This is a genomic window from Petrimonas mucosa (assembly GCF_900095795.1).
Taxonomy (GTDB): domain Bacteria; phylum Bacteroidota; class Bacteroidia; order Bacteroidales; family Dysgonomonadaceae; genus Petrimonas; species Petrimonas mucosa.
Genome location: NZ_LT608328.1, coordinates 3,269,411 through 3,327,081, shown reverse-complemented (window position 1 = coordinate 3,327,081; position 57,671 = coordinate 3,269,411). Strand labels below are relative to the sequence as shown.

At 47.9% G+C, this 57,671-nt stretch carries 43 protein-coding genes and 1 tRNA gene (2 of these 44 running past the window's edge); 21 read left to right on the top strand and 23 right to left on the bottom strand.

Going from position 1 to position 57,671, the window contains the following annotated elements; genetic code table 11:
• Both ING2E5A_RS13245 and ING2E5A_RS13240 read right to left on the bottom strand, forming a co-directional pair.
• Positions 1-209, bottom strand: the start of a protein-coding gene (locus ING2E5A_RS13245) for an IS4 family transposase (RefSeq protein WP_197678505.1). 952 nt of this gene lie to the left of the window's left edge; only the first 209 of its 1,161 coding nucleotides appear in the window; the start codon lies at positions 207-209; its stop codon lies off the left edge, out of view.
• Between the two features lie 288 nt (positions 210-497).
• A complete protein-coding gene (locus ING2E5A_RS13240; protein ID WP_071136336.1) occupies positions 498-1,451 on the bottom strand; it encodes an IS1595 family transposase in 954 nt (317 codons plus the stop codon).
• A gap of 190 nt (positions 1,452-1,641) precedes the next feature.
• Between ING2E5A_RS13240 and ING2E5A_RS13235 the strand changes: the two genes are divergently transcribed.
• From ING2E5A_RS13235 to ING2E5A_RS15410, 3 genes are all read left to right on the top strand, one after another.
• The gene (locus tag ING2E5A_RS13235) at positions 1,642-2,469 is read left to right on the top strand and encodes a hypothetical protein (protein WP_071137815.1); all 828 of its coding nucleotides are present in this window, start codon (positions 1,642-1,644) and stop codon (positions 2,467-2,469) included.
• Between the two features lie 166 nt (positions 2,470-2,635).
• Positions 2,636-3,964, top strand: a complete 1,329-nt coding sequence (locus ING2E5A_RS13230; RefSeq protein ID WP_071135811.1) for an IS1380 family transposase — start codon at positions 2,636-2,638, stop codon at positions 3,962-3,964.
• Between the two features lie 283 nt (positions 3,965-4,247).
• Positions 4,248-4,391, top strand: coding sequence for a hypothetical protein (locus ING2E5A_RS15410; RefSeq protein WP_154670090.1), 144 nt, complete (start codon positions 4,248-4,250; stop codon positions 4,389-4,391).
• Between the two features lie 60 nt (positions 4,392-4,451).
• On the opposite strand, the gene ING2E5A_RS13225 is transcribed toward ING2E5A_RS15410, so the two are convergent.
• The gene (locus ING2E5A_RS13225) at positions 4,452-5,738 is read right to left on the bottom strand and encodes an IS4 family transposase (RefSeq protein ID WP_071137814.1); all 1,287 of its coding nucleotides are present in this window, start codon (positions 5,736-5,738) and stop codon (positions 4,452-4,454) included.
• A 181-nt stretch (positions 5,739-5,919) separates the two neighbouring features.
• On the opposite strand from ING2E5A_RS13225, the gene ING2E5A_RS13220 reads away from it, so the two are divergent.
• The 4 genes from ING2E5A_RS13220 to ING2E5A_RS15865 all read left to right on the top strand — a co-directional run bounded on the left by ING2E5A_RS13220 (position 5,920) and on the right by ING2E5A_RS15865 (position 8,757).
• Positions 5,920-6,126, top strand: coding sequence for a sigma factor (locus ING2E5A_RS13220; protein ID WP_161942027.1), 207 nt, complete (start codon positions 5,920-5,922; stop codon positions 6,124-6,126).
• A complete protein-coding gene (locus ING2E5A_RS13215; protein ID WP_071137812.1) occupies positions 6,126-7,274 on the top strand; it encodes an MBL fold metallo-hydrolase in 1,149 nt (382 codons plus the stop codon). The genes ING2E5A_RS13220 and ING2E5A_RS13215 overlap by 1 nt, the downstream gene beginning before the upstream one ends.
• Positions 7,275-7,398: 124 nt before the next feature.
• The gene (locus ING2E5A_RS13210) at positions 7,399-8,610 is read left to right on the top strand and encodes a transposase (protein ID WP_071137811.1); all 1,212 of its coding nucleotides are present in this window, start codon (positions 7,399-7,401) and stop codon (positions 8,608-8,610) included.
• Positions 8,611-8,637: 27 nt separating this feature from the next.
• Positions 8,638-8,757, top strand: coding sequence for an MBL fold metallo-hydrolase RNA specificity domain-containing protein (locus ING2E5A_RS15865; RefSeq protein ID WP_317039808.1), 120 nt, complete (start codon positions 8,638-8,640; stop codon positions 8,755-8,757).
• A 38-nt stretch (positions 8,758-8,795) separates the two neighbouring features.
• On the opposite strand, the gene ING2E5A_RS15775 is transcribed toward ING2E5A_RS15865, so the two are convergent.
• Together ING2E5A_RS15775 and ING2E5A_RS13200 are read right to left on the bottom strand one after the other, a co-directional pair.
• Positions 8,796-10,679 (bottom strand): IS1634 family transposase, encoded by a 1,884-nt coding sequence (locus ING2E5A_RS15775; RefSeq protein ID WP_071135763.1) that lies wholly within the window; start codon positions 10,677-10,679, stop codon positions 8,796-8,798.
• 227 nt (positions 10,680-10,906) lie between these two features.
• On the bottom strand, positions 10,907-11,860 hold the full coding sequence (locus tag ING2E5A_RS13200; protein WP_071136336.1) for an IS1595 family transposase: 954 nt from the start codon (positions 11,858-11,860) through the stop codon (positions 10,907-10,909).
• Positions 11,861-11,993: 133 nt separating this feature from the next.
• On the opposite strand from ING2E5A_RS13200, the gene ING2E5A_RS13195 reads away from it, so the two are divergent.
• Together ING2E5A_RS13195 and ING2E5A_RS13190 are read left to right on the top strand one after the other, a co-directional pair.
• The gene (locus ING2E5A_RS13195) at positions 11,994-12,338 is read left to right on the top strand and encodes a transposase (RefSeq protein WP_083373349.1); all 345 of its coding nucleotides are present in this window, start codon (positions 11,994-11,996) and stop codon (positions 12,336-12,338) included.
• 345 nt (positions 12,339-12,683) lie between these two features.
• Positions 12,684-12,908 (top strand): hypothetical protein, encoded by a 225-nt coding sequence (locus ING2E5A_RS13190; RefSeq protein ID WP_071137809.1) that lies wholly within the window; start codon positions 12,684-12,686, stop codon positions 12,906-12,908.
• Between the two features lie 910 nt (positions 12,909-13,818).
• Here ING2E5A_RS13190 and ING2E5A_RS13185 read toward each other — a convergent pair.
• Positions 13,819-13,902: transfer RNA gene (locus ING2E5A_RS13185), tRNA-Leu, on the bottom strand.
• 207 nt (positions 13,903-14,109) lie between these two features.
• Here ING2E5A_RS13185 and ING2E5A_RS13175 point away from each other — a divergent pair.
• A complete protein-coding gene (locus ING2E5A_RS13175) occupies positions 14,110-15,189 on the top strand; it encodes a mannose-1-phosphate guanylyltransferase (protein ID WP_071137807.1) in 1,080 nt (359 codons plus the stop codon).
• A gap of 2 nt (positions 15,190-15,191) precedes the next feature.
• Here the strand turns inward: ING2E5A_RS13175 and ING2E5A_RS13170 are convergent, their stop codons facing one another.
• A complete protein-coding gene (locus ING2E5A_RS13170) occupies positions 15,192-17,387 on the bottom strand; it encodes a glutamine synthetase III family protein (RefSeq protein ID WP_071137806.1) in 2,196 nt (731 codons plus the stop codon).
• A gap of 184 nt (positions 17,388-17,571) precedes the next feature.
• Here ING2E5A_RS13170 and ING2E5A_RS13165 point away from each other — a divergent pair, with 184 nt between their 5' ends.
• Both ING2E5A_RS13165 and ING2E5A_RS13160 read left to right on the top strand, forming a co-directional pair.
• The gene (locus ING2E5A_RS13165; protein ID WP_071137805.1) at positions 17,572-19,737 is read left to right on the top strand and encodes a S46 family peptidase; all 2,166 of its coding nucleotides are present in this window, start codon (positions 17,572-17,574) and stop codon (positions 19,735-19,737) included.
• Between the two features lie 81 nt (positions 19,738-19,818).
• Positions 19,819-20,364, top strand: a complete 546-nt coding sequence (locus ING2E5A_RS13160) for a DUF4488 domain-containing protein (RefSeq protein ID WP_161942024.1) — start codon at positions 19,819-19,821, stop codon at positions 20,362-20,364.
• A gap of 103 nt (positions 20,365-20,467) precedes the next feature.
• Here the strand turns inward: ING2E5A_RS13160 and ING2E5A_RS13155 are convergent, their stop codons facing one another.
• Positions 20,468-21,766 (bottom strand): O-acetylhomoserine aminocarboxypropyltransferase/cysteine synthase family protein, encoded by a 1,299-nt coding sequence (locus ING2E5A_RS13155; protein WP_071137803.1) that lies wholly within the window; start codon positions 21,764-21,766, stop codon positions 20,468-20,470.
• 26 nt (positions 21,767-21,792) lie between these two features.
• Positions 21,793-22,998: an ROK family transcriptional regulator gene (locus tag ING2E5A_RS13150; protein ID WP_071137802.1), complete on the bottom strand. Its 1,206-nt coding sequence runs from the start codon at positions 22,996-22,998 to the stop codon at positions 21,793-21,795.
• A 272-nt stretch (positions 22,999-23,270) separates the two neighbouring features.
• Between ING2E5A_RS13150 and ING2E5A_RS13145 the strand changes: the two genes are divergently transcribed.
• A complete protein-coding gene (locus ING2E5A_RS13145) occupies positions 23,271-25,475 on the top strand; it encodes a sodium-translocating pyrophosphatase (protein WP_071137801.1) in 2,205 nt (734 codons plus the stop codon).
• Positions 25,476-25,538: 63 nt separating this feature from the next.
• Here ING2E5A_RS13145 and ING2E5A_RS13140 read toward each other — a convergent pair whose 3' ends face one another.
• The 14 genes from ING2E5A_RS13140 to ING2E5A_RS13075 all read right to left on the bottom strand — a co-directional run bounded on the left by ING2E5A_RS13140 (position 25,539) and on the right by ING2E5A_RS13075 (position 45,761).
• Positions 25,539-26,537, bottom strand: coding sequence for a malate dehydrogenase (locus tag ING2E5A_RS13140; RefSeq protein WP_071137800.1), 999 nt, complete (start codon positions 26,535-26,537; stop codon positions 25,539-25,541).
• 249 nt (positions 26,538-26,786) lie between these two features.
• Positions 26,787-28,703 carry a SusD/RagB family nutrient-binding outer membrane lipoprotein gene (locus ING2E5A_RS13135; RefSeq protein ID WP_071137799.1) on the bottom strand — a complete coding sequence of 639 codons (1,917 nt, stop codon included), beginning with the start codon at positions 28,701-28,703 and terminating at the stop codon, positions 26,787-26,789.
• Between the two features lie 21 nt (positions 28,704-28,724).
• Positions 28,725-31,865 carry a SusC/RagA family TonB-linked outer membrane protein gene (locus tag ING2E5A_RS13130; protein WP_083373347.1) on the bottom strand — a complete coding sequence of 1,047 codons (3,141 nt, stop codon included), beginning with the start codon at positions 31,863-31,865 and terminating at the stop codon, positions 28,725-28,727.
• Between the two features lie 294 nt (positions 31,866-32,159).
• On the bottom strand, positions 32,160-33,101 hold the full coding sequence (gene trxB / locus ING2E5A_RS13125) for a thioredoxin-disulfide reductase (RefSeq protein WP_071137797.1): 942 nt from the start codon (positions 33,099-33,101) through the stop codon (positions 32,160-32,162).
• A gap of 128 nt (positions 33,102-33,229) precedes the next feature.
• A complete protein-coding gene (locus tag ING2E5A_RS13120) occupies positions 33,230-33,874 on the bottom strand; it encodes a LolA-like putative outer membrane lipoprotein chaperone (RefSeq protein WP_071137796.1) in 645 nt (214 codons plus the stop codon).
• A 69-nt stretch (positions 33,875-33,943) separates the two neighbouring features.
• Positions 33,944-36,454 carry an FtsK/SpoIIIE family DNA translocase gene (locus ING2E5A_RS13115; RefSeq protein ID WP_071137795.1) on the bottom strand — a complete coding sequence of 837 codons (2,511 nt, stop codon included), beginning with the start codon at positions 36,452-36,454 and terminating at the stop codon, positions 33,944-33,946.
• 223 nt (positions 36,455-36,677) lie between these two features.
• On the bottom strand, positions 36,678-37,178 hold the full coding sequence (gene tpx / locus ING2E5A_RS13110) for a thiol peroxidase (RefSeq protein WP_071137794.1): 501 nt from the start codon (positions 37,176-37,178) through the stop codon (positions 36,678-36,680).
• 152 nt (positions 37,179-37,330) lie between these two features.
• On the bottom strand, positions 37,331-40,162 hold the full coding sequence (gene uvrA / locus ING2E5A_RS13105) for an excinuclease ABC subunit UvrA (RefSeq protein ID WP_092032078.1): 2,832 nt from the start codon (positions 40,160-40,162) through the stop codon (positions 37,331-37,333).
• Positions 40,163-40,176: 14 nt separating this feature from the next.
• Entirely contained in the window at positions 40,177-41,148 is a 972-nt protein-coding gene (locus tag ING2E5A_RS13100) for a lytic transglycosylase domain-containing protein (protein ID WP_071137792.1), read from the bottom strand.
• A gap of 228 nt (positions 41,149-41,376) precedes the next feature.
• The gene (gene eno / locus ING2E5A_RS13095) at positions 41,377-42,660 is read right to left on the bottom strand and encodes a phosphopyruvate hydratase (protein ID WP_071138370.1); all 1,284 of its coding nucleotides are present in this window, start codon (positions 42,658-42,660) and stop codon (positions 41,377-41,379) included.
• 223 nt (positions 42,661-42,883) lie between these two features.
• Positions 42,884-43,495, bottom strand: coding sequence for a MarC family protein (locus ING2E5A_RS13090; RefSeq protein WP_071137791.1), 612 nt, complete (start codon positions 43,493-43,495; stop codon positions 42,884-42,886).
• 68 nt (positions 43,496-43,563) lie between these two features.
• A complete protein-coding gene (locus ING2E5A_RS13085) occupies positions 43,564-44,751 on the bottom strand; it encodes a glycosyltransferase family A protein (protein WP_071137790.1) in 1,188 nt (395 codons plus the stop codon).
• Positions 44,752-44,876: 125 nt separating this feature from the next.
• Entirely contained in the window at positions 44,877-45,524 is a 648-nt protein-coding gene (locus ING2E5A_RS13080; RefSeq protein WP_071137789.1) for an OmpH family outer membrane protein, read from the bottom strand.
• 18 nt (positions 45,525-45,542) lie between these two features.
• Entirely contained in the window at positions 45,543-45,761 is a 219-nt protein-coding gene (locus ING2E5A_RS13075) for a hypothetical protein (RefSeq protein ID WP_071137788.1), read from the bottom strand.
• A 291-nt stretch (positions 45,762-46,052) separates the two neighbouring features.
• Here ING2E5A_RS13075 and ING2E5A_RS13070 point away from each other — a divergent pair, with 291 nt between their 5' ends.
• From ING2E5A_RS13070 to ING2E5A_RS13035, 8 genes are all read left to right on the top strand, one after another.
• Complete coding sequence (locus tag ING2E5A_RS13070; protein ID WP_071137787.1) at positions 46,053-47,522, top strand: aminoacyl-histidine dipeptidase; 1,470 nt, start codon at positions 46,053-46,055, stop codon at positions 47,520-47,522.
• A gap of 24 nt (positions 47,523-47,546) precedes the next feature.
• The gene (locus tag ING2E5A_RS13065; RefSeq protein WP_071137786.1) at positions 47,547-48,581 is read left to right on the top strand and encodes an endonuclease/exonuclease/phosphatase family protein; all 1,035 of its coding nucleotides are present in this window, start codon (positions 47,547-47,549) and stop codon (positions 48,579-48,581) included.
• Positions 48,582-48,695: 114 nt separating this feature from the next.
• Positions 48,696-50,825: a polyribonucleotide nucleotidyltransferase gene (pnp, locus tag ING2E5A_RS13060; RefSeq protein WP_071137785.1), complete on the top strand. Its 2,130-nt coding sequence runs from the start codon at positions 48,696-48,698 to the stop codon at positions 50,823-50,825.
• Between the two features lie 481 nt (positions 50,826-51,306).
• Entirely contained in the window at positions 51,307-53,709 is a 2,403-nt protein-coding gene (locus ING2E5A_RS13055) for an LruC domain-containing protein (RefSeq protein ID WP_071137784.1), read from the top strand.
• 12 nt (positions 53,710-53,721) lie between these two features.
• On the top strand, positions 53,722-54,132 hold the full coding sequence (locus ING2E5A_RS13050) for a response regulator (protein ID WP_071137783.1): 411 nt from the start codon (positions 53,722-53,724) through the stop codon (positions 54,130-54,132).
• Positions 54,129-55,310: a sugar transferase gene (locus tag ING2E5A_RS15840; RefSeq protein WP_262502186.1), complete on the top strand. Its 1,182-nt coding sequence runs from the start codon at positions 54,129-54,131 to the stop codon at positions 55,308-55,310. The genes ING2E5A_RS13050 and ING2E5A_RS15840 overlap by 4 nt, the downstream gene beginning before the upstream one ends.
• A gap of 25 nt (positions 55,311-55,335) precedes the next feature.
• Positions 55,336-56,070 (top strand): TolC family protein, encoded by a 735-nt coding sequence (locus ING2E5A_RS13040; RefSeq protein ID WP_071137781.1) that lies wholly within the window; start codon positions 55,336-55,338, stop codon positions 56,068-56,070.
• 12 nt (positions 56,071-56,082) lie between these two features.
• On the top strand, positions 56,083-57,671 hold the 5' portion of the coding sequence (locus ING2E5A_RS13035; protein ID WP_071137780.1) for a GumC family protein. 586 nt of this gene lie beyond the right edge of the window; only the first 1,589 of its 2,175 coding nucleotides appear in the window; the start codon lies at positions 56,083-56,085; its stop codon lies beyond the right edge, outside the window.

Sequence of the window (57,671 nt, the reverse complement as noted above, 5' to 3'; positions counted from 1 at the left end):
GTGCTCCTGTAGGGTATGTGGCCGAGTTGGAAATGCCTGGTCTTGCCTGAAAGACCGAGCATTGCGCCCGCCACCTCTCGCAGGGAGGAGCATTTGGCGAAAACACAAAATAACATGCTTATGAGGTGATCCTTGGCCATGAAACGTTTCACGTAATGATCAGCCTTGTGGCGTTTGCTGTTTCGAGCGATGATTCCTGAATCTATCATAGATATGAGCTGTGGAGAAAACCGATTGTCCGAAAAAATAAGTACTTTTGTTCATTGTAGTCTTGTTTTGTGCTAAATACAAAGCTACAATTATTAGTACGATGGGCAAACTCAGATTTGCCCTCGTACTTCTTCAGAAAAAAGTTTTATCGGACAACAGTGATATTTATTGAAAGATTTTGGCGAAACTTAAAATACGAGAAAATATATCTAGAACCATCTGTTTATTTCACCCCAAAAGTATACCAGTATTTCAATCCAAAAGTATACCATTTTAATTTAAAATGATTATCCGCAATAGTTCCTATTGTAAATTCTTGACTTGAAATCAGGAGCATACGTTACAGCGGCTATCAACAGTCTTTCAAACTGGTTTTCCCCGAAGTAACGCCTGTTGAATTTATAACAGAACTGGTTGAGGTAGTATTGCAAGTATTCTGGTTTTATCTTGTAATACACGCCCAGGAGCTGTCGTTTGGCATTGCTGATCGCGGTATGCACCCAGGGCAGCACCTTGGAAAGATCCTGGTGTGGAATAACAGATGCCGTATGTGAATGAACATGCTCTTTCAATTTAGTGTAAGATGTTGAGTCATCGGTGGTCAGATCCGCCGTGCTTTCAACGTGCTCTTTGACATTCCTTGTAATTGTACCGGACTTCAAGTCACTGATCACTTTCATTTTCAGGTATCTAACCTTCTTGGGTTTCTTACCCGGCTTGGGGTTTTCAACGGTTTTGCTTTCAGCCATTACCAGCACTTTGGTCTTTTTTTGGCTCCCGCGGCCGCGCTTCAACGGTTTGTCCCTCTCTTCAAGGGATATTTCGGTGGAAAAGAAGGCGTCGTCCAACTCGATGGCTCCCTCAAGGGTGTACTCGTCGTCGCGTTTGCCCATCACGTCACGCAGTTTATTGACCATTTCCCATATGGGCTGGTAACGCTTGTGCCCCAGCTGGCGCTGCAGCTCCGCAGCGGAAAAGGAGCCCTTGGTCGCCGTGAGCAGGTGCATGGCCACGAACCAGTAACGGTAGGGCAGGTTGGAGTGCTGCATGACGGTGCCTGAACGCAAGGTTTGGCGTGCGCGACAACGCTTGCATTCATAGGCCTGCTTGTTTTCCAGCCAATAATGTTCTTTACAATTACAATGACGACAGGTTACTCCCATTTGGTCTCTTTGTTCTTTGAATTTTTTCCGACAGGATTCCTCATCGGGGTAATTTATAGCAAAATCCAGGATATTCATAGCTTGAATCTTTATATCGCTAGCGATGTAAATATAATGAATATCAGTGAATTGTGCAAGTATTTTTGAAACTTATTTATAACTTTTTCCCGTTAAATTCTTTAGGAATAACTGCGGATAATCATTTTTCAAATTTATTAAATCAGATCAGAATGATTTTATAGACTTGTTGAATAAATGAAATGAATTTATGGCAGTAACATTTGATACATTAAAACCAGATGCAAGAATTTTCCATGAACTAAATAATAATCCACATTGGTGGAAACAATTTAAGGAAGACTCTTCATTATACATAGAAGTGAGAAAAGATAATCAGGTGAATGTTTACTTTGAAGGTGGAAGCATTGCCCGAATACACTACTGTAGCAAACATAAGAAACTGCAAGTCTTTACGCATCATAAATACTTGGGGCTTCCTGCTCCTTCAAAGAGTAGCTTGTATATTGAGTGTAGTGATTTTATTGACTCTTGTTTGGATGATGTGTTAGATAGAATAAAAACTCATTATTCTCAAAAAAGCAGTGTCGATGGTGTAGTTCCCAAAGAAAAATGGTCGGAAAAGTACATCCAAGGAACATTAATAGTACAATCTCGCCTGTATCATCTTGATTCAGAGTTTGCATATATTGATGGAGAAACAAACAATAGGATGGATTTAGTAAAATGCTCTGACGGTATGATCACATTTGTTGAGCTAAAGCGAATGAGAGATAACAGAATGCTTCATGAAACTGATGCAACTCCAGAGGTCGTATATCAGATGAATAGATACAAGCAGTTTATTGAAAAATACTCTTCTCAACTTCTTGAATACTATCAGAAGTTATATGACATAAAGAAATCATTAGAATTACCTGTTCCTGAGTCTCGACCAGTATGTATCAATCCTATTCCCGAATTATTGATATTCGATAGCTGGGAAAAGAATACAAAAGGTAGAGATGAACACCGTCGAAGATTGCGAGAAATTCTACTTAAGGAGGATGTCAAGTTTTCTATAAAATCAGATTTTTAGCGCTGTGTGCAAAGTTTTTGCATACCCTGTGGCGATTTACTCTATTTTTTTCTTTTCTTTTCTTTTCGTATAATAGTATACCTAAAAGTCTCAAATAAAAGTTGCATATGTCAGGTAAAGTATTTATCTTTAAAGTGTTATACAAAAACAAACATTCACCCGACACATGCAAGACAAAAATAGTAAAAAAATCTCATTTACTGCCTGTTCAGTAAAGAAAAAGTTCAGTTCAGAACAATTAACATCATATTCAGGGTTAAGCGTAACCTCTGATTTTATCAACCATTGCGGTATTTATGGCAAGCTGGAACATCTTTTTCCAACCATCCGCCACAATGCAAGCCGTTTCAGCACAGCCCAAATACTCTCAAGTATCCTGTTGGCATCGTTGTGCGGTGTTCACCGTTTGAAGCGGATTGAAAACTTCACCTTTGACGCCTTGGTTGCCCGCTTGTTGAAGTTACCCAAGAACATTGACGAGGACACCATACGCCGCCATTTGACAGGTTTGGGTGAAAGGGGCGCCCGTTCGCTTCACGAGCTGTTGTTGGGTTTTACAGGCATGCAAGTTTCCCGTTGCGGTTTAAGCCGCTTGACACTTGATTGCGACTCAAGCACATTTACCGTTTACGGCAACCAACAAGGGGCTGAGGTGGGTTATAACTCGCATAAGAAGGGTTCGAAAAGCTATCACCCCATCTTATGTTTTGTCACGGAGATGAAACTGCTTGTCAATTCATGGCTCCGCCCGGGTTCAGCTTACACCTCAAACGGAGTTTGTGAGTTTGTCAAAGAAACCTTGGCCGCTCTTCCCCAAAAGGTGGAGAAGGTGTTTTTCAGGGCCGACAGCGGTTTTTTCAATGGTGGATTATTTAATTTGTTAGAAGACGGTAAACATGAATATTTGGTGAAAGTAAAGCTGAAAAACCTGAAAGATTTACTTGCCGGGCAGACTTGGCAGCCGATTGGCCCACGGACGGCGACCTGTCAGTTTACACATCAATGTAGCGGTTGGAGGAATCCCCGCATGTTTTATGCCGTGCGCATCATAAAGCAAATGGTTGAAGTCGATTATTTTGGCGAAAAACAATTTGTACCCGAGTATGAGTACTTTTGCTATTGCTCGAACCTGAAAGGATTGGATGCCTTGCAGCTCCATACCCTTTATGGATCCCGATCAGAGAGTGAGAATTGGATCGAGCAAACCAAAAACTCGCTTTGTGCGGGAAAAACCATCACGCATGATTTTTGGGTAAACGATATTCTTTGGCAACTTTCGTCATTTGCCTACAGTTTATCGGTGCTCATGCGATACCGGGGCGACTTTTGGGTTTGGCGTCAAGAGCACTCTACCTTCCGAGAATGGTTTATCCGAGTGCCGGGAAAAGTGGTGAAATCCGGCAGGCAGGTCACGGTAAAAATGCCAAAGGAGTATTACCGAAAAGCGGGGTGGCGTGATTTTGAGCAGCGAATAACGACAACGATGACCGGATGACGGATTTTCACTTAATCGTCCATCGCCATCTTTCGTGTCGTAAAAGGGTTTATGACAAGGAATTGCCATGCCTTGGAAGAGTGGTAATGTTAATACATATAAAAACGCCACCATAAAAAGTAAATCAACACGTTAAACGTGCAAGAAACAGTGAAGATGAAAAGAAAATAAAACGGTATCTCTCGAAAAAAAAGAGAAATTCCGCTTTGAAAACTATTAACTTGAGTTGGGAATTTTAAATGAGATTTTTAAGGTATAGAGTAATATTTTAAAGAACGTATATATGGAAAAGAAAGCAATGATTATCAAAATGAATGGAGTAAAAGAACAAGAAGTAGATACAGTGGCTCGCTATTCTATTGAGGAGGAATTACAGATAATCAGTATCAACCGACTAAAATCAAAATCAATCGGTTCTTATTTTTAAATACCTGACAAGTAAACCATTACAGCTCCTGTCTTTCATTCCCAAAAAGTGCTCCCCCCCTCAAAACAGTGATAATTGGGCGGCCGTGGGACTTTTATTGCGACTTTTCAGTCGTCTGGGATAAGTGCGCCTGCCTTCGGTCACCACCCACGTCAAATCCAGATGGCTTATCAAATGCATCCTCAACAACGCGGCTATGGTTGAAAACGCCTTTTCGCTTTCCGACTTGGTCTGAATCACCTGTAAAAGCAAATACGCGATCAGGGTACACCATACTTGGGTCTTTATCCCGTTTTCAGTGTCGGAATAAAAATAGGTGAGTTGGAAGTTTTGCTTCAATTTTTTGAATCCCGTTTCGATAGACCACCTATTTTTATAAATCAAGGCAACTTCCTCGTCTGTTATTTCCCAATTATTGGTGATGAACTTGTATTTACGCCCCTGTTCATCCCTGTACCAAACTAAACGAAGGCATAATGTCCTCGTCTGTCTGACTTTCTTCCTTTTTTTCTTGCCTTCGGTCCCCGTCTCGACCTTCTCGATATATTGAACGTGGATATGTTTCACCTTGTAAACGGCATGTTCCCCTTTTTCCAGCTTCTTCTCGTGAAGGACTTCCTGAACCTCGTACCTTGCATTGTCTTTCAGCCGACAAACGAAATTCACGCCTTGTCGCGTCCATTTGGCGAACTGCAGGTAGTAATTGTATGCCTTGTCGAAGACCACCATGCTGCCTTCACTTAAATTCAGGTATTGCAAGAAGTTCTTGTCGTGCATTTTCGCCTCGCTTATCTTCACGAATCGCGGCGTGTCAGCATGGACGTCGGTCAGCATGTGGACTTTCAGGCCGCCTTTCTTTTTCCCGTCGCCTTTAGGGTTCCGGCCCACGCCTTTCATCACGTCGGAAAACAGCGTCACCGTACTCGAATCAAAGGCATAGAACTCCTCGAAACTGACACCCTGCTTCCGGCACTTTTTTTTGCGGCTGACCGATAAAAGCGGGGAAAAATGGGCGATCAGTGCAAAGTAGAACAGACGGAACAGCTCCTCGTCCCTGTCACGCAATGCATCTCCGGCAGTGCTTTTTGCAGGCGAACTCTCCATGCCCAGGTAATTCAACTTGCCACCCAAGGCACGCATGCCGTCACAGACTTCACCCATCGAATCGCAACGGGAAAAAATGCCAAAGAGCATCACGATCAATTGATCCCAGGAAAAAAACGCCTTGTAATATTTATCACTGCCGAGCCTTATTACCAGCTCATCGAACTTTTCCCTCGGGAGAATATTCACTATTTGTCTTAAGATCGGCTGACCGACAAATTTATTTTCGCTAACTTTGCCCATGGTTGGAAATTTAGTTTTTGACAATCCAAATTTACAACTTAGGGACGAGACTTCGGTTAAGTCCCTATATTTTCTTCATTTTTTAGTCGGTCAGTACTGACAGATAATAAAGTCTATTCAGCAAGGAGGAAAAGAAAGAAATACTGCTATTGAAAAGCTTGCACAATCCAGACTACGATTTGTGACTGGATTTGTGACTGCTGTAGCCAAGAGGTACGCCAACAATAATCTGTCTATGGATGAACTGATAGAAGCAGGTAATAAAGGCTTGGTGTTAGCTGCTGAAAATTTTGATGAAAGTCGCGGTTTTAAATTCATCCCCTATGCTATTTGGTGGGTAAGACAGAGTATTGAAAAGGAAATTGAAAAATCAAATAATCTCGAATAATGGACATAAAGGTACATAGAGGATTAGAACAAATAGGAGGTTGCATAACAGAAATCAGTACTGCAACTTCACGAGTCTTTATAGATTTTGGACAGAACTTACCAGGCAATGGTGAACCTACAACACCAGAACAAGATAGGTTAATGGTGGAAAACATCTTTGCCACTAATGCTAAAATGCATGAAGCAGTGTTCTATACTCATGGTCATGAAGATCATGTAGGATTGTTCGAATATATACCTACCTGTGTTCCACAATATATGAGTGATGGTACAAAGGAACTTTTGCTTATAAAATATAGAACACTAAAAGAAGGAGTTGAACTTAGTCTTGAACAATTACAGAATGATGCAAATTCAACAAAAGAACACATAGAGGAAGTAATCGTTCAAAAATCAAATGCAGAAAAAAAGATTAAGATAATTACAAAGATGAACTCATGGGGTAGGACCCCTCCTCGCAAGAAACCATATTCTATTTCCATTGGAGATATCACAATTACTCCCTTCTTTAATTGCCATTCCATTTATGATTCACACATGTTTCTCATTGAGGCTGATGGGAAACGCATTTGGCATACAGGTGACTATAGAGCACATGGTTATATGGGCAAAGGGTTGATACCAACATTAAGGAAGTATGCTACAAACATTGATACCCTTATCACGGAAGGTACAATGTTGAGTCGAAATGATGAATGCATCCATGAATGTAAAGTGTCGGAAAAGATGGCCAATGTGATGAAATCATTCAAGTATGTTTTTGTATTGGCTTCAGCTACAGACATAGAAAGATTGGCTTCTATCAAAAATGCAGCTTTAGAAGCTAAGAAAACACTATATGTATGCTCAAAATTCATGTCATCGACTATGAAGTTTTTCACAGAGCGGGAATCGGAACTATCTCATGGGTTATTTAGTTTCTCTCCCCGTATGCTACGGTTTAATGGATTGGAGAGAATCAAAAAGAAAGGTTTTGTTCTTATTGCCGGGACATCTCAAATATCTCGTGTTGAAGAACTCACCAAAGAGCTGCCCATTGAAGAGACACTTCTGGTTTACTCGTCTTGGGAGGGTTACTATACTATTCCTGAACAAGTAGCTGCAAATCCTGGTTATAAGAATTTTCGTGAACTTTTCTGTAATTAATACTTCGGTAAATATTCAATTAACCAATTAAAATTCAATGATTTACATAACATAGTTTAACATAAAAAAGATGGTTAAGTAGCTGATTATCAGTATCTTTATAGCTAATCAAAACCTAATAAAGATGGATAGAACCAGCATACTTAACCAATATAAAGGTATCTGTAGTGATGTTCTAGGTGAACTAACTACGAAGTTAAACAAAAGTTTCAAATCATTCCTTATGGAGACGCTTATTTTGTATCTGGTCATTCCCGGCAGGATTAATTTCCTACAATTGGGGAGATATGGCAAGTCGTGTGAACAGCGATTTCGCCAGAACTTCTCGAAGGATTTTGATTGGCTGGAGTTTAACTTGTCTTTGTCTGATAGGGTATTAACCGGAGATCGCAAGGCAATTGCCATTGATCCCAGTTATATATCCAAATCAGGAAAGAATACCCCTTGGATTGGTTACTTCTGGTCGGGTGCAGCCGGTCAGGCGAAAAGAGGATTGGAAATCCTGGGAGTGGGCCTTATAGACGTCGACAACAAGGATTGCATCAGTCTACAGGCCGTTCAGACTCCGGACCGTCAAACCCTGGAGAGTCGTGATGCCAACCTGATTGACTGGTACCTGCTGGTCATTAAATCGATGCGGGAGAAACTCCATCGGGCAAGCCGTCACGTGGTTGCCGATGCCTACTTCGCAAAGAACAACTTCGTTACGGGTCTGCAAGAGATGAAGTTTGATCTGGTCAGCCGCTTCAGGGATGACGCCGCACTTTATTATCCAACACTGCAGAAACCGACAGGCAAGAAAGGCAGGCCTAAACTCTACGACGGAAAGATTGACATGGCCAACCTGGATACAACCAGAGTGCAAAAGATCAATATTGATAACGGTGATCTCTACACCTTGGTAGCCTATTCCAAATCACTTAAACAGATGGTCAGGCTTGTCATCTGGTATTTCAAAGATGGGAAAAAACCAAAACTGTTCTTCTCTACCAATCCTGAGATGAGTGGAAAAGATGTCATAGAATTTTACCGCACCCGTTTTCAGATCGAGTTTTGCTTCAGGGATGCCAAAGGCTTCACAGGACTGATGCAATCGCAGGCAAGGGACGTAGCAAAGCTATCGTTCAACTTTAATGCGTCTCTTACCTCAATAAACCTGGCAAAGGTGCTGGCAAAGGAGAAAGGCATCCCCTTTTCGATGGCATCATGTAAAACAATGATACACAATGCCTACCTGCTTGAGCGATTTATTTGCGTGTCTGGCATAAAACCGAACAGAAGATTAAATGATAAACTTGTTAAAGAACTCGTGGAGTTTGCAGCCATTGCTGCATGACTCATATAGTAAATTTTTAACGGACTATTGTGTAATGTCATTGATATACATACGTCCGGTCATGCTGACAAATCTACGCTAAAAAAAGTAATAGAAACTATCAATCCCAAAGAGGTTATAGTTATTCATAAGGATGGAGCATCCTAAAACTCTGACCCAACTACAGAACTTAACCCACATTGCAGCTAACCGGAGCTAATTCCCTGTATCCCTGCGTATATATTTTTTTCAAGGTTCAATTGGGGGACTACAGATTTTTTCCTGATAAATGGTTTTTCATCGTATCCCAACACCTTATATATGATTCTTACTTTGGATTCAGGGAGTGAACATTTTCTAATCGACACACACTCTTCATCGGTATTTACCATGTGCGTTGTCACCATTTTCTGCGTGTTCATGATCCGGACAATCTCTCTCCACTCATGGGTAATCCCAAATTGTTTCAGTTTGAAACGGATCGTGCTTACCAGCTGGTAGGCCAACAGCCCGAGGTGAAGATGAGCCATTGTCGCCTCATCCGTTTTATGAAACACGGGACGCAGGTTCAGATCAGTCTTCAGGCAACGAAACGTCGACTCTACTTCTCTTATAGTGTTGTAAATCAGCCAGGTGATCTCCTCTCCATGTACCGACAGGGAAGTACGCAAGAAGTATTCCCCATGTCTTGATTCGCTCTTTGCCTCGATTCTCTCCCAGGATATGGATGTGGCATGAATCCCCCTTTCGTCGGGCTCCACATGGATCTGATACAGGCGGTGTACCGAAGGGTATTTTTCCTTTAGCCGGCCGATGCGTTCCCACACCTTTTCAAGCTTTTTGGTGCCTCCTTTCTTTTTCAGGGCTTCGGCTGCCTGGCTCAGTCCACATTCAAAGGCCCGCGTGAAACGGTTTTCCATGGACGCTTCCTTGAGACCCTTGCTATAGCTCTTCACCTTGTAGAAGCTGTCACTTTCGCCATCCACTTCTACCTGACTGATCTCGATGAGCTGGTTGGATTTATCCCGTATTTCCACAGGGGAAAGGCTTGTTGCACGGTATTCTTTGAGTTTACCCCGTGAGACACAGATGTAGTCGAAGGATTCCTCTTTCAATATCTTCAGGTTATCATTCGTGGCGATGCCGGCATCCATGACCACCACCTGCTTTTTATCGGATCTCCCCCTATGGGATTTCATCTTGTCAAGAATATATTGCAGGCTTTCAGGATCAGTCATGTTGCCTTCAAAGATTTGTGACTCCTTCAGGAAACCTTCCGGGTTGACCACCACAGCCAGCACCACCAGTCTGGTATCGTTACGCTTTTCCTTGCTGCGCCCGAACTTAGCTATCCGACTCTCTCGCATGGTTCCCTCAAAATAGGTATTTGTTAAATCATAGATGATAATCTTGTCATCCAAGGAAAAAAGATCGTTCGTGCGGTTAGAAAAATGACGTTCCAAGCCATCCTTCTCACCATAAAGCCGGTGAGCCATCTGGTAAAGCTTATCTTTGGTGATGGCCGAAGGATCAACCCCGGTCAGTTCACAAAGCGCCGAGTTCTCCTTCAACCAACGGCTGGTTTTATACTCCGATGCGGGGTAAACAGCCCGGGCGATGATCTGGGTTAAAGCAAGGGCGATATCTTGTTTCTCCCAGCCGAAAGTCTCTAAATACTCCGGCAGGAGCAATTGGCGGCAAGCTTGAAGACAAAGCCATTCGCCACCAACCTCCCGGATATCACTGTTCGTTGTCCTGTCAATGTACACTTGCTCGATACCAGCCGCCTTCTTCTTTGCCTTTTCTATCTTTTGCGCTTCATGGAGTAGTCCCACGTATTTCGTGCACAGGGCTTCCACCTTGTCATCACGAAGCGATGAGATGATGAATGTTTTGCCCTCGAAGTAAACCTGGTTGATGCGTTGACAGAGAAAGGGAATCTTTTCAGGTGGAAGAACTGATTCCAGGTCACCCAAAGAGAGCAGCGTGCGATTACGGATGAAGCGGCCTTCCCGGTAGCTCTCACACAACCGGTAATGGGTATACTCATGGCCCCCATCCTTTTGCTTTATGCTTGTCTTGAAAAACATACAACGCAAAAGTAATCAAGGGATACGTTTTTTTCAACATCAAATGGGGGACTACATTCGTGTTTTAAAATAAACCGACATTGAATATCAGCCTGATACAAAAATTTATGGTCAGCAAACAGACGTAAAACAAGCGGATTTAACGTAAATAGAGGGTAAGTTTAACTTCTATTTATAATCGTGCTGCAATGTGGGTTAATTATATACTTATATAATTATATAAATGATTATCCGCAATAGTTCCTATTGTAAATTCTTGACTTGAAATCAGGAGCATACGTTACAGCGGCTATCAACAGTCTTTCAAACTGGTTTTCCCCGAAGTAACGCCTGTTGAATTTATAACAGAACTGGTTGAGGTAATATTGCAAGTATTCTGGTTTTATCTTGTAATACACGCCCAGGAGCTGTCGTTTGGCATTGCTGATCGCGGTATGCACCCAGGGCAGCACCTTGGAAAGATCCTGGTGTGGAATAACAGATGCCGTATGTGAATGAACATGCTCTTTCAATTTAGTGTAAGATGTTGAGTCATCGGTGGTCAGATCCGCCGTGCTTTCAACGTGCTCTTTGACATTCCTTGTAATTGTACCGGACTTCAAGTCACTGATCACTTTCATTTTCAGGTATCTAACCTTCTTGGGTTTCTTACCCGGCTTGGGGTTTTCAACCGTTTTGCTTTCAGCCATTACCAGCACTTTGGTCTTTTTTTGGCTCCCGCGGCCGCGCTTCAACGGTTTGTCCCTCTCTTCAAGGGATATTTCGGTGGAAAAGAAGGCGTCGTCCAACTCGATGGCTCCCTCGAGGGTGTACTCATCATCGCGTTTGCCCATCACGTCACGCAGTTTATTGACCATTTCCCATATGGGCTGGTAACGCTTGTGCCCCAGCTGGCGCTGCAGCTCCGCCGCGGAAAAGGAGCCCTTGGTCGCCGTGAGCAGGTGCATGGCCACGAACCAGTAACGGTAAGGCAGGTTGGAGTGCTGCATGACGGTGCCTGAACGCAAGGTTTGGCGTGCGCGACAACGCTTGCATTCATAGGCCTGCTTGTTTTCCAGCCAATAATGTTCTTTACAATTACAATGACGACAGGTTACTCCCATTTGGTCTCTTTGTTCTTTGAATTTTTTCCGACAGGATTCCTCATCGGGGTAATTTATAGCAAAATCCAGGATATTCATAGTTTGAATCTTTATATCGTTAGCGATGTAAATATAATGAATATCAGTGAATTGTGCAAGTGTTTTTGAAACTTATTTATAACTTTTTCCCGTTAAATTCTTTAGGAATAACTGCGGATAATCATTTTGGGAAATAACAGACGAGGAAGTTGCCTTGATTTATAAAAATAGGTGGTCTATCGAAACGGGATTCAAAAAATTGAAGCAAAACTTCCAACTCACCTATTTTTATTCCGACACTGAAAACGGGATAAAGACCCAAGTATGGTGTACCCTGATCGCGTATTTGCTTTTACAGGTGATTCAGACGAAGTCGGAAAGCGAAAAGGCGTTTTCAACCATAGCCGCGTTGTTGAGGATGCATTTGATAAGCCATCTAGATTTGACGTGGGTGGTGACCGAAGGCAGGCGCACTTATCCCAGACGACTGAAAAGTCGCAATAAAAGTCCCACGGCCGCCCAATTATCACTGTTTTGAGGGGGGGGGAGCACTTTTTGGAAATGAAAGACAGGAGCTTTAATGGTTTACTTGTCAGGTGTTTAAAAATAAGGACCGATTGATTTTGATTTTAGTCGGTTGATACTGTTAAAAAATGTAAATTAGCAAATAAAAAAATGGTTTTGCTTACTGCGGTGCTTAATTGAAACTTAGTGCTTCTTTTTCCCCGCCTTCGGCAATACCCAAAACGATAGACGATGACTGGGATGATGAATTTACGGATTATCAATTTCACCTATTTATGTGTGAACTTGAACAAACGGAAGAAAAAATTCGTATGTGGGAGAACGAAAAAGAGAATAATAATTTTTAATTGATTTAATTATGGAAGAAGAAAAAGCACCCGTGTGGGCAGAGAGATTGATGAGTAGATTGGACGAGTTAGAAAAAAAACTCGAAGAAAAAAGGGAAGAGAAGCCGTTGTTTGCTGCCTTGAGAGCGGAGCTGGATTTGAATGCCGAGATACAAGGGCAACCAACCAAAGGCGAAAAGAAGCCTGTTGATGACAGGTTCAGAGCGTTGCTGAACGATTTGGAGTTAAGTAAGTAATTTTTAAAAAAGGAGAAAATGAAAAAGAAAGAAGTATTGTTTGATGAGTATGGCATAAATTTAAAGACCGAGAATATAACGATAGAATAGCCCGTCAAACGGTTCGTTCACTCTTTTCTTTTTTATTTCTGTTTGTTCGGGGGGTGGGTAATTCCATCCCCCTTTTTTCAAAAAAGCTATTTGCAGGCACAACACTTGCAACTGAGAGCCGACCGAAAATTAAAAACCCATCACTTTCATCAATAATCACCCTATTAGATATAAATAATATCTATATGTAGATAGAAAAAATATATTGTGCACGGCAGTTAATTCCTAACTGTCTTGATTGCTGTTAATTAATCCCATACCCTTTTATTGATGGCAAATGTACAGCGCTTTTTCCCCGTAAAAAATACATGAGTTTTCTCTCGAATGATGAGATGCGACCGTATGAATATTGACTGCCTGACGGCCGTACGGAGGCATTTCAGGCGTTGTTCATGGCTGGATGGTAGTTGGTGTGGTGTTAATCTGAATGTGTTCTTAAATCATGCTTATAACTTAAGGCTCCTGGCGGGACAAAATTATCCATCGGGGAAAACGATGCATTTTAAGGCGATTTAAGGCACGATAATTATTTTGGGTAGGTAGATATGCGGAGAGCCATATAAATGCCACAGAGGGGCTGAAAATAAGCGAGAGGGGTATTTAACATCCCCCCCCCCCTGATGCTGGCGGGAGCAGAATAGTCAATTTATTACTACCCCAAGGATGATGTTTTTTTCTGATGATGTAACGGTTATGAATTACAGATACATTTTCACCTGCAAACAATAACATCGGTTGCCTAACGTTACTATTTTGATACTTTTGAAAAATAAACACCCCATAACCGATTGATTATAGGGTGATTACGAAGTTTAAACCGTACCCAGAGCCGGGATCGAACCGGCATGGAAGTGAATCCACTGGTGTTTGAGACCAGCGCGTCTACCAATTCCGCCATCTGGGCATATTGTGGAAAACGCGAATGCAAAAGTACATAAAAAAATCAGAAATCAAAACGGTTTGTTCCATTAATTTTTTAAATATTGACAAGTTTCAGGCTGTTGAAATTTATTGTGTAATTGTTAAAACAATCAGCCATTGGAAAGCGTTATACGGATTGAACAAATATTACCCTAAAGAGGAATATCATTTTATACGCTAAGATTTTGTTATGAAGAACAACAACTACTGTGTTATCATGGGAGGCGGGATCGGCAGCCGGTTCTGGCCTTTTAGCAAGGAAGACAGGCCCAAGCAGTTTCTCGACTTTTTTGGTACAGGGCGTTCGCTCCTCCAGAGCACGTACGACAGGTTCAAGAAGATTATCCCCGTTGAGAATATCTTTGTTGTGACCAACGATGCGTATGCCGAGCTGACTCTTAAGCAGCTGCCCGAGTTGTCGAAAGAGCAGGTGCTGCTTGAGCCTTTGAGAAGGAATACCGCACCGGCTATCGCCTACTCCCTCTTTCATATTCAGGCAATCAACCCGGAGGCCAACATTGTTGTGGCTCCTTCCGACCATCTTATCCTGAAGGAGGATCTATTCCTTTCTGAGATTGAGCGTGGACTGGATTTTGTGGAGAAGCATCCGGTTCTGTTGACACTGGGCATCAAGCCGAACCGACCGGAGACCGGTTATGGCTACATCCAGGAGAGCAACGAGGAGGTGGATGGTATCCGTAAAGTGAAGACATTTACGGAGAAACCCAACCTGGAGCTGGCCCGTGTTTTCTACGAAAGCGGCGAGTTTGTCTGGAACTCGGGAATCTTTCTCTGGAATGTGAAGGCGATACTGGAGGCGTTCAAGATCCATCTGCCCGATATCGTGAACAAGTTCAACGAGGGCAGGGAGTTCTTCAATACCCCTCGCGAGAAGGAGTTTATCGATCAGGCCTTCCCGTTCTGTTCAAGCATCTCCATCGATTACGGTATTATGGAGAAAGCCGATAACGTCTATGTTATCGGATCGGACTTCGGATGGTCCGACCTGGGTACCTGGGGATCACTGCACGAGATCACCCCGAAAGATGAAAACAACAATGCCAGCTTGCATTGCAAGACCTTATACGTTGAGAGTAACGACAACGTGGTGGCGATGAGCGACGATAAGCTGGTGGTGATACAGGGCCTTGAAGGCTATATTGTTGCAGAATCTGAAAAAGCGTTGCTCATCTGCAAGAAAGAAGAAGAGCAACGCATTAAACATTTTGTGACCGACGTAAAATTCCGTTTCGGGGATGAGTATGTCTAGTATCAGCTGATAAACAGCAACTCCCTATATTTGGGTAAAGGCCACATCTGATTGTCTACAATCAGTTCCAGTTTGTCGATATGGTAGCGGATAACGGAGAGGAAGGGCTCGACGGTATCGTGGTAGGCTATGGCTTTGGATCGTGCATCCTCGATCTTGTTTGCCCGTTTCCGTGCCTCTACCATATCGTCGACATTGGTCTTTATGGCGGAGATATGGGTGGCGATCTCCTCGATCAGCGCCGCATCTTCACGTGAGAGCCGGTCGGCCTTCTCCTTGTCGAAAACCATGCGCATCTTGTAGAGGTTGTCGAGTAACAACGACTGATATTGTGTAGCCACAGGAATGATATGGTTCATACTCAAGTCGCCCAATACCCTGGCCTCAATCTGGATCTTCTTGGTGTAGGTTTCCCATTTTACCTCGTTCCGGGCGTGAAGTTCGCGCTCGTTTAGCACGCCGATGCCCTCGAACATCTTGATGCTCTGTTCGCTGACGTATGCATCGTAGATCAACGGTACGCTTGTCTCGCAATCGAGTCCCCGCCTTTTAGCTTCCTCTTTCCACGCTTCGCTGTAACCGTTGCCGTCGAACCGGATGGGTTTGCTCTCTTTGATGTAGAGGCGTAAGGTGTCGAAGATGGCCTGCTCTTTTTTCATGCCCTCCTTCATCTTCCGGTCGATCTCATTCTTGAATTCGATCAGCTGGCTGGCCACTGCTGCATTGAGCGCATTCATGGCTGGTGAGCAGTTGGCCGACGAGCCTACGGCGCGGAATTCGAACCGGTTTCCGGTGAATGCGAAGGGAGAGGTGCGGTTACGGTCGGTATTGTCGATCAGAACCTCGGGGATATGGGAGATACCCAGCTTCATCTTGCGAAGATCTTCCATCGTGATATCGTTGTCATCGGAACTCTCCTCGATCTTGTCGAGCACGGCTGATATCTGTGAACCGAGAAAAACGGAGATGATTGCCGGAGGAGCCTCGTTGGCACCGAGACGATGTGCATTCTGTGCAGACATGATGGAGGCCTTGAGCAGTGCGTTGTGTTTGTATACCGCCATGAGCGTATTGACAAGGAAGGTTACGAACCGGAGGTTCTCGTTGGCACTCTTGCCGGGAGTGAAGAGCCCAACGCCCGTATCGGTTCCCAGCGACCAGTTGTTGTGCTTGCCCGATCCGTTGATGCCGGCGAATGGTTTTTCGTGCAGCAGCAACTTGAAGTGATGTTTGGCTGCGATTTTGTGCATCAGCGACATGATCAGCAGGTTCTGGTCGACTGCCAGGTTGGTCTCGCCGTAGATGGGGGCAAGCTCGAACTGGTTGGGTGCTACTTCATTGTGACGGGTCTTCAACGGAATGCCATATTTATAGGCTTCAAACTCCACCTCCCTCATGAATGCAGCTACCCGGGGCGGGATCGAACCAAAATAGTGGTCCTCCAGCTGCTGGTTTTTGGCACTTTCGTGTCCCATCAGTGTCCGGTCGGTCAGGTTCAGGTCGGGACGGGCCGCGTAGAGGGCCTGGTCCACCAGGAAGTACTCCTGTTCCCAACCCAGGTAGGAGTAGACCTTTTTCACGTTGGGATCGAACAGCTTGCAAACCTCCACCGCTGCTTTGTCCACTGCCGAAAGCGATTTCAGCAGCGGGGTCTTGTAGTCGAGCGCTTCGCCCGTGTAGGAGATAAAGACGGTGGGAATACAGAGGGTGTCTTCGATGATGAAGGCCGGTGAGGACGGGTCCCAGGCTGTATAGCCGCGGGCCTCGAAGGTGTTTCTGATGCCGCCGCTGGGAAAACTTGAGGCGTCGGGCTCCTGTTGAGCAAGCAGTTTTCCGGAGAACCGCTCGATGATATCTCCGCCTGGAGCGTTCAGATAATCGATGAATGAGTCGTGCTTCTCAGCAGTACCTTCAGTGAGGGGCTGGAACCAGTGCGTATAGTGGGTGGCTCCCATCTCCATCGCCCACATCTTCATGCCGGCAGCGACGTGATCGGCAATTTCCCGTTGCAACGTTACTCCTTGATCGATGGCCCGGAGAACGGTATTCATCGTCTCCTTGGAGAGATATTTTGACATCTGTGTCCGGTTGAACACATATTTGCCGAAATATTCCGACGGGAACTTGTCGGGAACTGAAATTTCTACGGGAACTCTTTTTGAAGCTTCCTCTACCGCTTTGAACCTGAGTGTTGACATATGATTGATGGTTTTTTAGGTGTGCTCTGTCTCAATAACCTTGTTGTTCGGTTGGAAACACGATGCAAAATTAATCAAATATCTCTTTTAAATTGACCGTTAATAGAGAAATCATTATCTTCACCTTCCGAAACAGGAGAGAGTTATTACTGAGAATTTACACAATCAAACAAAGATACTGAAGATGAGAAGATCGTTCATGCTACTGCTGCTGTTCCTCTCTACCCTCACGCTTTTCGCGGATGAGGGGATGTGGATGCTGCACCTGTTGAAGCAACAGAAATATCCCGAGATGAAGAGACTGGGATTGGAACTGAAAGATTACGACATTTACAATCCCGACGGGGCATCGATAAAGGATGCGGTTGTCCAGTTCGGCAGCGGATGTACGGGCGAGGTGATCTCCTCCCGGGGGCTGGTGCTGACCAACCACCATTGCGGTTACGGAACGATCCAGAGCCACAGTACGCTGGAGCACAATTACCTGGAGGATGGTTTCTGGGCCAGGTCGCAGGCCGAGGAGCTGCCCAATCCGGGACTGACGGTCACCTTTATCGACAAGGTGGTGGATGTGACCGACTATGTGAAGCGGTGTCTCGATCGGGACAGGTCGCTCGATAAAGACGGGGTGCTCTACCTTTCGCCCGCTTACCTGAAAAGGATTGCGGTGGAGAGGGTGGGGAGTGCCTTCCTGGAGGAGAATGCCGGAACCGATGTGGAGATCAAACCCTTCTTTGAGGGGAACCAATATTTCATGTTTATCAAGAAGATCTATGCCGACGTCCGTCTGGTGGGTGCGCCCCCCAGTTCGATCGGAAAGTTCGGTGCCGATACCGACAACTGGATGTGGCCGCGCCATACGGGCGACTTTACCCTATTCCGCATCTATGCAGACAAGGAGGGGAATCCCGCGCCATATTCACCGGATAATGTCCCGCTGAAACCGAAACGTTGGCTTACCGTTTCGACACAAGGTGTGAAGGCGAACGATTTTGTAATGATCCTCGGTTTTCCCGGGTCGACCCAGAAGTTCTCCACATCGTGGGAGGTTGCCGAGCGGCGCGATATCGACAATAAGGTGCGTATCAATATGCGGCAGGTTCGCCAGGAGACCCTTCTGAAAGAGATGTTGGCCGATCCGCAGGTGAAGATCCAGTACGCATCGAAATACTCCGGATCGACCAACGCCTATAAGAGTGCGATCGGCTCGAACTGGGCGATCGACAAGCACAATTTTGTGGAGGTGAAAAAGGTGCAGCAGGAGAGGCTTGCCGAGTGGGCAAGGAGAAAGAATAGGCTACACTATCTTTCGGCGCTCGACACTATCCGCCATATTGTGGAGATGCGAAGCGATCTTCGTTACAGGGAGCGGATGCTGAACGAAGGTATTGTCCGGGCTATTGAGTTTGCGTCGGTGCCGGTGGCGAATGCCGACTCGCTGATCGTTGCGCTGCAGAAAAAGGATGAGGCGAATGCCGGGAAGTTTGCCGGATTGCTGGCCCGTGACTATCGGAACTTTGCCAATAAAAACTACAGCGCGGCGGTGGACAGGAGGGTGGCCAAGGCGATGATTGCGGAATATGTGCGGTTGATTCCACGTGAGAAGCAACCTTCGGTCTTTTCTGTTCTGCACGATAAGTTTGGCGGCGATGTGGACAGGTTTGTGGATTCGATCTTCGAGAATTCAATTTTTGGAAGTGAAGCCAACCTGGAGGGGTTTCTTGCCGCACCTTCGGCCGAGGCGCTCGTTAGCGACCCGATGTTTAACTTTGCCAGGTCGGTCAGGGCCGAGGAGGCCGCGCTGATTGCCCGGCAGGGAGCATTTAACCGTGCCTGCCAGCTTGCCCGTCGCACATACCTGGAGGGGATACTCGAGATGGACGGCGCAACTGCCTATGCGCCCGATGCCAACCTTACCTTGAGGCTGGCCTATGGACAGGTGAAGGGATACTCTCCCCGCGATGCCGTCTACTATCTGCCGCAAACGACGATAGAGGGAGTCATGGAGAAGGAGGATCCACTCAACTGGGAGTTTGTTGTGCCGGAAAAACTGAAACAGTTGTATAATGACAGGGATTATGGGCGTTATGCTTTACCCGACGGCAACCTGCCGGTGGCCTTTCTCGCCTCCACCCATACCACCGGAGGCAACTCGGGCAGTCCGGTCATGAATGCCAGGGGTGAGCTGGTCGGCATCAATTTCGACCGGAACTGGGAGGGTGTAGGTGGCGATATCCAGTACCTGCCCGATTACCAGCGAAGCATTATCGTGGATATCCGTTACGTCCTCTTCATTATCGACAAGTATGCGGGGGCCACGCATCTGATCGAGGAGATGGATATCCGGTAAAAAAATATGCCCGATTGGGTATAAATCGGTGAAAATGATCATATATTTGTATGGGGTTAATCCCATAAAAATATGGTGATCATGAAAACGATACATCTCTGTACTCTATTTGTTTGCGTGATTGCATTACTGGCCGGATGTGGAACAGCGCAAAGAGGATTGAAAAGTGAAACGGCAAAGCGTCTGTTTGGGTTGTGGGAGGTGAAGGCCATCCACAACAGCAACGAGGGAGGGTACAAGAAGGTGCCTCACGGAATGTTCAAGTTGATTGTCGATGACGGCAGGTTTGTAAATTTCATGACAACAGATGAGGGAGCTATGATCACTGTTGACGGGAAATACAGGCTGGTTGGAGATTCCCTTTACATCGAAGAGATTGACCATTCTTTCAACAGATCGCAGATTGGGAAAGACAATCCATTGATTCTAAGGCTGTCTGGCCCCAGGTTCATGTACCTGAAGTGGTTCCAGGCGGTTGACGAGTTCGGTAATAACCAGAATCAGTGGGTTGAGGAGATTTGGCAACGGTTGGAGCTGGAAGACATGGAGGTGAGCCGTGTAGATCTAGAACAGGAGCTCAGGGCGTTGGTGAAAGATCCCAATGTGGTGAAGAAAGTAATCGATTGACCTCTTATTGACCAATTGAAAAGAGGAGCGTGCAAATCTGTCTGATCGCACGCTCTTTTTGGTTTCTTGTTGTGTTGACGGAATTCAACCCGCTTTTCTGTGGCTAAAGTTTCGCCAGGGCTTCATCGAGTTCCGCCTTGATGTCGTCGATATGTTCCAGCCCGAGCGAGAGCCGCAGCATGTTTGGGTAGACGCCAGATGCAAGCTGAGCCTCCTTCGATAGCTGTTCGTGGGTAGTGGTTGCCGGATGAATGATCAGTGTCCGGGTGTCGCCCACATTGGCTACGTGGCTGATCAGTGAAAGGTTGTCGATAACCTTGGCGGTCTGTTTTTCGTTGCCCTTGATAAAGAATGAGAGTACTCCGCCAAAACCATTATTCTTCAGGTACTTCTTGGCCAATGAATGGTATTTGCTGCTCTCGAGACCTGGATAGTTTACTCTCTCCACTTTCGGGTGTCTCTCGAGCCAGCGGGCCATCTCCAACGCATTGGCGTTGATCCGCTCTGCCCGGATCGAGAGGGTTTCCAATCCCTGGAGCATCATGAAGGAGTTGAACGGGCTGATTGCCGGGCCGAAGTCGCGAAGCCCCTCAACACGGCAACGTATGGCGAATGCGATGTTGCCGAAAGGGGAGTGCTCGCCGAATACTTCCCAGAAGTTCAGTCCGTGATACCCTTCTGACGGTTCGCTGATGGCAGGATATTTGCCGTTGTTCCAGTTGAAGTTGCCTCCGTCGATGATTATACCGCCCATGGAGGTGCCGTGCCCGCCGATCCATTTGGTTGCGGAGTGGAGCACGATGTTAACGCCCCATTCGATGGGATTGAAGAGGTAGCCACCCTGCGCGAAGGTGTTGTCCATTATCACCGGAAGATCTTTTTTGCGGGCCAGTTCAACGATCTTTTCCACATCGGGGATGTTGTATTCGGGGTTGCCGATCATCTCGAGATAGATCGCCTTCGTCCGGTTGTCGATCAGGCTTTCAATGCTTTCCGGATCATCGCCGTTGGCGAAGCGGAATTCAACTCCCAGCCGGGCAAAAGCCACCTTGAAAAGATTATAGGTGCCCCCATAGAGGTAAGAGGTACTGACTATGTTGTCGCCGGCTCCAGCCAGGCTGTTGATGGCAATGAATTCTGCAGATTGCCCCGAGGCTGTGGCAACTGCTGCGGTTCCTTTCTCCAGCGCCGCCATCCGTTTCTCGAAAACATCTGTCGTGGGGTTTTGCAAACGGGTATAGATATTCCCGAACTCCCTCAAGCCAAATAGATTGGCCCCATGCTCGGCATTCTTGAATACGTAGGCAGTTGTCTGATGGATGGGTGTAACCCGCGACCCTTCTATCTGGTCGGGGTGCTGTCCTGCATGGATCTGCAAGGTTTCAAAATGTAATTTCCTCATAGTCTGATATTGTTGTTGAAATTTCTTTAATTGTCAAAGAGGCGGCTGCGCGCAATCATGCATGCGCCTACCACTCCGGCTTTGTTTTTCAGTTTCGAGAGGAGAATCTGAGTATCTTTATTGACCAAACCCAGGGAGTGCTTCCTGACGGCACTCCGTATCGGAAGCATGATGAATGCGTCGGTCTCGGCTACCTGACCTCCAATAACCACCAATTCTGGATTGAAGATATTGATGAGCCCGGCAACGTACTTGCCCAGTTTGAGTCCCACCTCTTCCACTATCTCTATGCAGAGCGGGTCTTCGAGGTTAGTGGCCCTAACGATATCGGTGAGGGTGAGTTTGTTCAGATCCTTTACCTGTTGGGTGATGATGGAGCTTTCACCTTTTCTTATCCGTTCAAGCACCTTGCGGTGAATGGCAAGTCCCGATGCTTCCGTTTCCAGGCAACCCTTCTTGCCGCAATGGCAGATAATTTCATTGTCGAAGGCGGGGAAATGGCCAAACTCTCCAGAGAATCCCGATTTGCCGTAGTAGAGTTTTTTGTCGATGATGATGCCGATGCCCAGCCCCCAGCTTACGTTTACGAAGATGACGTTGTTTTCGCTCTGTACAGACCCTTTCATGAATTCGCCGTAAGCCATCGAACGGGTGTCGTTGTCGACTGTTACCCTGTAGTTCAGCCGGTTGGCCAGGGTGTTGCTGATCGGCTCTTCACTGAAGTAAAAGCTGCTGTAACTGTATCCCGATTCGGGATTTACCCTCCCCGAGATGTTGAGGCAGATATTGTATATCTTCTGTTTCAGTTCGCCCGTTCCGTTGATAAAATCCTGGATATGGGAGCAGAGCCTATCGAACGATTCGGTGGTATTCTCGTACATGTAGGAGATTCCCATCTCATATTTGACGATATCGCCTTTAAAATCCATGAGGGCGATGTTGAGGTGATGCCGTGTCATGTCTACCCCTACAAAATAGACAGATGAAGGATTTAGTCCGTAAACATTGGGGTATCTGCCTCCGGAGGTCTGTATCTTCCCGAAATCAGCGACCAGACCCATTTCTGTAAGTTCGGCGATAAGCTTGGTTACAGTCGGCACACTCAGGTCGAGACCCTTGGAGAGCTCAGCTATCGTGTCGTTCCCGTTGTTAACGAAATGGTTGATAATCTCTTTCTTTATCTGAATATTTTTTGGATTTTTATCGCTACTTAGGAAGAAACTCTTTTCCATCTCATCTCTTGTTTAGTTAAAATCTTGTTGTTCCCCAGTGTGAAGGTTATTAAAAACACAAGCTACTTTTTGATTGATTACTTAATCTGTATAATAAGTAAAGCAAAGATACTAAAAATTAAAAATTTAAGGGTCTTGACTAGACAAAAAAGCAGCATTCTTTTAAAAATTATAATAAAGAGGCGTTATAAATGATATTTCGGGTATATTTTATAACTTTACTGGAGTTTTAATATCATAAAATTGACATACAAATAAACATTTAATTACCAATGAATTATTTTTATCTAGTTCCTGTTGCATCGCTGTTTGCTTTGGGATTTGCCTACTACTTCTTCAAGAAAATGATGAAGGAGAGTGAAGGTACGGAGCAGATGAAGACCATCGCGAAATATGTACGTGAAGGTGCCATGTCTTATCTGAAGCAGCAATACAAGGTTGTTGCTCTCGTCTTTGTAATTTTAGCCGCTTTTTTTTCTGTAATGGCCTATTTTGGGTTGCAGAACAACTGGGTGCCCTTTGCATTCCTGACCGGAGGTTTCTTCTCCGCATTGGCAGGCTTTTTCGGTATGAAGACAGCCACCTATGCGTCGGCACGTACGGCCAATGCCGCCAAGGAGTCGCTTAACAAGGGGTTGCAGGTTGCTTTCCGTTCGGGAGCTGTTATGGGGCTGGTAGTGGTTGGGCTGGCTCTGTTGGATATATCGTTGTGGTATCTGATACTGGACCGGTTTGTAGAGAGCGCGGAACCGGGTCACAAGCTTGTGATGATTACCACTACCATGCTTACTTTCGGTATGGGAGCTTCCACTCAGGCGTTGTTTGCACGTGTCGGGGGTGGAATCTACACCAAGGCGGCAGACGTGGGTGCCGACCTGGTGGGAAAAGTGGAAGCGGGCATTCCGGAGGATGATCCGCGGAACCCGGCTACCATTGCCGACAACGTGGGCGACAATGTGGGTGATGTTGCCGGAATGGGGGCCGACCTCTACGAATCTTATTGCGGCTCTATCCTAGCAACGGCCGCATTGGGAGCCTCGGCCTTTGTGTTGAATCCGGCCATGCAGGCTAAAGCTGTTTTTGCTCCCATGATCATCGCCGCAATCGGTGTCTTTCTTTCGATTCTCGGCATCTTTCTGGTACGTACGAGCGAGAATGCCGACATGAAGAGACTGATGTCGGCACTGAACCGTGGCGTCAACGTAAGTGCCATACTGATTGCGGTACTCACTTTCGTCATATTCTACCTGCTCGGCTTTGAGAATTGGATGGGATTGTCATTCTCCGTAATTTCAGGATTGCTGGCCGGCATCGTTATCGGTCAGGGTACCGAGTACTTCACTTCTCACTCCTACAGGCCGACCCGACGGATTGCCGAGAGCGGGAAGACCGGTCCCGCCACCGTTATTATCTCGGGTATGGGTGCAGGGATGATATCTACCTTTATTCCTGTGGTTACCATTGCGTTGGCCATCCTTTTCTCCTATCTGTGTGCTACCGGGTTCGATGTGCGCCAGATGATGTCGGGCGAGAACCTGAGCATGGGACTTTACGGTATTGGGATTGCGGCTGTGGGGATGCTTTCAACCCTTGGAATAACATTGGCTACCGATGCCTATGGGCCGATTGCCGACAATGCCGGCGGAAATGCCGAGATGTGTGGCCTGGGGAAAGAGGTTCGTAAACGGACCGACGCCCTGGATGCCCTTGGAAATACGACAGCGGCTACCGGTAAAGGTTTTGCCATCGGTTCTGCGGCATTGACAGCACTGGCGTTGTTGGCATCCTACATCGAGGAGATCAAGATCGGCATGTTGAGACTGGGTCAGACGGTACTTGAATTTGCCGACGGCAGGGGAGCGGTTGAGATCGGGAAAGCCGGTTTCGCCGATTTCATGAACTACTATCAGGTGACGCTGATGAACCCGAAGGTTCTGGTTGGCGTCTTTATCGGTTCGATGATGGCATTTCTGTTCTGCGGTCTTACCATGAATGCTGTAGGCCGGGCAGCCCAGAAGATGGTGGAGGAGGTGCGTCGCCAGTTCCGTGAGATTGCAGGCATATTGGATGGTAACGGAAAGCCCGATTACGCCAGATGCGTTGCCATATCTACCAAAGGTGCGCAGCGTGAGATGCTGTTGCCTTCACTGCTGGCTATTATCATTCCGATTGTTACCGGTGTCGTGCTTGGCGTACCTGGTGTTATGGGGCTCTTGGTCGGCGGGTTGGGCTCCGGTTTCGTACTGGCCGTCTTTATGGCCAATTCTGGCGGTGCCTGGGACAATGCCAAGAAATATATCGAAGAGGGCAATTTGGGCGGAAAAGGAAGTGATGTACACAAAGCTACCGTTGTGGGCGATACGGTGGGTGACCCGTTCAAGGATACGTCTGGACCGTCGCTTAACATCCTGATCAAGCTGATGAGTATGGTCTCGATCGTAATGGCCGGCTTGACAGTGGCCTGGAGCCTGCTCTAACCGAGGGGAAAGGGTAAAAAAATTCCGGGAAGATATCCCGGAATTTTTTTTGAGGTCTTCTATTTAGAGATTCGGATTGACCGATTTCCATTGATCTACCGGCGGGATGATTCCCATGGCGATTACCTCGTCGCGCAATTTTGCCAGGTGCTGATAGCTCTCTTTCAAGGCTGCCATTTCGCTTTCAGTTCCCTTGGTCTCCTTGATGACTACACCCTCTGTGGTGATGTCGGTTTCCATCGCCATCATGATGTTCGGGAATTCGGGTGTGTTCACGTAGCAACCCGAAGGCCAGTTGAACGAAGCTCCACCCATGGCTGCACGGATCATTTCAACCGATACATAAGAGGGGCTTTGGAACGACGAGCGGCCACGCAGTTTGATGATATTGGCTCCACCTTTGGTAACCCGCTGTTTCAAGGCATCCCAATCTTCGTTGGTGAGCGCGGGTGTGCCGATAAGGTCGGTTAACGGTTTTCCGTCAACTTTTGCCGTGGAGGCAAATACTGCCATCTGTTCGCCGTGTCCTCCATAGGTGCGGGTGTTGGTAACCTGGCTCTGCTTTACGCCAAAGTGTTTTGCCAGTTCGCTCTGGAGACGGGTGCTGTCGAGGCCGGCCAGCGTGGTTACGCAACCCGGTTTCAACCCTGAGTGGATAAGTGCTACCAGCCCGGTAATGTCGGCAGGATTGAAAATGATGGTGAGGTGTTTCAGATCGGGACAGTATGTCTTGATATCTTTACCCAGTTGTGCTGCAATCTCCGCATTGCCTTTCAACAAATCTTCACGGGTCATGCCCTCTTTACGTGGAGCACCGCCGGATGAAATCATATACTTTGCACCGGTAAATGCTTCACGGATATCGGTAGTGAATGTGAAATCCACACCTTCAAACCCACAGTGACGCATCTCTTCGTAAACACCTTCGAGGCCCAGTGCAAAGGGGTCGTACAGGCAGATGTTCGGGGTTAAACGCATCATTGCCGCAGTTTGCGCCATGTTAGAACCAATCATGCCGGCAGCGCCAACGATGGTCAATTTTTCATTTGTTAAAAAGCTCATAATCAATATATTTAAAAGTTGATACTCTTTCGGGATTCAAAATTACTACTTTATCACGAGATTAAAGAAAAAAATAAATAAATAAACGTTAAACGGATCGGGGCCCATTTCGAAATCCTCAATGAGTAGATAGGATACCTCGATCTCGTTTCAGTCGCGTACCTGAATGGAAAGAGGGTGATTCACAAATGTGGGTCACCCTCTTCAATTATTTATGTAACTGCCTCTTTTGACGAGATGCTGATCTTATCAATGTTTTGCCCACCAAAGCGGAGTCAACACTGCATCGCTTCCGCCAAGCAGTTCGACAGCCTGTCGATATCCATCAGGGTTGCTGTTCTCAAGCGAAGCAGGATATTTCAACCGTTGCGGGAAGAAATTGGGTTGCTGGGTTGTGCTGGCATTGGCTCTTGTCAAGGCCGGCAGGTCTGTCAACGGATTCTCCACAACCATATTTTCAAAGAACGGAAGTCCCAGGCGGCGATAGTCGCTCCATGTCTCGAGCGGCAACCACGGATTTTGAGCAATGAACTTCTGGGTGATCACCTTTGTAAGCTGATCGTTCAGTGCCTTCTGGTAGGATGTCTGGCTTGCCGTGGGGAACTTGTATGCATACTTTGCAGGCTGTTTGGTATAGCCATCGATTATGTCTACCTCGACGGTTGTAGGAGGTTCGGCCGTATGGTCCCAATTAACCGATGTTCCAACACGGTTGTAGTCTGTTGATGCGATATAGGTGTCAAAGTACTCTCCAACGCCATGATATTCCAGACTGGCCTTGATACCATTTTCGTATGCCTGTTTTGCCGCAATTGGAGTACTCCATCCCCTCAGTGATGCTTCTGCCAACAGGAAGTAGGTCTCCCATGCGGCAAAGAAGACACGTTTCTGTGAATGGTTCCTGTATTTCTTCACCAGTATCGGATTGTAGAGGGATGAGATCATCTGGTTCATTGCACTCTTGTCGCCCCAGCTGCCTCCGGGCATCGTGTTCCAGGTGAAGGCCATGTTGAATTTGCCAATCTCCTGGGTCTGCTCCTTGTCGGCAAAGACGGAGACTTCAAGCGATCCCAGGTCGTCTTCGGATGTAAATGCCGCATCGGGGCTGCTGAAATCACCCGGGATGGCATAGAGCTTATAGGCTCTGGGGTCGATGGTATTGTGAAGTCCATCGAAGAAGAAGCCGATTGAAGGATCGTTGGTGTATGTGGAGAACTGGTTCTGGAGTCGGATACCCATATATCCTTCCGGTTTGATATGGGCAGCGTAGGAAGCGTCCAGCATATCTTCCGACTTGACACCACCCAGATTGATCATGAGATTGTTCAGGGTGTTGCTCATCAGTAACGCATTCCATGGTCGGGACATGACACCGGCCAATGGATCCCAGCCGTCGCGTTCCTGAACTGCAAACATGTCGTTTTCAGTTAAAATCAGAGAGCCCTTGGCGGCATCCTCAAACTCTGATTTTGCCTTTTCGGGATCAACCTCAGATAGACGCATGGCAAGGCGCATACGCATCGAGTTGGCATACTTGGTCCATTTCGTAAAGTCGAACTGATATGCACGGTCGAATTTCTTGTCGATATCCTGAACCTGTAGCGAGGGATCAATGTTCTGAGTTGCATCCTTCAGTTCGTCGAGCATGAAGTAATATACATCCTTGACGCTGGCGAACTCGGGGTTTTTCCCTTTGAATGCCTCGATGGGAAGCGGCCCAAAATTGTCGGCAAACTCGCTCATCAGATAAACTCGCCAGATTCTGGCCACCTCTTTGAGGTTTTTGGTCATTTGACGATCGTATTCCACGGCAAAGTTATCTTTCTCAAGCTGTTTATCCGCCAGATCTACTGCTTGCGTTGCAGATTTCATCCAGCCCGAAACGTAGCTGTAGTAGTCAGAACTCCAGTCGTTGTTGTATGTCCCAAGATTGATACCGCTCGAACGGTCCTGTCTTCCGGCACGTCTCCAATATAATACAAAAGCACGTTCTGCGATATGCGGATCTTGTTGCGCATCGGTTATGGCCTTGTTGATTATATATTGCACCTTGATATCATCCTCGTTGGCAGCATTTGGGTCTTTATTTATCTCTTCGAAGTCGGAACAGGCTCCAAAAAACAGGATAACTGCCAGAAATGCCAATAATATATTGTTCTTTTTCATTTTTAATCTTTTGTTAAATTATTAGAAACCGAAAGTAACGTTAAACAGGTAAGTGCGTGAGGTAGGCGGAGCGGTGTTCTCAAATCCTACAGCATTTGTTCCAATAGCGAATACCGATTCGGGATCCACACCGTTCAGGTGACTCTTGAGCATCAATGCGTTATTTACGGAAACCCCCATTCTTAAGCGTGTAAACGGAGTATTCTTCAAAGTAGCGCGGGCAAAGTCGTAATTCAGCTGCACGTTTCGTACACGGATATTGGTCGCATTGTAGATATTTGCTTCCGTGATACCCAGGTTGCCCGTATCGCCTGTAACCCTGTTCCAATACTCCTGCTGTGTCACTTTGATTGTATTTACCTGATATTGATTGTTGGCATCGAGATAAACACCGTCAACGACAAACTCATCGCGTTTTCCACCCGGAGCGGTTATGGCTGCCGTACCGGCACTTTGCAAGTAGAAATTGGTTCCCGAGAAGATTTCACCGCCAATGCGGGAGTCAATCAGGAAGCTGAATGAGAATCCTTTGTACTGCAGCGTGTTTGTTACACCAACCAGCATGTCTGCCTGCTGATCTCCAACTTTCTCCTTTTCGGCAGTACCATTGGGAAGACCATTGCTGTCAACAATCAGTTTACCGTAATAGGGGCTCTCCTTGTCGGTTACACGTCTGAACTTGGAACCGTAGATTTCGCCGTAGTTACCTCCAGCGGTTGCATATACCTGCAGGTTGTCATAACCTCCCAAGGAGTAGAGTTTAACATCGTCGGTCAACTCTACGATGGTATTCTTGTTTGTTGAGATGTTGGCCTGGATGTTCCATGCAAAATCTTTGGTTTCAACAGGGCGTGCATTGATCATCAACTCGATACCCTGATTCTGGATATTTCCGGCATTGATCTTGCGTGAGCTGTATCCGCTCAGCGGGTCCATAGGCAGGTTCAATAACTGACGGAGTGCGTTTGATTTGTACCAGGCAAAGTCAAGAGCTAACCGGTTGTTGAAGAAACGAAGTTCGGTCCCGGCTTCCCAAGAGGAGATCAATTCGCTCTTTACGCTGGGATCATAGAGCGTGTTGTTGGTACCTGCAGTTGCATTGTTTTCAGGGTCTTTCCCAATCGAGTAGGTGTTGTAAAGCTGATAGGGATCGAGGTCGTTACCCACTTGTGCAAACGAAGCACGAACTTTTGCGTATGTAAACCAGTCTGGCATTCCATTGCCTTGGCTGTTGACCATATCGCTGATCACAAGCGATGAGCTGATCGACGGATAGAAGAACGAGCGGTTATCGGGGTGCAGGGTCGATGACCAGTCGTTACGGAAGGTGCCGTCGATGAAGAAATAACCTCCATAGTTCAACTGTACTGTTCCGAAGAGCGAGTTGATTTTCTTCTCGCTGTATTCCCTCTCGGCATTGATATTGTTCTTTGCATTTCCAAATGTGAAAAGATCACGAACCAGAAGTTCATCGGGACCACCGCTAATGCCGGTTTTCTTCCGGTGCATCAGGTTTCCTCCCAATGAACCGCCCAATCCCCAGTTTCCAAAGAGATTGTCCTTCTGGGCTGTAAACAGTGTGGTAAAGTTGTTCTCGAAGAACTTATCCTGGCCAAAGCTATAACGTCCGGTTTCGGTCAGGGGACTGCCACCATACGTCTTGTTGTCGTATTCGGTGAAGTATGTGTCCGTTCCACCTCTGATTTCACCGGACAACCAGTCGGTAAACTGATATTTGAGTGAACCAGACATCAGGAAACGCTCCCTGACATCGTTGCTGAGTCTGTACTTGCTTAACCAGTAGGGGTTAATCTGCGGACTGGTTCTTTGATACCAGACCATTTTGCCGGCATCATCCACCGGATTGCTGAAATCGCGGATATCCAGCGAACGGGGGAAGGCATACATGGTAAAGAAGGGGTTGGATGAGTTTCTTCCTCCAACAGGACGGTTTTGAGCGTTTGTCTTGATGTACTGTACTTTTGCATCGGTACTCCACCTGTCGTCGGCACCAAATTTCGTGGTGGCGCGCGTTGTCAAGTTTGTCCTGCTCAGGTCGGCACCGGGTATCTTGCTCCAATCGTCTGTACGGCCCAGCGAGGTGTATACGGAAACATTGTTGTACTGTTGAGAAAATGCAATGTTGTCTGTAAGGTTGATGCCCGGCTTGTCGAAGTAGGCGTTCAGGTTGTCGTACGCCTTCATATTGGCACTCTGGCCGTTCCATTTTGTATATTCCTGACCGGTAATTTGAGGTCCCCAGCTGCTTGAGGATAATGGGTCGTAAGCTCCATTTGTTCCCTGTCCGTACGTGCTTTGCAGTTCCGGATTCATGAAGATTGTCTCGGCAGAAATTGATGAGGAGACAGTTATGCCCAATCCGTCATTCTTGCGACCGGCTTTTGTGGTAATAAGGATTACCCCGTTACCTGCGCGTGAACCATAGAGGGCAGCAGCAGAAGCACCCTTCAAGACTGACATGCTTTCGATATCCTCGGGGTTGATGTCGGATAATCCATTTCCCATGTCGGCACTTGGATTCCAGTAGTCGTTATTTTTTGCACCGGTGAAGTTGTCCATCGGGACACCGTCGACCACGATCAAGGGCTGATTGAGATTTGTTACCGAATTATTACCTCGGATTACAATTTTCGAAGAACCACCGGGGCCGTTACCGGAACGGATGACCTGCAAACCGGATACTTTTCCGGAAAGTGCATTTGCTACGTTGACTTCACGGGCAGCGATGATCTCATCCCCTTTTACTTCCTGGATGGCATAACCGAGCGCTTTCTTGTCTCTCTTGATACCCAGTGCGGTAACTACCACCTCGTCGAGCATTTCGGTGTCGGCGGCGAGTACTACATCGATGGTTGTGCGGCCATTGACCGGTATGACTTGAGTAACCATTCCCACATAACTGATCTGCAACGATCCGTTGGCAGGAACATTGCTCAGCGTGTATTTTCCTTCAAAATCTGTTACAGTACCGTGAGTGGCGTTGCCCACCACAATGACTGTGGCTCCGATCACTTCGAGTCCCGTGTCGTCAGTCACCGTACCGCTCACGGTCACGGTAGTCTGAGCAGAAATAGAAAAGGCGCATAAACTCAATAAGAGTATAAAAAAGCCCTTCATTGAAAAAAGATTCTTACTTTTCATTCCCTCTAATTTTAAATTGATTTAATAAACTATTTAAAAAATAATTTACATTTGAAACATCCAAACTGCCTTTATGTTCGTTTAACATTACTTAATTGCGTAAAATTTAATATTAAGTGTTAAAAATGAAACTTGGATGTTTCAAAATGCCTGCAAAGATATGCTTTTCTATTATATTATCAATAAAAATATATAAAAAAATAGTTGCTTGTTTCCAAACAACTATTTAAAATACTCCCATTGAAATTAAAAAATTTAAATACTGGAGAGGTGGTTCTTTCAGGATAGGCTGAATTACAATCCTTTTTCCGACAGATACCTTTCGGCATCGATGGCGGCGCGACATCCCATGCCTGCAGCTGTAATGGCCTGGCGATAATGGGGATCGGCAACGTCACCGGCGGCGAAAACACCTTCGACGTTGGTCCTTGATGAAGGATTGGCTATTTTGATGTATCCCGTTTCATCGAGTTCGAGATAATCCTTGAATATCTCGGTATTGGGGGTATGGCCGATGGCCAGGAAGAAACCGTCGATAGCGAGATCGTACCTCTCTTCGTCGGGTTGTCCCATCCGTTTTACCAGATGTACGCCCTCTACACCATTCTCGCCGAAGAGTCCAACGGCATTGTGTTCGAAGAGGATCTCAATTTTCGGATTGTTCATTACCCGTTCCTGCATAATCTGCGAGGCGCGCAGGTAGGGTTTGCGTACGATCATATAGACCTTGCTGGCCAGACCTGCCAGGTAGGTTGCCTCTTCGCAGGCAGTATCTCCTCCACCTACCACGGCAACAGTTTTCTTGCGGTAGAAGAACCCATCGCAGGTTGCGCATGCCGAGACCCCTTGTCCCGCATATTTGGTCTCGTCGGGAAGTCCCAGATACTTTGCGGTAGCTCCGGTAGAGATGATCACCGTATCGGCTTCGATCAGATGCTCGTTGTCGATCGTTACTTTCAGGGGACGAACAGAAAAATCGACAGCGGTGGCTCTTCCAGGATAGATCTCGGTTCCGTAGCGTTGAGCCTGCTTTTTCAGGTCTTCCATCAGTTCGGGACCGGTAACCCCCTCGGGATATCCGGGAAAATTTTCCACTTCGGTGGTGGTCGTCAGCTGTCCACCCGGCTGCAACCCTTCAAACAGAACGGGTTCGAGGTTGGCACGCGAGGCATAGATTGCAGCGGTGTACCCTGCAGGACCGGATCCGATAATCAGGCATCTTACTTTTTTTCTCATAACCTATATTATAATGTGGTGTTTATTTATTTATGAATCAAAGGTACGACTATTCCACTATACATGAAATCGATATAGTAAATTTCTATTTGAGGTAAATGGAACATATGCCTGTACCCCCTCTTCCCTTATCTCAGGTCTACAATTTCAACTCCCTTGTGTTGATCAATGTTGAAGAGAAACTCGGCATCACTGTAATTGAAGTTGGTATTGTAACTGTTGACATCGATCCTGTTCCTCATCCCGTCTTTCAGGGTGATATCGACCTGCACCACGGAGCTGTCTCTTGCGTCGATCGCCACCGAAATCTTCTTGAAATCACTCTTGTTCCCGGTTGGTACCATCTCGATCACCAAGGCACTCTTTCCGTTTACCGTTTTCGAGACCGGCGGGTTGAGGGTAAAGCCGGTCTTGTACATGCTCAGCAACGCCAGCGGACTTATGGTGGCCAGCTCTTCGTTTGAGGGATAGCTGATGTTCACTTCGTTCATCTCTTTCATCAGTACCCACTGTGTCTTTCCGTCGAACCAGGTGTTGATGGTGGAGGTCTCGATCTTGAACTTGTTACCTTTCACCTGTGCACTCCCCTTCTGGGGCGGATATTTTGTTCCGTCCTGCCCGGTTGTGGTGATGGTGAAGAGAATGTTGATGCCCTTGGAGTTTTCGTAGGCACTGTACGCCTTGTCGAGAACGGTCCGCGCATCAGCAGCAGTCTGGGCCTGTAAGAGAGCGAGGGCCAGCAGTGCGGTGAAAGTGAGTATGATCTTTTTCATGCAGTTTTCTTTTAACCGGTTTGTTTGACGGGTTAGACTCCAAAAAGAGTTGCGGGTTTATTCGGTGCTTCACCTCAGGGAATCGAGCAGTTTTTCCAGCGAATATTCGTCAGAAATATATACGTCGCGAGGTTTGCTCCCTTGTGTGGGCCCCACGATGCCGGCCGACTCCAGTTGGTCCATAAGCCTTCCAGCCCGGTTGTAGCCGATGGAGAATTTCCGTTGAATCAGCGAGGTGGATCCCTGCTGATGGATCACGATAAGACGTGCCGCCTCATCGAACAGCGGATCGCGATCGTTCAGGTCCACGGTGCCCGGTTTCTCTTCACCTTCGGCCGAGGTAACCTCCGGCAAGGCGAACGCTGATTCATATCCGCGCTGTTTGCCGATGTACTGGGAGATATCCTCGATCTCGGGAGTGTCGACAAAGGCGCACTGGATCCGGATCAGGTTACTTCCCTGCGAGAAGAGCATGTCGCCCCTTCCGATCAGCTGGTTGGCACCGGTGGCATCGAGAATTGTCCTTGAGTCGATCTGTGAGGTGACGCGGAAAGCCATCCTGGCCGGGAAGTTTGCCTTGATGGTTCCGGTGATGATGTTGGTGGTGGGACGTTGCGTAGCAATCACCATATGCATGCCCACGGCGCGCGCCTTTTGTGCGATGCGTGCAATGGGCATCTCGATCTCCTTGCCGGCAGTCATGATGAGGTCGCCGAACTCGTCGATCACCACCACGATATAGGGAAGGTACCTGTGTCCGTTTTTCGGGTTGAGACGACGCTTGATGAACTTCTCGTTGTACTCCTTGATGGTGCGGACATGGGCTCGCATCAGCAACTCGTAGCGGTCGTCCATCTCCTTGGTGAGCGAGTTTAATGTCTGGGTAACCTTGGTTACATCGGTGATGATCGCCTTCTCTTCATCGGGAAGCTTTGCCAGGTAATGCTTCTCGATGGTGGAATAGATGTTGAACTCCACCATTTTGGGGTCGATCAGCACCATCTTCATCTCGGCCGGATGTTTTTTGTAGAGCAGCGAGGTGATGATTGCGTTCAATCCTACCGATTTGCCCTGTCCGGTTGCTCCGGCAACCAGCAGGTGGGGCATCTTGGTGAGGTCGAAGATGAACACCTCGTTGGTGATGGTCTTCCCGAGGGCTACAGGCAGTTCGTAGTCGCACTCCTGAAACTTGGTCGAGGCGATGACCGACTGCATCGATACGATCTGCGGATCCTTGTTGGGAACCTCTATGCCGATTGTCCCCTTGCCGGGCATCGGAGCAATGATGCGGATTCCCAATGCCGAAAGGCTTAAGGCGATATCGTCTTCCAGATTGCGGATTCTTGATATTCTCACCCCGGCCTGCGGTACGATTTCATAGAGTGTGATCGTGGGGCCGACCGTCGCTTTTATCGAGGTGATCTCGATTCCGTAGTTGCGCAGGGTACGGATGATCTTGTCCTTGTTTTCGTTCTGTTCCCGCATGTCTACTTGCCGGTTGCCGGTATTGTAGACCTTTAGCAGCTCCATGGTGGGGAATTCAAACGAGGAGAGATCTTTCTTCGGGTCGTAATCTTCCAATATCTCCACATCTTCACCCGGTTCGCCGCCCGCATCGCCATCCAATGCTGCATTTGAAACGGAGGGCATGGTTTTTTCCACTTTCTCCACGGGCTTCTCTTCGGCCACATGGAGTTCGTCTTTTGGAACGAAGACCTCGAAATTGTCGTGCGCCTCCACCGGTTTCAACGAAGGGGATTGCACGGGAGGCTCCAGGCCGGATAGGGTGGGCTCCTCCTGCTTCACTTTTCGACTGGCTGGGAAGATCTTTCTCCATGCCGGTTTAGTCGCCTCTTCCTCTCTCTCCTCCTCTCTCTCCTCTTCCTCTGCATAAGAGGGTTTAACCGGAATATCACCTCCCTTGCTTCCGTTGAATGAGGGCTTGCTGTTGATCAAGGTCTCCTGGATCCTGTGCATCGAGCTTTGCCGGAAAAGAATCACGACGATAAGGATGAAGAGCAGGACCAATAGAATCATTCCGGGCACTCCAATGCTGTTTTCGAGCAACTGTTCGATCTGGCTTCCGTGCGCTCCCCCCCAGTTGATGTGGCTTCTGGGGAAAAGATGTCCGAGGATAAAGGCACTGGTAATCGAGCCGCAGATCATTCCGAAGGCGGTAATGAGCAGGGCTTTGATAAAACTGAATGATGAGACTTTCATCATTCTCAGTCCCAAGTAGATGACAAAAAAGGGAATAAGTATCGAGAATATGCCAAACCATCTGTTTACCAGGATCTCTGATAGAAAGGCACCACCGGTGCTGGCCCAGTTCTCCACCTCTAGCTGCTTGTCCTGTATCAGTTCCAGGAAGGATCTGTTGAGCACCTTGCTTTGATCGGCCGCTCCGGTAAAAAAGAAGGAGATGATCGAGAGTAGCGTGAATATTCCCAGAAAGGCAACCAGAATACCTGTGATGAAATGGACCCTTTCGTTCTTCAAAAAGGCGATAATGGCACGGATTCTCTTGCTTCCAGAGGATGTTGTTGTTCTTTTTCTTTTTCGTTTTGTAGATTTTGCCATAGCTAAAATTTCCATCGGTCACACCGATATCGACCCGATGAAGAGACGGAATTTGTATCGGTAAATTTCTTACAAAAGTAATAAAAAGAAACTTAGATATAAAGGGTTGTGAATTTTATAATTTTCATCCCTCCCCACGGCAGGGAATGTTGATGTAAAAAATGCGAAAGTCCGCGAATCACTTCGCAGACTTCCCTTGTTAACACAATCTTCATGAAACAAACTACACTATCGAGTTGATTGCAGAATTATAATCCGGCTCCTGTGCAATCTCAGGGACCAGTTCGGTATATACGACCTTCCCTTCCGGGTTTACAACCACAACTGCGCGGGCCAATAGTCCGCGAAGCGGTCCGTCAGTCATCAGTACGCCATACTGGTCGGCAAATGAGCTGTCACGGAAAGTGGAAAGTGTAATCACGTTCTCCAGACCCTCCGCACCGCAGAAGCGGCCGGCGGCAAACGGCAGGTCTGCCGATATGCAGAGAACGGTTGTATTGTTTAAAGCGCTGGCTTCCTTGTTGAATCTGCGTACAGAGGCCGCACAGACACCTGTGTCGATGCTTGGGAAGATGTTCAGGACGACATGCTTGCCTTTCAACCCGGATAATGTCACTTCCGAAAGATCCGATTTTACCAGCACGAAATCTGGTGCTTCTGTACCCACAGCGGGTAGATTACCTCCGGTATTTACCGGATTGCCTTTAAATGTGATTTTTGCCATGTTCTATTTTATTGATCAGGATCACGCAACCCTGTGCCGGTTACGTGCCTTAAATTTTGTTCTTCAGGACTATAACAAGGGTTGAAGTGAAAAGTTCAGTTAAAGGGGATTTTTAACTTTTTATTTTAGCTTCACAAGCTTATGCATCCCTTTTACCGGCTGATGTCGAGTTCTTCCTTCAGGTATCTTGCCGTGTGGCTCTCCCTGTTTTTGACGATCTCTTCGGGAGTTCCCGTGGCAAGCACGTTGCCCCCCTTCTCTCCACCTTCGGGTCCGAGGTCGATGATGTAGTCGGCACATTTGATGATATCGAGGTTGTGCTCGATCACGATCACCGTATTGCCCTTATCTACCAGTTTGTTGAGTACCCCCAGCAGGATCCGGATATCTTCGAAATGGAGCCCGGTGGTGGGTTCATCGAGTACATAAACGGTATTGCCGGTATCGATCCGGGCCAGCTCGGAGGCCAGCTTTACCCGTTGACTCTCACCGCCCGAGAGGGTGGTGGAGGATTGCCCCAGTTTGATATAACCCAGGCCGACCTCCTGCAATACCTTGATCTTATGCAAGATGGCGGGGACATTCTCGAAGAAGTCGACCGCTTCGTTGATCGACATGTTGAGCACGTCGGCGATCGATTTTCCCTTGAACCGCACTTCCAGGGTTTCGCGGTTGTACCTTTTCCCGTGACACTCTTCACAGGGGACCATCACGTCGGGGAGAAAATTCATCTCCAGTGTCTTGTATCCGTTGCCGCCACAAGTTTCGCAGCGTCCCCCCCTGACGTTAAAGGAGAAGCGTCCCGGCTTGTAGCCGCGGATCTTGGCCTCCGGCATGCCGGCAAAGAGGTTGCGGATATCGCTAAAGACACCGGTATAGGTGGCCGGATTGGAACGGGGACTCCTGCCGATGGGCGACTGGTCTACACTCACCACCTTGTCGACATGCTCAATGCCGGTTATCTTTCTGTAGGGCATCGGATCCTTGAGTGAGCGGTAGAACTTCTGGCTCAGGATCGGTTGCAGTGTTTCGTTGATCAGCGTCGATTTTCCGCTTCCCGATACGCCCGTGACGCAGATAAGGGTGCCCAGCGGAAAAGCTACGGTAACCCCTTTCAGGTTATTGCCTGTTGCACCCTCCAGCACCAACTTTTTGCCACTGCCCTTGCGCCGCACTTGGGGAATCGTTATCGCAATCTTTCCATTCAGGTAGTTGGAGGTGAGGGTGTTCTTTCTGAGCATCTCCTCGGGTGTGCCCTCGAACACCACTTCGCCGCCCCGTTGTCCGGCAAACGGACCCATGTCTACCACATAGTCAGAGGCAAGCATCATATCCTTGTCGTGCTCCACCACCACCACCGAATTGCCCGAGTCGCGCAGTTTTTTCAACGAGTCGATCAGCCGGTGGTTATCCCGTTGATGCAGGCCAATACTGGGCTCATCCAGGATATACAATACGTTTACCAGTTGCGAGCCGATCTGTGTGGCCAGCCGGATACGCTGGCTCTCACCGCCGGAGAGCGTGGCCGATGCACGCGAGAGGGAGAGATATCCCAGGCCGACATCGAGAAGAAAACGGAGGCGCGAGAGGATCTCTTTATTGATCTCCTCGGCGATGAGCCGTTGTTTTTCCGAGATATGGTCACCCACGGAAAGAATCCAGTCGTAAAGCTGCTGGATATCCATCTGTGACAGTTCGGCAATGTTCTTGCCATTTATTTTGAAGTGGAGTGCTTCCTTGTTGAGCCGTTGTCCGTTACACTCGGGACAGACCGACGTGGAGATGAACTGCCCTGCCCATTTCTGAGCCGAAGCCGACGCATCGTCGTCCTGTTGCATGTCGATATACTTGGCAATTCCTTCGTAGCTTACCATGTAGTTGGAATTTCCCAGCGACTCGTTTTTGATTTTCAGCCGTTCGTCGGTACCGTAGATGATCTCGTTGATCGCTTCCTCCGGTATATCCCGGATGGGCGTCTGTAATGTTACTCCATACTTCTCGCAAATGGCGGCAACCTGCCAGAAGAAGAGGTTGCTCTTCTCCTTTCCCAGGGGTACGATCCCGCCTTTGGCTATGCTGATGGAGGGATCGGGAATGATCTTTTCGATATCGATCGAGTCGACGGTTCCGATTCCTTTGCACCTGGGACAGGCTCCCAGCGGTGAATTGAACGAGAAGTTGTGGGGAGCAGGTTCGTGGTAGGAGAGTCCGGTGGTAGGACACATCAGTTCGCGACTGTAGTGGCGCACCTCTCCCGAATCGGCATCCTGGATGAGGATCAATCCGGATCCCTGCTTCATCGCAGTCCTGACGCTCGACTTGAGCTTGTCTTCAAACTTGTTGGATACGATCAGTTTATCCACCAGTACCTCGATGCTGTGGTTCTTGTACCTGTCGAGTTTCATTCCGGGCAGGATCTCCCGGAGCTCCCCGTCTACACGGACAGTGATGAATCCTTTCTTCCGGATCTGCTCGAACAGCTCCTTGTAGTGCCCTTTCCTGTTCCGGACAACCGGAGCGAGAATATATATCTTTTTGCCGAGATACCGGGTCAGGATCAGTTCCAGTATCTGTTCCTCGTTGTATTTCACCATCTTCTCGCCCGTGATGTAGGAGTAGGCCTCCCCGGCACGGGCAAATAGCAGACGCAGAAAATCGTAGATTTCGGTGGTAGTGCCCACCGTTGAGCGCGGATTCCGGTTGGTAGTCTTCTGTTCGATGGAGATGACGGGGCTCAGCCCGGTGATCTTGTCGACGTCCGGACGCTCCATTTTGCTCAAGAATCCGCGGGCATAGGCGGAAAAAGTTTCGATATAACGCCGCTGTCCTTCGGCAAAGATGGTGTCGAAGGCTAGGGAGGATTTGCCGCTTCCACTCAATCCGGTTATCACCGTGAGCGAATCGCGCGGGATGGTTACGTCGATATTCTTGAGGTTGTGCACGCGAGCACCGTACACTTCAATCTGTTCTGTTTCAGGAGTCATCTTGTTCAAATGGATCATTCAGTTACCCACCGTTTGTCGTGAATTTTAATCTTCTCGCCTTTTTTGTAGTAGAGGCTCTCCCGGGTAGGGATGAGAATGGTGTAAGTTTTGCCCAGTTTGTTGGTGAGCTTGGTGTCGCGGAGCCACGAGTTGAAATCCTTCAGCTGGGCATAGGTAATCCCGTTCTCCCTGGCAAAAGAGGCCAGGTTGGGGATGGCTGTTGATACGTTAACCTCCTTGAATTCCATCGGTTTGTAGAGCTGGTCGCCGCGAAGGATAAATCCGTATTTCGAAGGATTTTCAAACAAGCTCTTGATGGCCATCATACGGAAGTAGTATCGGCTTGTCTCCTCTACAAGCCAAAGGTCGAGGGCCTCTTCGGCCTGCTGTTTACTCAGTTCGCTGGTGATCCTGGCCTTCCCTCCGTTGTATGACATGACGGCGGCACTCCACGAGCCGTATCTGCGGTATGCATCCTTGAGGAACCGGCAGGCGGCTACGGTCGATTTGCTGATATGGTAGCGTTCATCCACCTCGGATGAGACCTCCAGTCCAAGCTCCTGTGCCGTCCCCGAGAGAAGCTGCCACAGTCCGGTGGCGCGGGCCGGGGAGACTGCGCGCGGATCGAGGCTGCTTTCAATCACTGCCAGATATTTCAGGTCGTCGGGCACCCCTTCCTGTTTCAGGATCGGTTCGATTATCGGGAAGATGCGGTTTGCCCGTTTGAAGAGGAGCATGGTGGTGGAGTGGAAGTAGGTAAAACTGTTCAGTTCACGGTCCATCCGCTCGCGGAGATCGTACCTGTCGAAGTGAATCTTCTCGCCGGCAAAAGTCATCTCTTCGGGTATCTCTACCGATGCCGTCATCGAGAGTACCTGTGGCCGTTCACTCTCCGCCTTCTCTAAATCGCTGTTTGATAGGTTTATAGATGCGATAACGGCTGCGGTGGCAATAATTGAAAAGATGTATATGCTGTTTCGTTTCATTGTTCGTGATAGTTCCTTTTAACTGTTATTCATGTCAAATATACAACATATAATAGAAATGCGCCAACTCATCACAGAATAATCTTCGGTTCGGGCTGAACTTCGGCGTGAAGCTCCAGCAACACCTCCAGTCGCGGTTGCAGGATAATCTTCGGTTCGGGTCGGACCAATAAAGAAAAAGGATGTGCCGGTTTTCCGGCACACCCTTTAATTGACTTGCGGCTCTGTTTACCTGATTCTCTTGTATCCGTATACGGCCCTGTCGCCCAGTTCTTCTTCGATGCGGAGCAACTGGTTGTATTTTGCCATACGGTCTGAACGGCTCAGTGAACCGGTCTTGATCTGTCCGGAGTTGGTAGCCACGGCGATGTCGGCGATGGTGGCATCTTCGGTCTCGCCCGAACGGTGAGATGTTACGCTGGTGTAGCCGTGACGGTGAGCCATCTCGATGGCGTTTAGCGTCTCGGTGAGCGTGCCGATCTGGTTCACCTTGATCAGGATGGAGTTGGCGCAACCCATCTCGATACCCTTGCGGAGAAAGTCGACGTTGGTTACGAAGAGGTCGTCACCCACCAACTGGCATTGGCCGCCGATCTTGTCGGTGAGAAGTTTCCAGCCTTCCCAGTCGTTTTCGCTCATGCCATCCTCGATAGAGTCGATCGGATACTTGGTGATAAGTTCCTTCAGGTATTCGGCCTGTTCGGCAGAGGTGCGTTTTTTGCCGCTGGCTCCTTCGAACTTGGTATAATCGTAGATGCCGTCTTTGTAGAACTCTGAGGCGGCACAGTCGAGAGCGATCTTCACATCCTTGCCCGGTTCATAGCCGGCATTCTTGATTGCAGTGAGAATCGATTCCAGTGCCTCTTCGGTTCCACCTGCCAGGTTGGGAGCGAAACCACCTTCATCTCCTACTGCAGTGCTGAGTCCCTTGTCGTGAAGCACTTTCTTGAGTGCATGGAAAACTTCGGCACCCATGCGGAGTCCTTCGCGGAAGGAGCTGGCGCCAACCGGACGGATCATGAACTCCTGGAAAGCGATGGGAGCGTCGGAGTGAGAACCGCCGTTGATGATGTTCATCATTGGAACGGGCAATACGTAAGTATTTGTTCCGCCGATGTAGCGATAGAGGGGTAATCCCAGGTAGTTGGCGGCAGCCTTGGCTACGGCGAGCGAAACGCCCAGAAGTGCATTGGCTCCCAGGTTCGATTTGGTCTTCGTTCCGTCGAGTTCGAGCAGCTTGGCGTCGATCTGTGTCTGTTCCAACACGTTCATGCCTACCAATGCAGGTGCAATCACATCATTGATATTTGCAACCGCTTTCAGTACACCCTTGCCCAGGTATCTTTTCTTGTCGCCGTCGCGAAGCTCCAATGCTTCGTTTTCACCGGTTGATGCACCCGATGGAACTGCAGCGCGTCCAAACGCACCCGACTCCGTTAATACATCAACCTCTACTGTGGGATTGCCTCTTGAATCCAACACTTCACGTCCTAAAATACTTACAATTCTCATGTTGTTCTTGTTTTTATATTGAAAATTCTGTTTTCGAATGATCTTTAACTCTCCGGAGTTGACCGTTGTCACTGTTGTTCTTTTTTCTACGTGTGAAATGTAAATAACCTATTATCAACGGGAGAGCGGTTCTGAAACCGGCACGCAAATATAGGATTTTTTTGTTTATCCGGCCGGGGTTGCGACGTTAAATATTGCTTATAACTATACAATAAATGTAGCGTTACAATGCCTGTGACTGGATCGATTCTATCAGCGCGCTAAGGTTGGAGGTGATAAGTCGAACGGCGATGGCCAGAAGGATTACCCCGAAAAATTTACGTAGGATAAAGACACCGCCTACCCCCATCAATTTTTTCACACCGTCGAGATAGCGCAAGACCAGATAGACCACCGCAATGTTCAGAAATACGGCAATGATGATGTTGACCGTATTGTACTCGGCACGCATTGCCAGGAGCGTGGTGAAGGTTCCCGGACCGGTAATCAGCGGGAAAACCACCGGGACAAGGGTCGCCGAACCGTTTCCGGAAGAGCTGTCGTCGATCTTGAATATCTCCACGCCGAAGATCATCTCGATGGAGATGATCAGGATCACCAAGGCTCCGGCGATAGCAAATGAGGAGAGGTCTACCTGGAAAAGCTTCAGGATCGCCTCCCCGATAAAGAGGAAGAGGATCAGGATTACAATGGAGTAGAGCGAGGCCTTGAACGGCTCGATGATCTTGTTCTGGCTCCTCAGGTTCAAAAAAATGGGGACAGATCCCGTTGCGTCGATAATGGCAAACAGAACCAGAAAAGCACTGACTATCTCTACAGTATTGAATCCAAGCATAACGGTATCTCTATTTTATGATAACCTTTGTTAAACCAGGTGCAAAGTTATTAAAAAAGAGCCAATTCTCAAAATGAACCGATCGATTTCTCCACTTGCAGGGATAATGTTCCGGGCTGGAAGAAGGCAGGGTGGACAAAATTGAGGTACTTGATGATCTTGAAAGCGTTGAAGTGGTGGAAGAACCGTTTTTCAAATGCGGGTAGGGTGGCGCTGTTGCGGTTACACTCCTCGATCTCCTGAACTACATCGTATCTTCTTGTAAACTCGACGATCGCAGGGTGGAGCTGCCCTATCTTCTCCCGGATAACAGAACCATCCTGTTTAAAGAAGGCGTGCCGTAGATCGAAAAGCTCTTTCAGCGCAAGGAAAGCGTCGAAATGGTAGCTCTTCATCTCTCCGTCGGGTTCGTCGGCAATCTTCTGCAGTGCAGGCCCCGTGCCGAACGGGATCCTGTCGGAAAATCGGGCCATCGGGTAGACATGGAGCTGCTCCAGCTCTTTGACCTTGCCAAATGCAAAAACTTTCTGCAGGAAGTAGAAGTCCTCGCCGCCCTGTTGCCTTCCCATCCCTCCGACACGAACGTATGCATCGGCTGCAACTGAAAATGCCGAACCGATGGTGTGGTAAGGGTAGGGGAATCCGATGAACCTGAGCATCCGGCTGAAGTAGCGGATGTGTTGTTCATATTGCCGGATTGCCATTTCCAGTTTTTCGTCGTTGTTCTCCACCCGGTGAAAGAAGTTCTGTACCGTACAGCAAAGCTTTACGGTTTGCCTGTAGGCAGCCGATATGCCGGTGAGAAAGTTTGGCGAGACGGTACAGTCGGCATCCAGGGAGATGATGACACCGTCGCGGTTGCCCGTGTCGAGGAAATGTTGAATCGCCAGATCCATCCCGATTTTACGGGCCAGCCCCACTCCGGCATGCTTTCGCGGGAGGTTCTCGAAAATTAGCGGAAAGAACCGGAGGGAATCTCGGTTGTTTTTAGATGCAAACGAAGTGATCTCGTTGAAGGTTGTCCGGTTCCGGAGGAGAGCCTCGTGCGGCGATACCACGCTGGAGTTGATGATTACAGCCACGATTACCCCTTCATCCGGCAACGTACAGTCGCAGAGGCTTTGCAGGGTGATCAGCTCATCCTGTTCGTTGTAACAGGGAATCACTACCACCATGCCGGCACTGATATCCCGGGGGAATCTGGTTTGCAGGTATTCGGGCTTCTGTCTTTCCAGATAGGCTTGCCACTGTTTCATGCTGCAAATATAGAAAAATTACTCTTGCCTGCTAAAAGGAGGGAATGGTTGCCGGACCGGAATTGAAAAAAAATAAGGTTCTTCTTGCAAAGAACCTTATCGGTATCGAGTGACCATATCTGATCTTACTTCTTGTTGCTGCTGTCGGGATTGTTTACAGAGGTTGCCGGACCATATTTCTTGTTCAGGAACTCGGTCACCTCCTTGGTGATGTCATATTTCTCGTCGGCAAAAAGGATATTGTCGGCACCCGTATTGCTGTAGATGATCTGGTATCCCTTATCCTTGTTGAACTCGACTAGACGGACCTTTACCGTATCGGCCAGCTCCATGTTGAGTTTCTGTTGCTCCAGTGCAAACTCCTGGCTCAATCTCTCTGCCATCTGCTGGTATTCCTGCTGCATCCTCAGGATACGCTGCTGCTCCTGTTCTGCCCTCTCCTGACTCAGGAAGGCATTGTTCTGCAACTTGCGTTGAAACTCCTGGGCGGCTGCATTCAGTTGACGCTCTTTCTGGGTCAGGCTGGCGCGTGAACTCTCTTCGGTTCTCATCAGTGCTTCGTTCAAGTCTTTTGCAAAGTTATAGTTCATCAGGAGAGAGTCGACATTGACATAGGCTACGGGAAGCGTGATGGAAGAGTCGTTCATCATCGTGATGAAGTTACCTTTTTTTACACCGTTTTTACCCGGTGTGGAAGTAAAATGCAAGATGTATAAAATCAGGATTGCAACGGCTAAAATTGCCCCAAAGATATAGGCATTATTATTCTTCATTTTTTAATAAATTGTGTGTTAGACTTTCTCTTTTATTATTTGGTCAATCAGATTTACTCTGTTTGATGCTTCTCTGTCTTGAGATGTGGCACAGCTGATTCCCCTTTCCCTCATAGCCTTGCTTCCGCCGATGTGCGTGTTGGGAAACTCGCCGTTCTTCGTAAAGAAGACCTTTATACCCATCAACAGAATGGCCATGAACAGGACAGCAATACCGAGCAGTAGCGTTGTTATCATTTTAATCCTTGATTAATTTTGTGGCGCAAAGATAGTTTAAATAGCCAATTAAAATTCAAAATTGGGATTAAAGATGCAAAAAATTTCTCTTTTTTGCAATTTTCGCACCCTTTTTCCAATAATAATCTAAACAAGAATGGAGTTTGAATGTTAATTATAGATTACATGATATTAACCCGATTTCCGCATCTTTTCGGATTGCTGTCGAACCTGCGGCCGAATCTCCGTCATGGTAGGCTGTTGTTGCGAGGCAACTGGCTCTGCATGCGGAATCTAAATTAAACTGATTTTATGAATATCAAAGACCTTGAACCCAAAATTGTTTGGCATTATTTCCACGACATTACACAGATTCCCCGTCCATCGAAGAAAGAGGAGAGGATTATCGCCTATCTGCTCGACTTCGCAAGGGAGCATAACCTGGAAGCCAGAAAAGATGCTGTCGGCAATGTGGTGATTACGAAACCGGCAACGCCAGGCAAAGAGGGATCGCCGACCGTGGTTCTGCAGTCGCACGTCGATATGGTGTGCGAGAAGAACAGCGATGTGACGCACGATTTCGACAACGATCCGATTGAAACCATCATCGATGGCGATTGGGTAAAAGCAAACGGAACCACCCTCGGGGCGGATAACGGTATCGGCATTGCAGCTCAGTTGGCGGTGCTGGCATCGACCGACATTGCCCACGGGAAGATTGAGGCTCTCTTTACCGTGGATGAAGAGACGGGACTGACCGGCGCCAGTTCGCTCGAACCCGGCTTTATTACCGGAAACATTTTGCTGAACTTGGATACGGAGGAGGAGGGAGAGATCTATATCGGATGTGCCGGCGGGATAGGGACAAAGGCCTATTTCCGGTACAAGGAGAAGAGTGCCCCCGAGGACTATTTCTGGTTTAAGGTTCAGGTGAAGGGACTTCGGGGAGGCCATTCGGGCAGCGATATTGACAAGGGCCTCGGGAACGCCAACAAAATCCTTACCCGGTTCCTGTACGGAATCATGAACAAGAAGTACGGGATGGTGCTCTCTGAGATTGGTGGAGGAAACCTACACAACGCTATTGCCCGGGAGGCATATGCTGTTGTAGGGGTTAAAGAGAAATACAAGGAGGATATCCGGGTAAAACTCAATATTTTTCTTGCCAATGTGCAGAACGAGTATAAAAAGAGTGATCCCGGTCTGGAGATATTGCTCGAGTCGGTGTCGATGCCGTCGAAAATCATCAAGCGGGGTGTTGCCAGAAGGCTGATACAGTCGCTTTATGCCTGCCCGCACGGCGTAATCAGCATGAGCGCCGATATCGAAGGGCTGGTGGAGACCTCAACCAACCTGGCGTCTATCAAGATGCTGGACAACAATATTATCGAGATCGGCACCAGTCAGCGCAGTTCGGTTGAGTCGCGCAAGGAGGATATTGCCAATAGAGTCCGTGCCGTCTTCGAACTGGCCGAAGCGAAGGTGGTGCACAATGAGGGTTATCCGGGATGGCAGCCCAATACCGACTCCCATATCCTGAAACTGGCAAGAGATGAATATAAGAACCTTTACAACAAGGAGGCAAAGGTGAAGGCGATCCATGCCGGCCTGGAATGTGGCCTCTTCCTTGAGAAATATCCTCAACTGGACATGATCTCCATCGGCCCCGATATGACTGACGTCCATTCGCCCGATGAACGGATGAACATTCCATCCGTGGGTAAATTCTGGAATTACCTGGTACGGATTCTGGAGAATGTATCTTCGGCGGAGACGGAATAAATTGGAGCAAGGAGAGTTGTCTTTATGAAAAAGTTTCTCCTGACCTGCTCTCTTCTGCTGGTCGCCATCTCATTTTCCATTGCAGACACGGGTTTTCGCATTCTCTTCTACAATGTGGAGAACCTGTTCGATACCGTCGATGATCCACTGAAAGATGATGATGAGTTCCTTCCGGAGGGGACCATGAAATGGAAGCCGTGGAGGTATTGGGAAAAACTGAGAAATATTACCCGGGTAATCACGGCCGTTGGTGGCATGTACTCTCCGGCGCTGGTGGGACTCTGCGAGGTTGAGAACGACAGCGTGCTGTTCGATCTCACCCGGCGGTCGCCGCTTCGGGCGCAAGGGTATGAGTATGTGATCACCAGTTCTCCCGACGAGCGAGGCGTGGATGTGGCGCTGCTCTATCAGCGGCATCAGTTCAGACTGCTGGAAAAAAACGAACATGAGGTGCTCTTCAGCGACAAGCGTCTCCGTCCCACGCGCAACATTCTCCATGTGGCCGGAAAAACCGTCACCGGAGATACGCTCGACCTGTTTGTCTGTCACTGGCCAAGCCGGCGAGGTGGCCAGCGTGAGTCGGAACCGGCCCGCATTGATGCTGCATCCCTTCTGCGGAGGAAAGTAGACAGCCTTTTCAGTATCAGGGGAGATGCCAACATTGTGATCATGGGTGATTTCAACGACAATCCCGACAACCGGAGCATCTCCCTGACGTTGGGTGCGGGAGCTCCAGACCAGGATTGTAGCGAGAAGAGGCTGTACAATCTTTTTTCCAGCCATTTGAAAGAGCTGAGGCGGGGTACCTACTTTTTCCAGGGCAACTGGGAGCTGCCTGATCAGATTATCGTGAGCGGTAACCTGTTGAGGCAGGAGAATCCTCTCTATATACGGGAGGGAAGAGGGTATATCTTCAGTCCCGATTTTCTGTTGAGGGAAGAGAAGAGCAGTGGGGTGAAACGTCCGTACCGCACCTACTATGGACCAAGGTATATCGGTGGTTTTAGCGACCATTTGCCGGTTTACGCCGATCTTGAGTTCAACTCTTCCGGAATTTGAGAATCGAATCGACGGTAATGTTCAATATTTTTTGGTTTTATACGCTTAAAAAAGAAAACTTTGTGTTAACTTTGCGGGCTTTTATATGCAAAATTTAAAAACAGAAATTTATTTATGACGAATCCAATCATGAAGCGAATCGAGCTGTCAGACGGACGCACGATTACGCTCGAAACGGGAAAACTGGCCAAACAAGCCGATGGGGCGGTAGAGCTGCGTATGGGCAATACCATGCTCCTGGCCACTGTTTGCGCTGCAAAAGACGCTGCCCCCGGAGTAGATTTTATGCCACTTCAAGTAGAATATAAAGAGAAATTCTCCGCTTTCGGACGTTTTCCGGGAGGTTTCATGAAGAGGGAAGGAAGGCCTTCGGATTACGAGATCCTTACCAGCCGGTTGATCGACCGTGCTCTCCGCCCCCTCTTTCCTGACGACTACCATGCCGAAGTATTCGTGACGGTAATGCTCTTTTCGGCAGACGGTGAAGATATGCCGGATGCATTGGCCGGTCTTGCCGCATCTGCAGCACTGGCCGTTTCCGACATTCCGTTCAACGGTCCGCTTTCGGAAGTACGTGTTGCCCGGGTAGACGGGAAATTTGTTGTTAACCCGACCTTCAGTCAACTTGAAAAATCTGATATTGATATTATCGTGGGAGCTACCATCGACAACATCATGATGGTGGAAGGCGAGATGAGCGAGGTTTCGGAAGCGGAGCTGCTCGAAGCGATCAAGTTTGCTCACGAAGAGATAAAGGTACAGTGCAAGGCTCAGCTTGAACTGATGGAGCTTTGCGGGACGGTCAAGAAACGCGAATATTGTCACGAGGAGAACGATGAGGAGCTCCGCAAACAGGTGTGGGATGCATGTTATTCCAAAGCCTACGCTATTGCCGCTTCACAGAATAACGACAAGCACGCCCGCACGGAGGCCTTTGAAGCTATCCTCGAAGAGTTTATGGAGGCCATTCCAGAGGAAGAGCGTGAGGCAAAAGCGCCGCTGGTTGCCAAGTATTACCACGACGTGGAGAAGGAGGCGATGCGCCGTTGCATACTGGACGAGGGAAAACGGCTCGACGGGAGAAGCACTACCGAGATTCGCCCCATCTGGAGTGAAGTGGACTACATAAAAGGTCCGCACGGCTCGGCCATATTTACACGCGGGGAGACCCAGTCGCTGACAACCGTTACCTTGGGTACGAAACTTGACGAAAAAATTGTGGACGACGTGCTTAACCACAGCACTGAGCGGTTCCTGTTACACTATAATTTCCCGCCATTCTCCACTGGAGATGCGCGTCCGCAGCGAGCTACCGGCCGTCGTGAGATCGGTCACGGAAACTTGGCCCACCGGGCGTTGAAGCGCATGATCCCCGAAGGATATCCATATGTGATCCGTGTCGTTTCTGATATCCTCGAATCCAACGGTTCATCGTCGATGGCAACGGTTTGTGCCGGTACGCTGGCCCTGATGGATGCAGGTGTAAAGATGAAGAAACCGGTATCGGGGATTGCCATGGGGCTGATCTCGGAAAACAGGGGTCAAAATTATGCCATCCTCTCCGATATTCTCGGTGATGAGGATCACCTGGGGGATATGGATTTCAAGGTGTGCGGAACCAAAGATGGCATTACCGCTACCCAGATGGACATCAAGGTAGATGGACTATCTTACGAGATTCTTGAAAAGGCGCTCGCACAAGCCAAGGCAGGTCGCGAACACATCATGGGCAAGATGATGGAGACCATCTCCGAACCACGTCCCGATCTGAAGCCGCATGCTCCGAGGATCGAAGTGATCGAAATTCCGAAAGACTATATCGGTGCTGTTATCGGCCCGGGTGGAAAGATCATTCAGGGTATCCAGGAGGAGACCGGTGCCATTATCACCATCGAGGAGATCGACAGCAAAGGCAGGGTAGAGGTGTCTGCTTCCAATAAAAACTCCATTGAGGCGGCGTTGCGCAAGATCAAGTCGATTGTTGCCGTTCCCGAGGTTGGCGAGGTATACGATGCCACCGTCAGATCGGTAATGCCGTACGGTGCCTTCTGCGAATTCCTGCCAGGCAAGGATGGATTGCTCCACATTTCAGAAATCGACTGGAAACGGCTCGAGAAGGTGGAAGATGCTGGAATTAAGGAGGGGGACAAGGTCTCTGTCAAGCTGATCGATATCGATCCCAAAACAGGTAAATTCAAACTTTCGCGCAAGGCTTTGCTGCCTCGCCCCCAAAAGCCGGAATAACCGGCAGCAGGGAAAGTTGACAAGATGGACAATCGGGTTGATGGTTGTCTCGTTGCCGGGACAGCCACTTCCGCTTGCCTATCTTCGGTAGAAGATATGTTTCGTTAAGAATTCACAGCAAAAACAATCAATTCAGAAGTGAGTAAAACTCTCTGCAAAGTTCGACAAGATTGCCTTCTGATTGCTTGAATCCCTTTCTACAAAAGGGTATCCTTTTAAAAAACAAACAAACATAACATTTTTGTTATAGTTAAATAAAGTTAAACAACGGGCATACAGATCGTTATTTTCAAATATTATGAAAAAAATCGGTTAATTTTGCTCCGTTTATTCAAACGGACAAATTGCATTTTAAGAAATTGAGAGGGTCTGGCTTTCCGGAATGGAGAGATGGGCCCCCTCTATAAGAGAGGGTGTTCATTTGTCGTTACAGTTTGTCCCGAATCTATATATTTTTGTCCCGAATTTTCAAAACAGTTATATGAAAACCAGAAAAAGAACTCTCTTTTTTGCGCTACTCCTCCTGGCAGGAGTTTATCCTATTCTAACAGGATGTGAACACGACTATTACCAACCTGAGAGAATGGAAGGTAAAGGAACCTCCCTTTTCGGGGACAACATTGCAGTCCCGTCCAGCTTCGATTGGTCGACCCTTCGTTCAGTGAACCTCGATATCGAGGTCGATGACCGATTCGACGGGAACTATTACTATTTGGTGGAGCTCTATGATGCTCACCCGTTTTTTTATGAAAATGCCTCACTGTTGGGTAAGGGGGTGGCTAAAAAGGGAATCAACTTCACTTTTTCCCCAACCTTGCCAAATGGTCTGGAAACAATCTTTATCAAGCAGACCGATCCTGCCGGGATGGAGAAAGTAACAGCCGTATCGGTTGATGATGCCACCCAGTTGTCGGTTTCGTTTCTCCATGGCAGTTCATCTTTACGCAGCGCAACTGCTTCAGCATCATCGTTTCGTGCTGCTCCTGCAGATCTGCAGACCAGCTATCCAACTCCTGCGGATGCAATCGTGATCAACGAGCAGTCACCTGCCAACTATACACTGGAAACAAATAAAGCCTATGTGATAAGAGGAACATATACCGGAGCAATCCAATTCCCCAATGAAGGTAATGTTGCATTGTATGTGGAAGGAACCTGGAATAACAGCTCCTCCGGTTTTGTACTGCAAGACGGAGCCAAGCTTATCGTGCAGGATGGAGGATGTTTTGCAGCGAGCGGAACAGTGGAGATAACCGGCAACAATAACTCAACATTGGTGATCGCTCCCTCTGGAAGCTTTATCGGAGAGAAGACGACGATCAGGTTTACCGGTGCCGGAAAGGTTATCAACAACGGAATACTGGATGCCAGCCTGATCCACTTTCTGTCACTGGGGATGATGTACAATGCCGGTAATGCCAGCGTGGGAGAGTTTCAGGTAAACAGCCCAGAAAACATCATTGTCAACGACAACAGGCTGATCATTGCTAAAGCGAACTTCACTAACGGTGAGGTGGTCAACAATAATCTCCTCGAAATAGCAGATCTCCATGTCAACGGGACTACCATAAGAAACAGTAAGAAGGTTACCGTAACCAATGGCGAGTTTATGAATGGAATATTTTACAACCACTGTCTTGCCGAGTTTGGCAAAGTGACCACAAGCGGTACGGTGTTCATTGGTGCCGAGGAGACTCTTTTGTCGGTTGATGAATATACCCTGGCTTCGGGGACCCAGTTCGATCTGGACTCACATGCCATCTTCGAGGTTACCGGCTCCATCAGTTTCAACTCCACCATAAGTTGCATCAACGGTATTGGTTCCAAAACAGCACTGGCCCGACTGGAGAAAATCATCTTCAACGGTTGGTACAACCTGGATATTGAGGGAAATCTTGAGCTGGAGAATTCAAATTTCTCGAATCTCAGTTCCGGAACCGCCTTTTCACTTAAGGCGCCTGCTTCATGGGTGCAGAAGGGTGAGTCGTCGGTCACCATTGAGGCTACCGAATGCAACAATGGAGGCAATCCTGTCGGCGGGAGCGGGCAACCTCCGGTGAATCCAAGCTTCCCGATCATCTGGAACGGTATTGATGTCACCTACATGTTTGAGGACAACTGGCCGTTGCTGGGCGACTACGATATGAACGACGTGGTACTGAATGTCAAGCCGTCGTATACCATCGAGCAGGGCAACCGGGTATCTCAACTTGACCTGGCAGTTACACTGCAAGCCGCGGGAGGAATCAAAAAACTGGCATTGGGAATGCAGCTCGACGGTGTTGCTCCTGCATCGGTAAAGGGTGTCGGAGTGACCACAAATCCGGGCAGAACCAATACGGTGTTCGGGAGCATTTTGGCCAATGGTCTTGAGTCGGGTCAAAGCCTGGCGGTAATCCCCATCTTCGATGACGTGCACATGGCATTTGGCGTGGATGCAGGAACCATGGTAAATACTACTGCCGGAGATCAATCGGTGACCAGAGAGCCGCTGAAGGTGACCGTCACCATCCAGTTTAATACTCCGGTGAACTTTGAGGATGTAGCGATTGACCGGTTGAATCCCTTTATTGTAAACGGAGGCTACTCGAGCAGGCGATATGAAGTGCATATGGCCGGTTTTGTACCTACCGACAAGGCCAACAAGGAGATATTGGGCAAGGTTGGTGACGATAATTCGAGCGTTGAGGAGAGGAGATACTATGTCTCCGATAAAAATATGATTTGGGGATTGGCCGTTCCCGGTTCTTGCCCCTATCCTAAGGAGTTTACTTCGATAAGGAAAGCATATCCCGATCTTGAGAAATGGGCCGTAAGTGCCGGTGAAGAGGCGAAAGATTGGTATACCCGTCCTGATCTGAACTTTGTTTATCATTCAAAATAAAGATAGTTGGTAATGTTTCCTGCAATATTAAAAAAAGAGCAAGCTGTTGTGAATGCCACCAAGAAGCAGTTACTGATTATTGACGATAAGATTGCGATTGCCCGGATCATCACAGTATATCTGTCGGACGAATACGAAATCACCTATTTCGATTCGCCATTGAAGGCAATGCAATGGTTGTTTGAAGGCAATAGACCCAATCTGATTGTGCTTGACATCTGGATGCCGGGCATGAGTGGTGATGAGTTTCTCTCTTTTATCAAGCAGAATGGATTGTATAAGGATATTCCCGTTTTGATTTTATCGGGTGAGGAGAGCAGTGACTTCCGGATTAAGATGCTGGAAGAGGGTGCTGCCGACTTTATCCTGAAACCGTTTAATCCCCAGGAACTGAAGGTCCGCATCAGAAAGGTGTTGCAGTGAATCCACCGATTTTTTTTATTGGTAGTGATCAACAGCTGGCTCATCATTTTGTCGGAATATTGAGGGAGGCGGTGTCTGAGTCGCCACGGGTCTTCAGCCGTTACGTAGATGCAGCCAGATGGTTGATTGACAATTCGCTGGACGATGATCCGGTTGTCTTCTGTGAACAGCAGTCGTTGCAGGAGGATGAGGCAGGCATTAAATTCCTGCGCAGGAATTTTCCCCACGCCTATATTCTGCTGATTACAGCCGGCCTGCCCGGAGCGGAGCGTTTGGACTATATCCGTGCCGGAGTGAATGATACCGTTTCTCCGGAGGCCAATGCGGAGTTGCTGTCGCACTTTTTTCAGTTTATCCGCAAGTACCGACCTCATCTTCAAAGCCGCCGGCAACGCGATACCACACTGCTGCCCCAGTTCAAGATGCCTGTGACAAAACGGGCGTTTGATGTGGTTGTCTCGATTTGTGCCCTGCTGTTTCTCTCGCCTCTCTTTTTATTGGTTGCCCTGGCCATCAGGTTGGAGAGCAAGGGACCCATATTCTACAAATCCCGAAGGGTTGGCACCAATTACCATATCTTCGATTTCTGGAAATTCAGGTCGATGTACGTGGATGCCGATAAACGGCTGAAAGAGGTGGAACAGTACAACCAGTATGCTACTACAACTCCGACGGAAGAACAGCAACTTCCCATAGATGACGGTCTGGATCTTGAACAGTTGGAGAGTTTGGGCCAGACCTTCCTGGTTGACGACGATTTCATTCTTCCCGAAGAGGAGTATATTGCACAAAACCGGCAAAAAACGGAAAGGGCTTTTGTGAAGATCGAGAAGGATCCCAGGGTAACACGGGTAGGACAATTTATTCGCAAGTACAGTATCGACGAACTTCCCCAACTGATCAATATCCTGAAGGGGGAGATGTCGTTTGTGGGCAACCGCCCATTACCCCTGTACGAGGCAGAGCTGCTTACCGGTGATAACAGCGTGGAGCGTTTTATTGCTCCGGCAGGGCTGACCGGATTATGGCAGGTGCAGAAAAGGGGTGATGCAGGGAAACTATCTGCAGAAGAGCGAAAACAACTCGATATCTACTACGCTCAGCACTATACCATATGGTTGGATTTAAAGATAATTTTCCGTACATTTGCAGCTTTTATACAGAAAGAGGATGTGTAGATACCAATTCTTTAATTGTGCCAATATGAACAGATTATCCATTGCCATAGCTCTTTCGTTCTTCATACCGTTTTTTTCAGGAATGGCACAGGTGGGTATTGAATCCCTCACTTCGGACGATTACCTCAATTTACAGCTGCCCTCGCTTGAAGAGCTGTTCGAGAATGCCAAGAACAGTGCGGCGGTGGATTACTATAAGGTGAAGATGGAGGAGGAGGCCAGTGCATTGAAAACCGAGAGGAGGAGCTGGTTGAAATATTTCCGGTTCAACTCAACCTACCAATGGGGGCTGATGGGAATCAACTCCGCTTTCTCCGATACGGATACTCCACTCTTTTATCAATATTCGGGTGCGAGACAGAACTGGTATAATGTGGGCGTGTCGTTTTCACTCCCCTTCGATGATTTCTTCGACCGTGGTAACCGGATCCATAGACAGCTGCTGAAGACTGAAGCCACGAAGGTGGAGATGGAGAAGTGGCATGACGAACAGAAGATGAGGATCATTGAGATGTATTCAAAGGCGGTGAAGGAGTTGTCGGTTTTGCGACTGAAGGCCGAATCGCTCGCCTTTGCCAATGTGCAGTCGGAACTGGCCCAGCAGGATTTTCTCAATGGCAAGATCGATGCCGGTGAGCTTTCACAGATCAAGAGCATTCAGATGAATCTTCTGGAGTCTTACGAGCAGACACGTTCGGAGTTGAACAAGGCATTATTGCAGCTTGAAGTGCTCTCAAAAACCAAGTTACTTAATCGATAGCCTTATAGCAGCATGGAGATTTTACAATATTTTTTCAGGCTTATCTATCGTATCCGTTGGTGGATCATTGTTGCACCCCTGCTGGTTGCATTTGTGGTAATCATTGGAACAAGGAATCTGGAGAAATCCTATCCGGTAGACATGACCATCTTTACCGGCGTGATCTCGGGGAACGTACTGGAGGTGGGTGATACCAGGGTGGAAAGCAGTACGGTTATCAACAATACCATCGACAACATCATCAATATCATCCTGTCGAAAGAGACTTTGCATGAGGTATCTCTTCACCTCTATGCCAGGCATATGATCTACGGTGATCCGGAGAGGGACAACGAGTATATCAGCGCACCCAATTACCGTCACTTGCAGCGGATCACTCCCGATGAGGTAAAGAGATTGATAGTCAAAGATTCAGAGGATAGGACGGTGGAAAATTTGAAAAAATATGAGGAGGCATCCCCCACCAACTTCGTATACGGTCTTTTCAACTGGAACCATCCACATTACGCTTACGGGAGTCTGAAGAAGATCAATGTGACGCGACTGGGAAGCAGTGATATGCTAAAGGTATCCTATTCGGCAAATGATCCCGGTGTGGCCTATCAGACATTGATCTTGCTGGAGCAGCTCTATTCGAAGGAGTACCGGAAGCTGCAGTTCGGTTCGACCAACAGTACGATAAAATATTTCGAGGAGGAGCTCGAGAGGGTGGGCAAGCAGTTACGTGAGAGTGAAGATTCTCTTACAAATTACAATATAAGTAATCGGGTTATCAACTACTTTGAACAGACCGAACAGGTAGCGGCGCTTGATATGCAGATACAACTGAAGCATAACGACGTGTTGCTCAGGTATAACAATGCCAAGGCCTCGGTCAGTTACCTCGAGTCGTTAAAGGATGAGAATATCCTTTATCTGCGAGACAATGCAGAATTTCTGTCGCGACTCAACCAGGTCTCCAATCTGAATACCCGGATTGCCGAACTGGAAACTTTCTATACCGACTCACTGTCTGGTAGTCCAGCCTTCAACCGGCTGGAACAGTACCGGGCAGAGTTGGCCAATGCTAAAAAGGAGCTTGAAGCTTTTACCCGGCGGTATGGTGAACGGAAATTTACACGTGAGGGATACCCAACCAGCAATTTTGTTACGCAGTGGCTGGAGGAGCTACTTTTGATGGAGAAGGCCAAGGCGGAACTTGAGGTGATTGAAGATAAGATCGAGGAGATCGATCATCTCTATTCCCACTATTCTCCTATCGGGTCCACCATCAAGCGACAGGAACGAAGCATCGATTTCATTGAGCGCAACTACTTATCTATTCTGGCCAGCCTGAATGCAGCCAGGCTGCAGCTGAAAAGCCTAGAGATGAACTCGGCATCGCTACAGTTGATCAATCCTCCGGTCTTCCCTCTCAACACCGAGCCGTCGAAGCGGAAAAAGATGGTTATGGGCGCCTATGCCGGCAGCCTATTTATCCTCCTTACCATTTTCATGTTGTTCGATCTGCTGGATCGTACCTTGAGGGATCCGTTACGGACAAAGAAGATCACCGGGAGCAGTGTACTGGGGGCACTACCCGGAAAGTACAACTTCCGGCA

Bases quoted from the DNA above. Each gene is read 5' to 3' on its own strand.
- ING2E5A_RS13170 (WP_071137806.1), bottom strand. From the start codon at position 17,387: ATGTCAACACTCAGGTTCAAAGCGGTAGAGGAAGCTTCAAAAAGAGTT.
- ING2E5A_RS13230 (WP_071135811.1), top strand. From the start codon at position 2,636: ATGCAAGACAAAAATAGTAAAAAAATCTCATTTACTGCCTGTTCAGTA.
- ING2E5A_RS13065 (WP_071137786.1), top strand. From the start codon at position 47,547: ATGAAAAAGTTTCTCCTGACCTGCTCTCTTCTGCTGGTCGCCATCTCA.
- ING2E5A_RS13190 (WP_071137809.1), top strand. From the start codon at position 12,684: ATGGAAGAAGAAAAAGCACCCGTGTGGGCAGAGAGATTGATGAGTAGA.
- ING2E5A_RS13040 (WP_071137781.1), top strand. From the start codon at position 55,336: ATGAACAGATTATCCATTGCCATAGCTCTTTCGTTCTTCATACCGTTT.
- ING2E5A_RS13100 (WP_071137792.1), bottom strand. From the start codon at position 41,148: ATGAAACGAAACAGCATATACATCTTTTCAATTATTGCCACCGCAGCC.
- ING2E5A_RS13085 (WP_071137790.1), bottom strand. From the start codon at position 44,751: ATGAAACAGTGGCAAGCCTATCTGGAAAGACAGAAGCCCGAATACCTG.
- ING2E5A_RS13235 (WP_071137815.1), top strand. From the start codon at position 1,642: ATGGCAGTAACATTTGATACATTAAAACCAGATGCAAGAATTTTCCAT.
- ING2E5A_RS13165 (WP_071137805.1), top strand. From the start codon at position 17,572: ATGAGAAGATCGTTCATGCTACTGCTGCTGTTCCTCTCTACCCTCACG.
- ING2E5A_RS13115 (WP_071137795.1), bottom strand. From the start codon at position 36,454: ATGGCAAAATCTACAAAACGAAAAAGAAAAAGAACAACAACATCCTCT.
- trxB (WP_071137797.1), bottom strand. From the start codon at position 33,101: ATGAGAAAAAAAGTAAGATGCCTGATTATCGGATCCGGTCCTGCAGGG.
- ING2E5A_RS13215 (WP_071137812.1), top strand. From the start codon at position 6,126: ATGGACATAAAGGTACATAGAGGATTAGAACAAATAGGAGGTTGCATA.
- ING2E5A_RS13070 (WP_071137787.1), top strand. From the start codon at position 46,053: ATGAATATCAAAGACCTTGAACCCAAAATTGTTTGGCATTATTTCCAC.
- ING2E5A_RS13090 (WP_071137791.1), bottom strand. From the start codon at position 43,495: ATGCTTGGATTCAATACTGTAGAGATAGTCAGTGCTTTTCTGGTTCTG.
- ING2E5A_RS13155 (WP_071137803.1), bottom strand. From the start codon at position 21,766: ATGAGGAAATTACATTTTGAAACCTTGCAGATCCATGCAGGACAGCAC.
- ING2E5A_RS13150 (WP_071137802.1), bottom strand. From the start codon at position 22,998: ATGGAAAAGAGTTTCTTCCTAAGTAGCGATAAAAATCCAAAAAATATT.
- ING2E5A_RS13160 (WP_161942024.1), top strand. From the start codon at position 19,819: ATGAAAACGATACATCTCTGTACTCTATTTGTTTGCGTGATTGCATTA.
- ING2E5A_RS13140 (WP_071137800.1), bottom strand. From the start codon at position 26,537: ATGAGCTTTTTAACAAATGAAAAATTGACCATCGTTGGCGCTGCCGGC.
- ING2E5A_RS13130 (WP_083373347.1), bottom strand. From the start codon at position 31,865: ATGAAAAGTAAGAATCTTTTTTCAATGAAGGGCTTTTTTATACTCTTA.
- ING2E5A_RS13210 (WP_071137811.1), top strand. From the start codon at position 7,399: ATGGATAGAACCAGCATACTTAACCAATATAAAGGTATCTGTAGTGAT.
- ING2E5A_RS13055 (WP_071137784.1), top strand. From the start codon at position 51,307: ATGAAAACCAGAAAAAGAACTCTCTTTTTTGCGCTACTCCTCCTGGCA.
- ING2E5A_RS13175 (WP_071137807.1), top strand. From the start codon at position 14,110: ATGAAGAACAACAACTACTGTGTTATCATGGGAGGCGGGATCGGCAGC.
- eno (WP_071138370.1), bottom strand. From the start codon at position 42,660: ATGAGAATTGTAAGTATTTTAGGACGTGAAGTGTTGGATTCAAGAGGC.
- ING2E5A_RS15410 (WP_154670090.1), top strand. From the start codon at position 4,248: ATGGAAAAGAAAGCAATGATTATCAAAATGAATGGAGTAAAAGAACAA.
- ING2E5A_RS13135 (WP_071137799.1), bottom strand. From the start codon at position 28,703: ATGAAAAAGAACAATATATTATTGGCATTTCTGGCAGTTATCCTGTTT.
- ING2E5A_RS15775 (WP_071135763.1), bottom strand. From the start codon at position 10,679: ATGTTTTTCAAGACAAGCATAAAGCAAAAGGATGGGGGCCATGAGTAT.
- ING2E5A_RS13075 (WP_071137788.1), bottom strand. From the start codon at position 45,761: ATGATAACAACGCTACTGCTCGGTATTGCTGTCCTGTTCATGGCCATT.
- uvrA (WP_092032078.1), bottom strand. From the start codon at position 40,162: ATGACTCCTGAAACAGAACAGATTGAAGTGTACGGTGCTCGCGTGCAC.
- ING2E5A_RS13240 (WP_071136336.1), bottom strand. From the start codon at position 1,451: ATGAATATCCTGGATTTTGCTATAAATTACCCCGATGAGGAATCCTGT.
- tpx (WP_071137794.1), bottom strand. From the start codon at position 37,178: ATGGCAAAAATCACATTTAAAGGCAATCCGGTAAATACCGGAGGTAAT.
- pnp (WP_071137785.1), top strand. From the start codon at position 48,696: ATGACGAATCCAATCATGAAGCGAATCGAGCTGTCAGACGGACGCACG.
- ING2E5A_RS13200 (WP_071136336.1), bottom strand. From the start codon at position 11,860: ATGAATATCCTGGATTTTGCTATAAATTACCCCGATGAGGAATCCTGT.
- ING2E5A_RS13050 (WP_071137783.1), top strand. From the start codon at position 53,722: ATGTTTCCTGCAATATTAAAAAAAGAGCAAGCTGTTGTGAATGCCACC.
- ING2E5A_RS13120 (WP_071137796.1), bottom strand. From the start codon at position 33,874: ATGAAAAAGATCATACTCACTTTCACCGCACTGCTGGCCCTCGCTCTC.
- ING2E5A_RS13080 (WP_071137789.1), bottom strand. From the start codon at position 45,524: ATGAAGAATAATAATGCCTATATCTTTGGGGCAATTTTAGCCGTTGCA.
- ING2E5A_RS13225 (WP_071137814.1), bottom strand. From the start codon at position 5,738: ATGGGCAAAGTTAGCGAAAATAAATTTGTCGGTCAGCCGATCTTAAGA.
- ING2E5A_RS13145 (WP_071137801.1), top strand. From the start codon at position 23,271: ATGAATTATTTTTATCTAGTTCCTGTTGCATCGCTGTTTGCTTTGGGA.